The sequence below is a fragment of the Acidovorax sp. GW101-3H11 genome (assembly GCF_001633105.1).
Lineage (GTDB): Bacteria > Pseudomonadota > Gammaproteobacteria > Burkholderiales > Burkholderiaceae_C > Acidovorax.
Map to the genome: position 1 here is coordinate 228,419 of NZ_LUKZ01000012.1, position 57,671 is coordinate 286,089.

Below are 57,671 nucleotides of genomic sequence, written 5' to 3' on the forward strand. Positions count from 1 at the left end.
TGCTATCAAAGTCATAGCTAATTGCGCTTTATAGACAGGCGCCAGGGCCTATTTTCTTTCAAAAAACCACACCCGAAATCGCGATAAAAAAGCCGCCCCCGTTGGGGGCGGCTGCAGTCGGCCCACCGGCACAGGGCCGGATCCAGGGGCACAGGGGGTCAGACCACGCCCTGCGCCTTGAACCAGGCCAGCGCACGCTTCCAGCCATCCTCGGCCGCTTCCTTGCGATAGCTCGCACGGTAGTCGGCATGGAAGGCATGGGGCGCGTCGGGGTACACCACAAATTCCGATGCCTTGGCCTGCGGCGAGCCACCGGCCAGGGCAGCTTTCATCTTATCAACCGTGTCAAGGGGGATGCCGGTGTCTTTTTCACCATACAGGCCCAGCACGGGCGCCTTGAGGATGGGGGCGATGTCCACGGGGTGCTTGGGCGTGAGTTCGCTCGCCTGGCCCACCAGGCGGCCATACCAGGCCACACCGGCCTTGACGGGGCCATGCGCGGCATACAGCCAGGTGATGCGCCCCCCCCAGCAAAAGCCGGTGATGCCCACCCGCGCCGCGTCGCCACCGTTGGCGGCGGCCCACTGCACGGCGCCATCCAGGTCGGCCATCACCTGGGCATCGGGCACCTTGGAAACCACCTCGGCCATGAGCTTGGCGATTTCGGTGTATTGCGAAGGGTCGCCCTGGCGCGCGTACAGCTGGGGCGCAATGGCCAGGTAGCCCGCCTTGGCAAACCGGCGGCAGGTGTCGGCGATGTATTCGTGCACGCCAAAAATCTCCTGGATCACCAGCACCACCGGCAGGCCCGTCTTGCCCGCCGGTGCCGCGCGGTAGGCGGGCACCTTGAAGCCATTGACCGTGAAGCTCACCTCGCCCGCCGTCAGCCCATCGGCCGGTGTGGCAATGGCCGTCTGGGCCATGATGGGTGCGGCGGCAGCCGCGTAGCCCAGGCCCAGCGCCGCTTGCAGAGCAGTGCGGCGGGTGGCGCCCGCATCAGTGGTGCGGCCCGGCAGCAGGGCATGGGCGTCGGTGTGGAGGTCGTCATTGAGCATGGGGTTCTCCGAAAAAGGGGGGCCAAGAAAGGGACGAGCCCCGCAGTCTAGGGCTTGTTGCTGGGTTTTGCAGGCCGCCTGGCTGCAGCCCCCAGGGCGCGCTTCCCAGCGGCCCGTGGCCCCGCTGGGGTTTACCGCAGGGCGGCATTTTCGGGTATCGAAATTGGGGCAGCACTGCTAGACTTTCTTCGAACCGCCCGGCGCCTGCCGTGTGCGCCCCCACCAACCCACCCCGTGCCCCCCAGGTAGCCCAGCCCCTCAGCCCCTCGCCGCGACTGCCCCACCGCATGCACCGCACCACGCCCCCCACCCTGCCGCGCGGACACCTGCTGGCGTTGCTGGTGGCGGGGGTTTGTGGTGCTGGCGGCTTGGCCCTGCTCACCTGGGCGCTGGCCAGCCGGTCCATGGACCTGGCGACCCGCATTGCATTCACGGCTGCCGGGGCCGGGCTGGTGGCCAGCGCATTGCTGTCATGGTGGCTGGTGCGGCAGGTGTGGGCACTGCGCGCCACGGCCAGCGAGGCCCAGGCAGCCGCCCGGCGCGCCAGCACCCAGCTGTCGGCCACACTCGACATCCTGCCGGACGGGCTGGCCATCTACGACGCTGACGACCGCCTGGTGCTTTGCAACGCCCAGTACCGCGAGGTGAACACGGGCACCTCGATGGCGGTCGAATACGGCACGCTGTTCGAGGATGTGCTGCGCCGCGCCGCGCGCTCGGGCCACATTGTGGACGCGCGGCCCGACGTGGACACCTGGCTCGCACACCGCATGGCCCGCCATCGCGCCCCCGAGCTGCCTGAAGTGCAGGAGGTCGAGGGCGACCGCTGGATGCGGATCACCGAACGCCTCACCGAAGGGGGCGGCGTGGTGGTGCTGCGTGCCGACATCACCGATGTCGTGCACAAGGAACGCGCCCTCAAGCAGGCGCTGCACGATGCCGAGCGCGCCGAACGCAGCCTGCGCGAGGCCGTCAATGCCATGCCCGCCGGGCTCGAAATCTATGACGAGAGCGACCGCCTGGTGCTGTGCAATGACCAGATGGCGCGGCTGCGCCCGCACCTGCCGGTGGCGGAGTCGCTGGGCAAGACCTACGAAGAGCTGCTGCGCGCGGGCCTGCGCCACGGCATCCCCCAGGAGGCCAGTGGCCAGGAAGAGCTGTGGCTGGCGCACGAAATGGCGCTTCGTGGCCACCGGCCCGGCCCAGAGGTGCGCCACTACCCCAACGGCGCCTGGATGCACATGCACGAAAGCCGCACGCCCTCGGGCATGACAGTGGTGGTGCGTCTGGACATCAGCGACCTGATCGAGCAGCGCCACAAGGTCGATGCCGCCCGGCAAGAGAACCAGCGCATCCGGCAGCTGCTGGAGCGTGCGGTCGAAGCCCTGCCCGTGAGCATTGAGATCTTTGACGAGCAGGACCGCCTGGTGCTTTTCAACCAGCAGCTCTCGCGCATGTACCCGCACATGAACTACGCAGAGCATCTGGGCAAGGGCTTTGCCGACATCCTGCGCTACTCGGTGGAGCGGGGCCTGATCCCCTCGGCCCAGGGCCGCGAAGAGGCCTGGATTGCCGAGCGCCTGTCCGAGCACGGCAGCCGCACATCCACCCTGGTGCAGCGCCTGGCCGACGGGCGCTGGATCAACATCTACGAAACCCGCACCCCCGAGAACTACGTGGTGGCGGTGCGTCTGGACATCACAGACCTGATCGAGCAGCGCCAGGCCCTGGAGAGCGCCCAGGAGGCCGCCCAGCAGGCGCGCCAGCTGCTCCAGGACGCAGTCGAATCCCTGCCCGAAGGGTTCGCCCTGTTCGATGCCGACGACAGGCTGGTGGTGTGCAACGCACAGTACCGCAGGCTCTACCCCATCTCGGCGCCGGTGATCGTGCCGGGCAGCACGTTCGAGCAGATTGCTCGTTATGGCGCCGAGCGGGGCCAGTACCTGGACGCCGTGGGCAACGAAGAGGGCTGGGTCGCCCAGCGCGTGGCCGACCACCGCGCGGCCAACCAGGCCGTGCTGCAACGCCTGCCCGAGGGCCGCTGGCTGCAGGCCGACGAGCGGCGCACGCCCCAGGGCGGCATTGCCGGTGTGCGCACCGACGTGACCCAGCTGGTGCGCAAGGAGCAGGAACTGGCCGCCGCCAACGCCAAGCTGGCCCTGCTGTCCACCACCGACGGCGTGACCGGCATCAGCAACCGGCGCCGCTTTGACGAACGGCTGGCCGCCGAGTGGATGCGCTGCGGCCGTCACCACCTGCCGCTGGCCGTGGTGCTGATCGACATCGACCATTTCAAGCTCTACAACGACCACTATGGCCACCTGGCGGGCGACGAATGCCTGCGCCGCGTGGCCCAGCTGCTGCAGGGCAATATCCGCCGCGCAGACGAAATTGCCGCCCGCTATGGCGGCGAAGAGTTTGTGCTGCTGCTGCCTGACGCCACCGTGGCCGACGCGGTGACGGCCGCCCAGCGCTGCATGGACAGCCTGCGCGAAGCCGCCCTGGCCCATCCCCGCTCGCCCACAGCGCCCACCGTCACGCTCAGCGCGGGTGTGGCCAGCATGGTGCCGCGCCCCGGAGCCCAGCCAGACAGCCTGGTGCAGGCCGCCGACGCGGCCCTGTACCGCGCCAAACATGGCGGCCGCAACCGGCTGGAGGTGTTTGACCCGGGCCCTTGATCCTGCCCGGCGTCACTGGCGTTGCATGCCAGGCCTGGAGCACTGCCCGGCCTACTGCGGCACGTAGTCCGACGGGTACTTGAGCGAATCCACCAGCAGGTGTGGCATGCGCATGCCCAGGTTGATGCCCTGGGGCGGAATCGGCTGAGTGAACCACTTGTCGTACAGCCGGTGCAGCTCGCGGGTCTGGATCAGGCGGCGCAGCTCGGCATCCACCACGGCCTTGAGTTCGGGGTTGTTGCGCTCAAACGCCACCGCATAGGGCTCGATGGTCATGGGCTTGCCGATGACCTTCAGGTCCTGCGGCTTGGCATGGCTGGCGCGCAGCCCGTACAGCAGCACGTCGTCCATCGCAAACCCCTCCACCTTGCCGCTCACCACCCAGCCAAAGCCCTCGGCGTGGTCCTTGGCGGGCTCGATGCGCACACGCACCGACTTGGTGGCCGCCTCACGCGCCAGCGAATCGATGTTGGTGGTGCCCGCCGTGGACGCCAGCGTCTTGCCGTCCAGGTCTTCGATGCGCGAATACGGTTTGTCGCTTTGCACCACGATGCGCGACGAGGCGATGAAATGCGCAATGGTGAACGCCACACGCTGGCGGCGCGCTGCCGTGTTGGTGGTGGAGCCACATTCCAGGTCCACCTCGCCTTTTTCAATGGCATCAAAGCGGGTGCTGGACGTGACCAGGCGGTAGGCCACCTTGGTCTCGCGCAGCTTGAGGTGGCGCCCCAGCGCCTGCGCAAGCTGCAGGCAGACGTCCACGCTGTAGCCCATGGGGGTTCCATTGGCCACATAGGACATTGGCATGGACGATTCCCGGTGGCCGATGACCACCACACCGCTGGACTGGATGCGTTGCAGCGTGCCACCCGCGGCAGGTGGCGGCAAAGATGGTGCCGCCGACTGGGCCCACGCCTTGCCACCCCCTGCTCCGCCGAACGCGAACGCGAGCATTGCCGCCCCCACGCTCGCGCCCAGCCTCTTGCCAACCGTCGTGAATGCCATGACTTTCACCTTCATTCAGGAAGCCGCCACCCCAGTCGGGCTGGGAGATCGTGGCGAGAAAAAGAAGCCGCACCCCTTCGGGCATCCCGCAGCGTCGGGCTCAGCAGGCGCGCTCGGTATCGCTGTAGGCATGCCGGTCGCTGTAGGCATGCCGGGCCAGAGCCGAGGCCAGCACCACCGAGGGGTTCACCAGCGATATTCCTTCCAGCCGGGGGTGCTCCGACAGCGCCAGCGGAATCTCGGTGCAGCCCATGATCAGCGTGGACACGCCGTAGCGCTCCTGCAGCGCAATCGACACGGCTTCAAAGCGCTGGCGCGCCAGCGGGTAGTTGCCCGCTTTCACGCCTTCGTAGATGCCCTGCATCAACTGCTCGCGCTCAGGATCGTCGGGCACAAAGCAATCGATGCGCGCCCGCTCCAGCTCGCGCTGATACAGACCGGCGTCGTAGGCGCCACGCGTGGCCAGCAGCCCCACGCCCTGCACCTTGCGCGCCGCCAGCTCGGCCACCACCTCCTGCACACCGTGCAAAACCACCATCTGCGGAAACCGCTGCTGCAGGATGCCGTGCCACGCGTGGGCCGTGTTGCAGGCAATCGCCACCACCCGCGCACCCAGCGCGGCCAGTCGCCCGGTGGCCTGCAGCATCGGGTCTGCGGGCTGGTGGGCACCGGGGCGCGTGTCGCTCAGCGCGGCCGTGCGGTCCGGGATGGGCACCTGCGCCAGCCAATGCTCGGGGTAGGCCTGATCACGCACCGGAATACCCAACACCTCCATGCGTGTTGTGCAGGCCTGCACGAACAGGCGCACAAAATCCGCTCCGGCGGCGGGGCCCATACCGCCCAGGATGCCCACCACCTGCGGGGCGTGCGTGGGGCTTGCAGACACCAAAGACATGTGCGCTCCGGCTTACTGGGCGGGCTTGTCGCTCTGCGCCACCAGGTTCTCGCGCAGCTCTTTGCTCATGGCCAGGTTCAGGTTCTGGTTGCGCGGCGGCACGGGCGACATGAACCACTTGGTATAGAGCTTGTCGAATTCGCCGGACTTCATCATCCCGCCGATCACGCCGTTGACCAGCGCCTGGAACTGCGGGTCGTCCTTGCGCAGCATGCAGGCATAGGGCTCCACCTGCAGCGAATCGCCCACCACCGTCCACTCGGCCGGGTTGCGCTGGTTGCCCATCAGGCCAAACAGCAGGATGTCATCCATCGCAAACGCCTCGGCCCGCCCCGATTCCACCAGCAACAAGGAATCGTCATGGTCCTTGCCCAGCACGATGTCCATGTCCAGGTTCTGGTCGCGGTTGTACTTGCGAATCACCTGCGCATTGGTGGTGCCCGAGGTACTGGCCACCTTCTTCTTGGCCAGGTCGGCGTAGTTCTTGACGCCCGAGGTTTTCTTGGTCAGCAGGCGCGTGCCGGTGTAGAAGTAGTTGACGGCAAATTGCACATCCTTGCCGCGCACGCTGTTGTTGGTGGTCGATCCGCACTCCAGGTCGATGGTGCCGTTGGTCAGCAGCGGAATGCGGTTCTGCGATGTCACCGCCTGCAGCTCCACCTTGAGGGCAGGGTTGTTCACGCGCTTCTTCACGGCATCGACCACCGCGTTGGAGATGTCCACCGCAAAGCCCACGGGCACGCCCGGGCCCGACAGGTAGCTGAAGGGCACCGACGACTCGCGGTAGGCCAGCGTGATCTTGCCCGACTCGGCAACCTTCTTGAGGGTATCGGCGCTGACGACGGTGCTGGCCAGCAGGCCGGTAACCACGATGGCGGCGGAGGTGACGGCGGAGAGCTTCATGGGAATCCCTTTGCGAAAAATCAGGTGGGTGATTGAAAAATTCGGAACGCAGGGGCACTGTAAAAATTCGCGCCGCCGTTGAACAATTCATTTGCACGGGTATGTCATGACCAAAAGTTATGCCACCGATTTGGTGCACGCCGCCGCACCATCCAAGTGCCATTGCGCCCGCTACAAGGGGCTTTTTCACACGCCCCGCCTCCCACCGGTGCACACGCATAACTTCCCGGCATGGCTGCGCATGGCATTGGCATTGTTCAAAGGCCAGCCCTCACCCTACATTGACTTTCAGTCAACAACGTAGAACACACAAGATGCAGGTATGTGTCCTTGGCGCAGGCATCGTGGGCCTGGCCACCGCGTATGAACTCCACCAGCGCGGCATGCAGGTGACCGTGATCGACCAGGCCCAACCCGGCACAGGCGCCAGCGGCGGCAATGGCGCGCAATTGAGCTACAGCTATGTGCAGCCTCTGGCCAATGCCGACCTGTGGCAACAGTTGCCCGAACTGCTGCTGTCGCCCCGCTCACCGCTCAAGATGCGCCCGCAGTGGGACGTGCACCAGTGGCGCTGGGGCCTGGAGTTTTTGCGGGCCTGCAACCGGCGCACGTCCGAGCGCAGCACCGAGCAGCTGCTGGCCCTGGCCACACTCAGCCGCCACGGTTTTGAAGCCATGCGGCAGGCTGAGCAGCTGGACTGCGATTTCTCCAGCACCGGCAAGCTCGTGCTGTACAGCACCCCCGCTGGCCTCGCCGCAGCACAGCGGCAGATGGAGCTGCAGCGCGCCTGGGGCAGCGAGCAAGAATCCGTATCGCCCCAGCGCTGCGTGGAGATTGAACCCGCTCTGCAGCACTACCAGAGCCACATCGCAGGCGCCATCCACACGCCCAGCGAATGCGCGGCCGATTGCCTGGCGGTGTGCCAGGGCCTGCACAGGATTTTGGCCGCGCGCGGGGTGCATTTTGTGCTCGGCGCCCGCATCGAGGGTTTTGTGCGCCGCGCGCAGCGCATTGCAGCCGTCCAGACCAGCGCGGGCGCCATCGAGGCACAGCAGTTTGTGCTGGCCCTGGGCAGTGCCAGCCACCAGGCGGCGCAGACGCTGGGTTTTCGCCTGCCCGTCTATCCGCTCAAGGGCTACAGCATCACGCTGGATACGACGGACGCTGCCAATGCCGCGCCCCGCGTCAACGTGACCGACGCGGCGCGCAAGGTGGTGTTTGCACGCATCGGCCAGCGGCTGCGCGTGGCGGGCATGGCCGAACTGGTGGGGCACAACCACCATATCCCACCCGCGCGCATCCAGAGCCTGCGCGAAGCCACCCGTGCGCTGTTTCCGGGCTGCAGCGACTTCGGTGAACTGCGCCCCTGGACCGGCATGCGCCCGGCCACGCCCACGGGCGTGCCACTGGTGGGCAGGCACCCCCACGCCCCCGACAACCTGCTGCTGAACACGGGCCACGGCGCGCTGGGCTTTACGCTGGCGTTTGGCACGGCAGCGCAGGTGGCCGAACTGGTGGCGCCAGCGGCTTGACGCTGACGCGGACCAACGACAGCCCGCGATGTTGGCCCTGCATTGTTGAGCTTGAACCACCGTTCGGGCTGAGCTTGTCGAAGCCACGCGCGGCGCTTCGACGAGCTCAGCGTGAACGGCTTCAAGTGGTTTGAAGTGGGTGGAAGTCGCCCAATAAAAGCGTTACTCGGCTTCCCGCAGACCCACCGACTCCAGCGTCTCGGCCACCGCCTGGCGCATGCACTGCGTCATGGCGCTGGCCAGCAGCGAGCTGGGCCGGTTCACGGTGCGCAATGACTTGATGGGCACGGCAATATGCGGCGCCAGTGCCAGCACATCGACCTTGCTGCGGTCGGCCGACGCCGCCGTGCATGTGTCCACCACCGCCACCGCGTGGCCGTGGTGCGCCAATGCCAGCGCAGCGTGGTAGGTCTGCACCGTGATCGCCGTCTGCAGCCCCACCCCCGCTTCGCGGCAGGCATGGTTGACCACCGTGCCGATGGGGTCGCGCACATCGAGCCGCACCACGGGCGTTTCTGCCAGGTCAGACAGGTGCACCACCCCTGCCGCCACCAGCGCAGCGCTCAGCATGCCCTTAGGCGCCACACACACCATGCGGCCATCGGCCAGGTGCTCTTGCGTGAGCGCGGGGTGGGCAATGGCGCTGAACACAAAACCCACATCCGCCTCCTGCAGCACCAGGGCCGACACGATCTGCGGCGAGTGCAGCGCATCGATGGTGACCTTCACGTCCGGGTGCTTCTGCCGAAAGAACCGCAGCGCGCGTGGCAACACCTCGTAGCTCAGCGCCAGCACGCTCAGGATGTGCAGCTCGCCCTCGCGCTGGTCGCTCTTGAGGCTGTTGGCCAGGCGCTGCACATCGTCCAGCTGGGTGAACAGGCGCTCGATGTGCGGGTACAGGGTCTGCGCCTCGGTGGTGGGCACCAGCTTGCCCTTGAGGCGATGGAACAGCGGAAAGCCCAGTTGCAATTCGGCATGCGCCAGGATACGGCTGACCGCAGGCTGCGTGACGTTGATGAGGCGAGCCGCCGCGCTCACGCTGCCGGTGAGCATGACGGCGTTGAAAACTTCTATGTGGCGAAGGCGCATGGGCTGACGATGCAAGGAATGGGCCGCAAGCGCAATCCTTGCATGTACCCATTGATAAATGGCGCACTCAAACCGCGCCCACTGCAAGCGTCTGAGGCTACAACGACATCGACGACCGCGCCGCCATGGCCGCGCGCCAGCGCAGCAGGTGCGGATGCTGGTCGCCGGGCTTGTGCTTGACCACACGCGCAAAGTCCACCGCCACCACCGCCGTGATGTCGGCCACGCTGAAGCGGTCGGTGGCAATGAAGTCACGGCCTGCCAGGCGCTCGTTGAGCAGGTGGAAGAACTGCCCCACACGCACCAGTCCACGCTCGGCCAGGGCCGGGATTTGCGGGTAGTCCACCGCGCCGGGCAATGCCCGGTTGGCCATGGCGGGCGCGCTGTTGCGCAGCGCCTCGGCAATGGCCTGCAGGCCCTCGAACTCCATGCGCCAGTTCCAGCTCGCAATCTCGGCCTTTTCTGCAGGCGTCTCGCCCAGCAGTGCAGGCTGCGGGTAGCGCGCCTCCACATACGCCGTGATCGCCGCGTTGTCAGTCAGCAGCAGACCCTCTTCGGTGCGCAGCGCGGGCACTGTGCACTGCGGGTTGATCTGGCGATACGCGTCACCCAGTTGCTCGCCATTGCGCAGGTCCACCTGCACGGTGTTGTGGGTCACGCCCTTTTCTGCCAGCAGGATGCGCGCACGGCGCGGGCTGGGCGCGGTGGCGCAGTCATACAAAGTGATCATAGTGACGCCTTGCAAAAAACACTCAGCGTGCGGGTGAAGAAGCCGCTGCCGCCGCCGCCTCGATCTTGTCCTGCGTCTTGGTGTCAAAGTCGCTGGCGTCATGCCGCTCGCGCAGCTGGCTGGCCGGGTCTCCATTGACGCGGTTGACCTTGCGCCCGCGCTGCACTGCCGGGCGCTTGGCCACCTGCTCGGCCCAGCGCACCACATGCGTGTATTCATGCACCTGCAAAAACTCGCCTGCGTTGTAGGCCTGGCCCTTCACCATCAGGCCATACCAGGGCCAGATCGCCATGTCGGCCACCGTGTACTCATCGCCCGCCACGTATTCGGTCACGGCCAGGCGCTGGTTCAGCACATCCAGCTGACGCTTGGCCTCCATCGCATAGCGGTCAATCGCGTACTCGATCTTGACCGGCGCATAGGCATAAAAATGCCCAAACCCGCCACCCACAAACGGCGCACTACCCATCTGCCAGAACAGCCACGACAGGCACTCCGCCCGCGCCGCACCTTCCTTGGGAAAAAAGGCGCTGCCGAACTTCTCTGCCAGGTACATCAGGATGGCGCCGGACTCAAACACCCGCACCGGGTTGGCCGGGTCGGTGCGGTCCAGCAGCGCGGGGATCTTGGAGTTGGGGTTCACAGACACGAAGCCGCTGCCGAACTGCTCTCCCTCGTTGATGCGAATCAGCCACGCGTCGTACTCTGCCCCGCTGTGGCCTAGCGCCAGCAGCTCTTCCAGCATCACGGTCACCTTCACGCCATTGGGCGTGCCCAGCGAGTAGAGCTGCAGCGGGTGCTTGCCTACAGGCAGCTCCTTGTCGTGCGTAGCCCCGGCAACAGGCCGGTTGATGCTGGCGAAGTGGCCGCCGTTTTCTTTGTTCCATTGCCAGATGGCGGGGGGGGCGTAGGGAGTGCGATCGTGCATGCAGGGCTCCAAGCAAATTGATAGGCGAAGCGAAAGGGGTCTCTTGCGGCTATCAAAGGAGTCTAGCGATGCCATTGACTTATTGCTGGGCTGAACCGAATGTCCCGCTAAGTAGCCCGCCCCTATCCCGCGATGGCAGGCCTCACGGCGATTCATACGCTACAACCGAATACGAACAACCCAGCTCGGAAAGACTACGGAGCATGGCAGGAGAAAGATCCGCTACCAGCCCTTGGCCGTGCGCTCCCCAAACGTAAGAGGTCACTGTTACTTCTAAATTTTCCGAAGCGGCGAGCGCCGTAATCTCGTGCTTGTGCGGCAGCAGTTCTCGCAACAGCTCCTGAAGCTCTCGCTCTACCCCTGCGGACTCGCGCTTTTCTCGGACGAGAGCCCACCATGAATCCGGAGAAGGAACTTTACCGGTGATATCCCCGCGTTGCGCTTTACCACTGGGGGAGATACCCATCTGCCTAGTCCAGACAGAAACGTCGGCAACGCGGTTAACTGCGATTAGATGAAACGTTGTCTCAACGAGCATTTAAGCCTCCGATGACCTTGGTTAACACGTCCCAAGACCCAGTCTGATAGACACTTGCCGAGCTTGCCCTCACAACCTCAATGCGCCTTATCCCAATTAGCCCCCACTCCCACCTCCGCCAGTAACGGCACCTTCAGCGCCGCCACCTCGGCCATCAAGCGCGGAATGTGGGTCTTGAGCCAGTCCACCTCGCCCTCGGGCAGCTCGAACACCAGTTCATCGTGCACCTGCATGATCATCTTGATGTCCGGCTTGTGCGCGTCCAGCTCTTTTTGCACGGCCACCATGGCCAGCTTGATCAAGTCTGCCGCCGTGCCTTGCATGGGCGCGTTGATGGCGGCGCGCTCGGCACCGGCGCGGCGGGGGCCGTTGGGGGAGTTGATTTCGGGCAGGTAGAGGCGTCGGCCAAACACGGTTTCGACGTAGCCCATGGATTTGGCGGCGGCCTTGGTGTCGTCCATGTACTGCTTCACGCCGGGGTAGCGCTGGAAGTATTTGTCGATGTAGGCGGCGGCTGCTTTGGTCTCGATGCCCAGGTTCTTGGCCAGGCCAAAGCTGCTCATGCCGTAGATGAGGCCAAAGTTGATGACCTTGGCGTAGCGGCGTTGCTCGCTGGTGACCTGATCGACCTCCACCCCAAACACTTCAGCGGCAGTGGCGCGGTGCACGTCCAGCCCGGCGTGGAAGGCGTGCAGCAGCGAGTGGTCGCCGCTCAGGTGGGCCATGATGCGCAGCTCGATCTGGGAGTAGTCGGCGCTGGCGATCACGCGGCCTGCAGGGGCCACAAAGGCCTCGCGCACGCGGCGGCCTTCGGGGGTGCGGATGGGGATGTTCTGCAGGTTGGGATCGTTGCTGGACAAGCGGCCTGTGACGGCCACGGCCTGCGCGTAGTGCGTGTGCACGCGGCCTGTGCGTGGCAGGGCCAGTTGGGCGAGCTTGTCGGTGTAGGTGCCTTTGAGCTTGACCAGGCCCCGGTGCTCCAGCAGCTTGGCGGGCAGGGGGTAGTCCTCGGCCAGCTTTTCCAGCACTTCTTCGTCGGTGCTGCGGGCGCCGGTGGCGGTCTTTTTGACCACGGGCATGCCCAGCTTGTCGAAGAAGATTTCGCCCAGTTGCTTAGGGCTGCTCAGGTTGAAGGGCTGGCCTGCAATCTCATACGCCTCGGTTTCGAGCTGCAAGATGCGCTGGCCCAGCTCGTGGCTCTGCGCGGCCAGCGTGGGGGCGTCGATGAGCACGCCGTTGCGTTCGATGCGGTACAGGGCCTCGCTGCTCTGCATCTCCAGTTCGTAGATGAAGCGCAGTTTGTCATCGGCCTGCAGCAGGGGCCACAAGGCGTTGTGCACGTCCAGGGTCTGGTCAGAGTCTTCGCACGAATAGGCGGCGGCTTTGTCCACGGGCACTTGCGCAAACGGGATCTGGTGCGCGCCCTTGCCGCACAGGTCTTCATAGGTGATGCCCTTGCGGCCGGTGTGGCGCTCGGCCAGGCTGGTCAGGTTGTGGGGCTTGTGCACTTCGAGCACGTAGCTTTGCAGCATGGTGTCGTGCGCGTAGCCCTGCACCTCAATGCCGTGGTTGGCGAACACATGGCGGTCGTATTTGATGTGCTGGCCCAGCTTGTGGTGCTTGGGGTCTTCCAGCCAGGGCTTGAGGCGGGCGAGCACTTCGTCGATGGACAGTTGCTCTGGCGCATCGGGGCCTTCGTGGCGCAGGGGAATGTAGGCGGCCTCGCCGGGCTGTACGCTGAAACTGATGCCGACGATTTGCGCGCGCATCTCGTCGAGGGAGTCGGTTTCGGTGTCGATGGCCGCCAGCGGGGCTTTCTGCAGGCGCTCCAGCCACTGGTCAAAGTCGGCCCAGTTGAGGATGGTGTCGTACACCACGGTGCGGTGCTGGGCTTCTTCGGCCACGGTGCTGGCGGAATGATCGGCAAACAGATCGCCGCTTTGGCCGGGCATGGCGACGGTGGGGGCTGTGGCGGCGGGGGCCGCGCCACCCTTGATGGCGCTGGCCAAGCCCTTGAAGCCGTACTTTTCGTAAAAGGGCAGCAGGCCAGCGTTGTCCGGCGCGTCCAGCGTGATGTCGTCAAACGCGGGCAGGCCGGGGATGTAGTCGGCCAACGCGCAGTCGGTCTTCATGGTGACCAGCTGGCGGCTCAAGGCCAGCTGGCCGCTGGCAATGGCCTCGCGCAGGTTGTTGCCTGCCACGCCCTTGATGGCGTCGGCGTTGGCAATCAGGTTGTCGAGCGAGCCATATTCTTCCAGCCACTTGGCGGCTGTTTTGGGGCCCACCTTGGTAACGCCGGGCACGTTGTCCACGGTGTCACCCACCAGGGCCTGGTAGTCCACCATCAGCGCAGGCGGTACGCCAAACTCTGCTGTCACGCCCGCCACATCGCGGCGCTTGCCGCTCATGGTGTCGATGATGGTGATGTGCTCGTTGACCAGCTGGCTCAAATCTTTGTCGCCGCTGGACACAATGACCTCAATGCCCTGCGCTGCCGCCACGTTGGCCAGGGTGGCGATAACGTCGTCGGCCTCCACGCCGGGCACGGCCACCACCTTCCAGCCCAGCAGGTCCACCACCTCGTGGATGGGCTCGATCTGGCTGCGCAGGTCGTCGGGCATGGGCGAGCGCGTGGCCTTGTATTCGGTGTACAAGGCATCGCGGAAGGTGGGGCCCGAGGCGTCGAACACGCAGACAGCGTAGTCAGCAGGCACCTCTTTGCGCAGCGCCTGCATCATGTTGATCATGCCGCGAATGGCACCGGTGGCAGGGCTGCCAGGGTCGCCCGGCACGGCCCGCAAGTCGGGCATGGCGTGGAAGGCGCGGTAGAGGTAGCTGGAGCCGTCCACCAGCACCAGGGTCTTTTTGTCAGTCATCCGGCAATTGTGCACGGCTGGGCCGCGCCACGGCGCCTGCCAGGCAGCGCTCTACAATCGGCCGATGCGCGCTCCTCACCTTCTCTTGCTGCTGGGCATGGCCTGCGGCACCGCCCTGGCCCAGAATACAAGCCAAAATGCCCCTTTGGGCGCAACAGATAAGCGCGAAACGCTATCAAATCAAGAGCAACCAGCAGGCCGCACCAACCAGCGCACCGAGCGCATCCAGGTCGAAGACGCGGGCAGCCGCGTCGATGAGCTGCGTGTGGGCGGCCAGACCCAGACCATTTCCGTACAGCCCAAGACAGGCAACATGCCGGGCTACGAAGTGCAGTCGCCCGATGGCGCCCGCAGCCGTGCGGGCAGCAACAGCGGCGCCGAAACCACCACGGCCCCGCGTGTCTGGAACGTGCTGAAGTTCTGAGCCAGCGGCGGCCTTGCCGCCTGCCTCCAGCGGCGGCGCGCCGCCCTGCGGCTCTGCGTACGCCCCGCCAACCCCTTCCCTCCTCTTTTTCGATACCTTTCGAGCGATGGCTGTTTTTACCGAAGTCTCCAACACCGAGGCGCGCGAGCTGCTGCGCCGTTTGCAACTGGGTGAGCTGGTAGAGCTGCGCGGCATTGAGGGGGGCATCGAGAACACCAACTACTTCCTCACCAGCGACCAGGGCGCGTTCGTGCTCACGCTGTTCGAGCGCCTGACGGCCGAGCAGCTGCCGTTCTACCTGTACCTGATGAAGCACCTGGCGCACGGCGGCGTGCCCGTGCCCGACCCGCGCGCTGACAAGAACGGCGACATCCTGCACACCGTGTGTGGCAAGCCCGCTGCGGTGGTGAACAAGCTGCGCGGCAAGAGCCAGCTGGCGCCCCAGGGCGCGCACTGCGCGGCCGTGGGCACCATGCTCGCGCGCATGCACCTGGCGGGGCGCGACTTTGATCGGCGCCAGCCCAACCTGCGCGGCCTGCCCTGGTGGAACGAAACCGTGCCCGTGGTGCTGCCGCACATTGGCGAGGCGCAATCGGCCCTGCTGCGCGCCGAACTGGCCTACCAGAACCATGTGGCAGCAGGCTCGGCCTACGCCGCCCTGCCCTGCGGCCCCGTGCATGCCGACCTGTTCCGCGACAACGTGATGTTCGAGGGCGAAGAGCTGACCGGCTTCTTCGACTTTTATTTTGCAGGCGTGGACACCTGGCTGTTCGACCTGGCCGTGTGCCTGAACGACTGGTGCATCGACCTGCCCACCGGCGCACACGATGCCGAACGCGCCACGCGCATGCTGGATGCCTACCAGGCCGTGCGCCCGCTGACTGCCGCAGAGCGCGAGCTGCTGCCCGCCATGCTGCGCGCAGGCGCGCTGCGGTTCTGGATCTCGCGGCTGTGGGACTTTTACCTGCCGCGCGAGGCCTCCATGCTCACGCCACACGACCCCACGCACTTCGAGCGCGTGCTGCGCCACCGCGTGGCGCACCCCGTACACGCCTGACCCCGGCCGCACCTGGCAAGGGAGCACGACGCTGGCGCTGCCCCTTCGCCGTGGCTGGAATGGGCTGCTGGGGTAAATTCCTGCCTGTTGCTTTCCGCATGTTGCTTCCCGCCTGTTGCCCGCAACTCCCAGCGCCAAGCCTGCGCCTCCGGCGCAGCGCGGCGAAGGCGGCGTGAACCGGCCCATCCTCTCCTGCACCCCATTCAATGAAACTCCACATCGTCCCCGCCCGCACCGGCATGGCCTGGGTCAAGCTTGGCATCCGGGCGTTCTGGCGGCAGCCCATGGCGCTGGCAGCGCTGTTCTTCATGACCATGGCCTCCATGTCGGTGGCCACCATGGTGCCCCTGGTGGGCCCGGCCATTGCGCTCGCGCTGCTGCCGTCGGCCACGCTGGCCATGATGGTGGCGGCCGCCGAGGCCACGCAGGGGCGGTTTCCCATGCCCACGGTGCTGCTGGTGGCGTTTCGCACCGGCCGCCAGCGGCTGCGCGACATGCTGGTGCTGGGCGCGCTGTATGCGGTGGGCTTCCTGGGCGTGATGGGCCTGTCGGCCCTGATCGACGGCGGGCAGTTTGCCCAGGTGTACCTGGGTGGCGCCAAGCTGACGCAGGAGGTGGCGCAGGACCCGGCCTTCCAGAGCGCCATGTGGCTGTCCATGGTGCTGTACCTGCCGCTGTCGCTGCTGTTCTGGCATGCGCCGGGGCTGGTGCACTGGCACGGCGTGCCGCCGGTCAAGGCGCTGTTCTTCAGCATCGTGGCCTGCGTGCGCAACTTTGGCGCGTTTCTGGTCTACGGGCTTGGCTGGCTGGGGGTGTTCCTGCTGGGGGGCCTGGTGGTCAGCATTGTTTCGGCGCTGCTCGCAGTGGCGGGGCTTGCCGGTGCGGCGGCCGGTGGCATCATGGTGGGGGCGGCCATGATGATGGCGGCCATGTTCTTCACGTCGGTGGTGTTCACCTTCCGTGACTGCTTCGACCCCCCATCCACGGCCACCGTGCACGAGGCGCCCCATGACGAGCCACCGCCACCACCCCCATCAACTCCTGGGCCGCTCTGAACAAGAGCTGGCCTGGTTCCAGCGGCGCAGCCTGCTGCAGGCCGCCGCGCTGTGGGTCGCCTCCGGCGGCTGGGCGGCAGCCCATGCGCAGGGCCGCAGCAACATCGTGGAGCTGCGCGGTGACGTGCTGCGCAATGGCGAGCCGCTGACGGCCCAGCACACCATCACCGCCAACGACCGCATCGAAACCGGCCCCGGCTCGACCGCCGTGTTCACCGTGGGCAACAGCGCCTTCATGGTGCGCCAGAACTCGCGCGTAGCGCTGGAGAGCGACACCCCCACCGCCGTCAAGGCGCTGCGCGTGCTGAGCGGCGCCGTCGCCAGCGTGTGGGGCAAGGGCGCCGACCGCCAGATCGTGCTGCCCACCGCCACGGCCGGAATCCGGGGCACGGGGGTCTATGCCGAGGTGTTCCCGGACCAGGCGCTGCGTGGCTATTTCTGCAACTGCTACGGCACCGTGGACCTGGCGGCAGGCAGCGAGAGCCTGGTGAGCCAATCGTCCTACCACCAGGCCTTCTGGGCCGAGCCTGCCCCCCGCAATGGCCGGCTGCTGACGCCTGCGGGCGCCATCAACCACACCGACGAAGAGCTGGAGTTTCTGGCAGGCCTGGTGAACCAGCGCACGGCCTGGCAGGTGGCCGGGCGCAAGGGGGTGAAGGACGGGCGCGGGCAGATGGACTATTCAGCCCCACCGGGCAACGCGGGCAACGCTGGCAGTGGTGGCGGTTCTGGCAGCGGCGCAGAACCCTCGCCCCCACCGGCGCCGGCTCCAGCAGCCCCCTCACCGGCCCCCGCATCCCGCGCCCGGCCCGCATCACCTTACGGCCCGGACTATTGAGCGGAACGGCAATCTGCCGCTGCGGCTCTCAGCGCCAGCATCGCAAGGCCGCGCGCACTAGCTGCCCCCAAAAAGCAAAAAGGCCGACTCAAGAGCCGGCCCATGAACCGTGGGAGGGAACCCTCCCACCTCCACATCAGGTCCCGATGGTGCCGCCGTCGTTCTTGGTGATCACGATCGTGGCCGAGCGGGGGCGCTTGCCCGCGCCGTAGCCCGCATTGGAAGGCCACTGGCTGGTGTACTTGGCGGGGTCGCCCAGGTTGGCCAGCGAGGTGGTCTCACCCGGGTGCTGGATGTTCACGAAGATGGCCTTGCCATCGGGCGTTTCGGCCACACCGGTGATTTCGCTGCCGCTAGGGCCCACCAGAAAGCGCTTGAGCGTGCTCTCGGTCGCGGCCTTGCCCACGGGGGTCACGATGTCCATCTTGGAGCCATCGGCCTTGGTGTAGCTCAGCGTCTTCTTGCCGCCGTCACCCACCTGGCCAGGCACGGCGGCCAGCATCATGCAGTTGGTCACGTCGGTGTAGGCGCCGTCATCGGTCTGGATCCAGCAGATGCCGGTGGCCTTGCTGAAGGCCAGGCCGTCGGGGCTGGAGAAGTCCTGGTCAGCCGTCAGCGACGAGATGTTGACCAGCGTCTTGTCGGCGCCCGCTTCCGCGCCGAACAGGTACACGTCCCAGGTGAAGGCCGACACGGATGTGCCTTCCTTCAGGCGCACCAGGTGGCCGTTGGGGTTGCCGTTCTGAGCGCTGCTGCCCTTCATGTCGGTATAGGCGCGCGGGTTAGCCGCGTCGGGCAGGTACTGGCTGCCGGTGGGGTTCACGCTGCGGTTGCTGTTGTTGGTCAGCGTGAAGTACACCTCGCCGTTGGCGGGGTTCACCGCATTCCACTCGGGGCGGTCCATCTTGGTGGCACCCACGGCGTCGGCGGCGATGCGGGTGTTGATGGCGATGTCGGCCGCGTCGGCAAACTTGTAGGCCGCGTAGCCGCTGATGGCGGTGTTGGCCAGCGACAGCTCGATCCAGCTGCCCGTGCCGTCGGCGTTGAACTTGGCCACATAGAGCTTGCCGCTGTCCAGGTACTTGTCGCCCACGGCCATGCGGTCGGCGGCGTTGGCGTCGGCCGCGTTCCACAGCGCGGTGGAGACAAACTTGTAGATGTATTCCCCGCGCGAATCGTCACCCATGTACACGCTCAGGGGCTTGCCCGCTTCCACCTTGCCAAATGCCGCGCTTTCGTGCGCGAAGCGGCCCAGGCCCGTGCGCTTCTTGGCCATGCGGGTCTTGTCGTAGGCGTCGATTTCAACGATGTAGCCCATGCCGTTCATCTCGTTGCGGTAGTCATCGCTGCCGTCGGCCGAGGTGCCGGTCTTGCTGTTGTTCCAGCGCTGGTACTGGTCGGCAGTGCCACCACTTTCCCACCCGTGGCGCGATGCTGCGCCCTGGTTGCGGCCATAGCGCTTGAGGGCCGTCACGCTCTTGTCGTTGCCGCGTGCGGCATCGTCGGCAGCGCTGCGGGTGAAGTAGCCAAACCAGTTTTCTTCACCGGTCAGGAACGTGCCCCAAGGCGTCTTGCCCGTGCCGCAATTGTTCAGCGTGCCACGCGTGGTGGTGCCGGTGGGCGAATACTTGGTCACCAGCTGCGCATTGCCGCGTGCGGGGCCCGAAATTTCGATGGGGCTGAGCGCCGTCAGGCGGAAGTTCAGGGCCGAGTTGGGCGTGTAGGCCCACTTGCCAGCCGCCTTGGCCACTTCGATCACGGCGATACCGTGGGCAGCGGTTTCCTTGTCGATTTCCGCAGCAGGACGGGGCAAGGTGGTGGTGCCACCATTGGCGTGCAGGAAGTGCGACGACAGCTTTTCGTCGGTGGTGGCTTCGTGGTTGATGGCCAGCAGGCCGCGCTCGGTGGCGTTGTCGTTGCGCTTGCCATCGGCGCCCAGGCCAAACCACTCCATGCCGTCGTGGTGGTCACCGGCCCGCTTGTCGAAGTCGCCATCGGTGCCATCGTTCTTGTACGCAGCCACGCCAGCGGCAATGGGGTCGCCCAGCGCGAACAGCACGCTGGCGGTGTAGCCCGCAGGCACGGCCACCACGTCGGCCAGGCTCTTGGGCACGGCACCAAAACCCAGCAGCTTGGGGCCCGCAGGCACGGCGGCGTCGTCGCTGCCACCACCACAGGCGCTCACGCCAAACCCGGCCAGCATGGCCGTGCCCACAGTGCCCACGCTGCCACGCAGCAGGCCCCGGCGCGACAGGCGTGCACCCAGCACTGCGTCGAACGTGGGGTTGGCGGAGGTGTTGGCGTTTTCGTTGTTGAAATCGATGGCCTGCTCGGGCGCATCCACACGGTGGGTCATGGGGTTCCTCGGGGGTTGTTGGTTACAAAGCCTGTGGAGCGTAGAAACACCGGGTGACACCGCCGTGAAGTTTTTGCGTCGGTTTTGTGACATGCGATTCCAGACTGCGCCCGAGGGATTGAGCAAATACGAATAACTATCATTTGTATAATCCCGAACACCCCAGACCGCCCAGCCAATCTCCGCGCCCACCCGTCTTCCCAAGGCCTGTGCGCGGCCCCCACCAGCCAGTGCGGCCCCTCCGTTCCCACCCCGTCATCGCGGCGCCCCGCCCAGCCCCCGGCTGTCGGTGCGGCAGCCTGCGTGCCCCTTTGGAGACCCCTGCATGACATCGCCCTTCCTGAAGACATCGCTGCTGGCAGCGGCCCTGTGCGCCACCACCCTCGCCTGCAGCACCGGCGCCGCCGCGCAGACCCCGGCCGCAGCCGCCCCCCAGGCCCAGGCCACACAAACGGTGACCTCGCAGGCCGTGGCAGCGCACTACGCCACCCTGGTGCACGCCAACTACGCCGACACCCTGGCCAGCGCCCAGGCGCTGCGCGAGGCGGTGTTGGCCTTCAACACCAAGCCGTCGGCCGAGACCCTGACCGAAGCGCGCAAGCAATGGCTGGCCGCGCGCGAGTTCTATAGCCAGACCGAGGCCTTCCGCTTTTACGGTGGCCCCATTGACAACGACAACGGCCCCGAAGGCCGCATCAACGCCTGGCCTATGGACGAGTCCTTTGTGGACAGCGTGCAGGGCAAGGCCAACGCAGGCCTGGTCAACAACCGCAAGTTCGCCATCACCAAGAAGAACCTCTCGGCCCAGAACGAGCGCGGCGGCGAGGAGAACATCGCCACCGGCTGGCACGCCATCGAGTTCTTCCTGTGGGGCCAGGACCTGTCGGAAACCGGCCCGGGCAACCGCAGCTTTGAAGACTTCGTGGACGGCAAGGCGCCCAATGCCGACCGCCGCCGCCAGTACCTGACCGTGGTGACCGAGCTACTCATCGACGACCTCACCGCACTGGTGAAGGCCTGGGCGCCCGATGCGAAGAACAACTACCGCGCCAGGTTCGTGCGCGGCGGCAACGAGTCGGTCCGCAAGATGCTCGTGGGCCTGGGCTCGCTCTCGCGCGGTGAGCTGGCGGGCGAGCGCCTGGAAGTGGCCCTGAACAGCCAGGACCAGGAAGACGAACACTCGTGCTTCTCCGACAACACGCACCGCGACGCGGTGACCAATGCCCAGGGCATCCGCAACGTGTGGCTGGGCGAGTACCAGCGCGCCGACGGCAGCATGGTGAAGGGCCCATCGCTGCGCGACCTGGTGGCCGCCAAGGACGCGGCGCTGGCCGCCAAGACCACGCAGCAGATCGCGGCCTCGGTGGCAGCCGCCGAAGCCATCCAGGCGCCGTTCGACCGCGAGATCATTGGCGGCAAGGACGCCCCGGGCCGCCAGCGCATCCAGAAGACCATCGACAGCCTCACCAGTCAAGCCAAGGACCTGGTGGCCGCCGCCAACGCCATCGGCATCACCAAACTCACGCTGGTGCAACCCTGAACATGTTGCTTTTGCCAGCCATTCGCCGCCAGCGCGCCCTGCGCCTGGCAGCAGCCAGCACCGTTGTCGTCGCCCTCGGCGGCCTGGGCCTGCAGTCGCTGACGGCGGCGCCCCCGCCCGACCCGCTGGGCGAAAAAACCGGCGGCGACACCACCGTGTTCGCCACCGGGCGCAATGCCTTCTCGTTCCCGGCCGCCAACCTCAGCGATGAAGAGCGCACGCGTTTTGTCATCGGCAACTCGTTCTTCCGCCGCAACTGGGTCGAGGCCCCCGCCTCCACCAAGGCGCGCGACGGCCTGGGCCCGCATTTCATTGCGCGGTCCTGCGGTGGCTGCCATGTGCAGGACGGGCGCGGCGAGCCGCCAGCCATCTTCAACCGCCTGGGCGAGACCAAAGACCCGACCGTGGCCTTGCTGATCCGCCTGTCCATCCCCGGCACCGACGCGCACGGCGGGCCCCGTCCCGACCCGGTGTACGGCGATCAGTTCAACAATGCGGCCATCCAGGGCGTCCAACCCGAAGGGCGCGTCACGCTGCGCTACGACTCCATCAAGGGCAAATTCGCCGACGGCACGCCCTACACGCTGCAAAAACCCCTCTACGGCTTTGCCGACCTGGGCTACGGCCCCCTGCACCCTCAAGTCATGACCAGCCCGCGCATCGCGCCACAGATCATTGGCGTGGGCCTGCTCGAAGCCATTGCCGAGGCCGACATCCTGGCCAACGCCGCCGACCAGGCCGCCGCCCCCGGCCCCATCAAGGGCGTGCCCAACCAGGTGTGGGATGCGCCCGCAGGCCGCACGATGGTGGGCCGCTTTGGCTGGAAAGCCAATGTGGCCACGATTGCGCACCAGACGGGCGGCGCCTTTTTGGGCGACATGGGCATCACCTCGCGCCACTTTGCGCAGGAGGCCTGCACGCCCGCGCAGAAGGACTGCCTGGCCGCACCCAGCGGCCAAAGCGGCGGCGAGCAGGGCCAGCCCGGCGTGGAGATCGACGACAAGACCCTGGCCGACGTGGTCTTCTACCAGGCCACGCTGGCGCCGCCCGCGCGCCGCAACATCAACGATGCGCAGGTGCTGCGTGGCCAGGCGCTGTTTGCGCAGGCCCAGTGCGCCACCTGCCACCGCCCGAGCTACGTCACCCAGGGCGGCCCCTTCCCGCAGCTGACCAGCAAGGCGCTGAGCGGCCAGCGCATCTGGCCCTACACCGACCTGCTGCTGCACGACATGGGCGAGCGCCTGGCCGACAACCGCCCTGACTTTGGCGCCAACGGCCGCCAGTGGAAGACCCCGCCGCTGTGGGGCACGGGCCTGATCAAGGACGTGAACGGCCACACCCGCCTGCTGCACGACGGCCGCGCGCGTGGCGTACTGGAAGCCGTGCTGTGGCACGGCGGCGAGGCCGAGGCGGCCAAGGACCAGGTGCTGAAAATGAAGAAAGCCGACCGGGATGCGCTGGTGAAATTCGTGGAGTCACTATGACCATGAGAACCCTTGCCGCGCTGCTGCTGGCCCTGCCCCTGGCGGCCCCGGCGCAAACTGCCACCCCCGCCTGGCAGCGCAATGCCGTGCCCTTCTACGACACGGTGCACGCGCTGCAAGGCATCTACGGCCACTGGGCCCTGCCACGTGCCCAGGACTTTGACCACAGCGCACGCGCGCTGGCGCCCGCCGTGGCGGCGCTGTGCGAAGCGCCTGCGGCAGGCGGCAAGGCCGCACTCGAATCCGCACGCACCGCCTGGCAGGCCACAACCCGCGCGTGGGAGCAGCTGGCCGCCGTGTCCGTGGGCCCCGTCATCGCCCGCCGCAGCCAGCGCGCCATCGACTTCACACCCACCCGCCCTGCCCTGATCGAAAAAGCCATCGCCGCCCAACCCCAGGGCGCCAAGGCGTTCGAGCGCATCGGCACGCCCGCCAAGGGCCTGCCTGCACTGGAATGGCTGCTATGGACGCGCCCCGTGCAGCCAGGAAGCCCCGCCTGCAGCTACGCCCACGAGGTGGCGCAGGACGTGGCGCGTGAGTCCGCCGCGCTCGAAAAAGCCTTTGCCGACGCCTCGGGCACCGACTGGGGCGCCGAGGATGAGCAGGAGCAGTCCACCCAGGCCATCAGCGAGTTTGTGAACCAGTGGGTGGGCGGCATCGAACGCCTGCGCTGGGCGCAGATGGAGAAGCCCCTGCATGCCGCTGGATCGGGATCTGGCAGCCGCGCGCCCGACTACCCCCGCACCGCCAGCGGCAACACCCTGGCCGCCTGGGCTGCCAGCTGGGCAGCCCTGCGCAACGTGACCGCCCTGCCTGCCAACGCCGCCACGCCCACCCCTGGCGAGGCCCTGGTGCCGCTGGAGATGTATTTGCGCGGCAAGGGCCTGAACCCCCTGGCCGACAAGCTGCACCAGGCCGCCGGCAAGGTGGATGCATCAATGGCACAGGTACAAAAATCCGGCGTGCAGAACAAGGCCGCCATCCAGCAAACCGCCAAGGACCTGGCCGCACTCAAATACCTGGCCGAATCCGAAGTGGCGCCTGCACTGCAGGTCAGCATTGGCTTCTCGGACGCCGATGGCGACTGACCTGCACCGCCGCCATGCCCTGGCCGCGCTCGCGGGACTGGGCGCCTGCGTGCTCGCCCCCGGAGCGGCCTTCGCATCCCCCGGTGAGCGCATGCACCTGGCCGCCGCCTGGGAGCACCAGGGCAGTTTCCACATCGGTGTGCTCTCTACGCACGGAGGCGCCGGGCAGGCGCTGCAGGTTCACGCCGCGCTGGAGGTCCCGACCCGCGCGCACGGCCTGTGTGTGTTGCCCGACGGGTCGGTGATCGCCACGGCCCGCCGCCCCGGCGACTGGCTGGTGCGCTGGCGGCCCGGTGCAGGCGGCAAGCCCCAGTGGCTGTGGCAAGACGGCGAGCGATCCTTCAACGGCCATGTGCTGGCCAGCGCCGACGGCCAGCGGCTGTACACCACCGAGACCGATGCCGAGACGGGCGCAAGCTGGGTCGTGGTGCGCGACGCCCGCACGCTCGCTACCACCGCTGTTTGGCCCACCCACGGCATCGACGCACACGAGCTGGCCTGGGACACCCGGGGAAACAACGGCGGCGCCCCCACCCTGATCGTCGCCAACGGCGGCGTGCCCACAGCCCCCGAAACCGGCCGCGTCAAGCGCGAGCTGGACCGCATGGACCCATCGCTCGCGCGGCTCGATGCCCACACGGGCCGCCTGCTCGGCCAGTGGCGCCTGCCCGACCCGCGCCTGAGCCTGCGCCACCTGGCCTGGAGCCCCGACGGCGCCCTGCTGGGCATCGCGCTGCAGGCCGAACACGACGATGCCGCCACCAAGCATGCCGCGCCCGTGCTGGCGCTGTTTGACGGCACCGCGCTGCGCGGGGTGGCGGCGCCAGACCCAATTGCCCAGCGCCTGCACGGCTACGGCGGCAGCGTGGCCGCCACCCCCACCGGCTGGGCCGTGAGCTGCCCGCGCGCCCACGGCATCGCCACGTTTTCCTTGCTGGGGGACTGGCAAGACCTGGTGCCGCTGCCCGAGGTGTGCCCGCTGGCCGTGCGCAGCGGCGCGCTGTGGGCGGGTGGCCTGGCAAGCAGCCTGCAGAACGCGCAGGCAGTGGCGCCGCTGGCGCATCCGCATGGAGCGGGGTTGCAAGGCGCGCGGCTGGACAACCACTGGGTGGTGTTGCAGGGCTGAAACTTCAGGAAAAAACAGGCTTCTGCGCTCTATGGATAAGCGCTTTCAGCTATCAAAAGAGAAGCAAAAACCCATCCGGCGCAACGCCCCGCAGGTCGGGTGAGCGCCGCGTAACCCGACACCACCGCCACATGCCCCCAGTGTTCCGCCGGGTCACGCCCTGGCGGGCTCATTCGCCAGACAGCTCGAGCTGGCGCCGCCGCAACGCAGCCAACACCTCAGCGGCAATCTGCTCCGGCGCCATGCGCGCGGTGTCCACCACCCACCGCGCTGTCTGCGATGCAGGCCAGGGCTGGTAGTCGTGCTGCAGCACGGATTGCCAGCTGGGCGGCGTGAGCCCGGGGATGTCGCTGCGGCGGGTCTCGACGCGGCGCCGGTGTTCTGCCGCGTCCGAGCAGACCACCTCCACATCCAGCCACGGCACCGACACGCCACGGGCCACGCTGTGCCAGGCCTCGCGCGTCACCGGCAAGGGGTTCACACAGTCCACCAGCACCGGCAGGCCCTGCGCCAGCTGGGTGCGCGCCAGCGCGTAGGCGACCCGATAGCCTGCGGTGCCAACCTCGGCCCCGGCATCGCGCAGCGCCTGCTCGATGGTGTCGATGCGCAAATACACCGCCTGCCACTGCGCCAGCAATGCACGGGCTACGGTGCTCTTGCCCACGCCGGGCAGTCCGCCCAGCACCACCAAGGCTGCGGCGCCGGGCCCGCCCATTCAATCCACCACCGTGAGCTTGGCCACCGACAGCGCCAGCCACTTGGTGCCATGGCGCGGAAAGCTGACCTGCGCGCGCGCATCGTCGCCCGCGCCTTCGATCGCCAGCACCTTGCCTTCGCCAAACTTGGTGTGGAACACGGCGATGCCCACGCGCAGGCCGTGCGAGGGCGCGGCCTTCTGCACGGGCACCGGGGGGCTGGCAAAGGTCTCGGATTTCAAGCCAAAACTGCCTCTTCCGCCTGCTGCATATGGGTTTGAAGCTCCCATATTAGGAGCATACGAACCAAACCCCTGCTGCTTGGGCGTGATCCACTTGAGCGCGGCTTCGGGCAGCTCGTCAAAGAACCGGCTCTTGATGTTGTAGCGCGTCTGCCCGTGCAGCATGCGGGTTTGCGAGTGGCTGAGGTACAGGCGCTTGCGCGCGCGGGTGATGGCCACGTACATCAGGCGGCGCTCTTCCTCCAGGCCGTCGCGGTCGCTGGCGGAGTTCTCGTGGGGGAAAAGGCCCTCTTCCATGCCGCCGATGAACACACCGTCGAACTCCAGGCCCTTGCTGGCGTGCACGGTCATGAGCTGCACGGCGTCTTGCCCGGCCTGGGCCTGGTTGTCGCCCGCCTCCAGCGCGGCGTGGGTCAGGAAGGCGGCCAGCGGCGAGAGGGTTTCGCCGGTATCAGCGTCCACGATGCCGGGCACGGCAGGCTTCAAAGGCTCGTCCAGCACCGGCGCGTTCGGGTCCAGGCCTTGGCTGACCACGCTTTGGGTGAGCGGCGTGCCGTGCTCATCGAGCGGCAGGGCCACGGCGTCGCGGCCAAAGCCTTCCTGCGTGACAAAACTCTCGGCGGCGTTGACCAGTTCCTGCAAGTTCTCGATGCGGTCAGCGCCCTCCTTTTCGGTGCGAAAGTGCTCCACCAGGCCGGTGGATTCGAGCATCTGCTCGATGATGCCGCGCAGGTTCAGGCCCTGGGTCTGCTCGCGCAGCACATCGACCATGGCGACAAAGGCGCCCAGGTTGGCACCCGCCTTGCCGGGCACGGCGCTCACCGCGTCGTGCAGCGAGCAACCAGCGGCACGGGCCGCGTCCTGCAGCACCTCGATGCTGCGCGCGCCAATGCCACGCGGCGGAAAGTTGACGACCCGCGTGAAGCTGGTGTCGTCGTGCGGGTTCTCCAAGAGGCGCAGGTAGGCCAGTGCGTGCTTGATTTCGGCGCGCTCAAAAAACCGCAGGCCGCCGTACACGCGGTAGGGCACGCTGGCATTGAACAGCGCCGATTCGATCACCCGGCTTTGTGCGTTGCTGCGGTAGAGCACGGCAATCTCCTTGCGCTCAAAGCCGTCGCTGCGCACCAGCTGCTTGATCTCATCGACCATCCACTGCGCCTCGGCCAGGTCGGAGCTGGCCTCGTACACGCGCACGGGCTCGCCCGCGCCCTGCGTGGTGCGCAGGTTCTTGCCCAAGCGGCGGCTGTTGTGGCTGATGAGGTGGTTGGCCGAATCGAGGATGTTGCTGTAGCTGCGGTAGTTCTGCTCCAGCTTGATCTGGCGTTGCACATCAAATTCGCGCACAAAGTCGGTCATGTTGCCCACGCGTGCACCGCGAAAGGCGTAGATGCTCTGGTCGTCGTCGCCCACGGCGATCACACTGCCCCGCGCTTCGTAGCGCCCGCCCACGTCGTTGCCCGCCAGTTGCTTGAGCCAGGCGTACTGCAGCTTGTTGGTGTCCTGGAACTCGTCCACCAGGATGTGGGCAAAGCGGCGCTGGTAGTGCTCGCGGATGGGGTCGTTGTCGCGCAGCAGCTCGTAAGAGCGCAGCATCAGCTCGCCGAAGTCCACCACGCCTTCGCGCTGGCATTGTTCTTCGTACAGCTGGTAGATCTCGACCTTTTTGCGCGCATCGCTGTCATGCGCCTCCACGTTGGCGGGGCGCAGGCCTTCTTCCTTGCAGTTGGCGATGAAGTACGCCAGCTGCTTGGGCGGGAAGCGCTCATCGTCCACGTTGTGCTGCTTGCACAGGCGTTTGATGGCCGAGAGCTGGTCTTGGGTGTCGAGGATCTGGAAGGTCTGCGCCAGCCCCGCCGCCTTGTGGTGGGCTCGCAGCAGGCGGTTGCACAGGCCGTGGAAGGTGCCGATCCACATGCCGCGCACGTTCACCGGCAGCATGGCCGACAGGCGGGCCACCATCTCCTTGGCGGCCTTGTTGGTGAAGGTGACGGCCAGGATGCCGCCGGGTGTGGCGTGGCCGTTTTGCAGCAGCCAGGCGATGCGGGTGGTGAGCACGCGGGTCTTGCCCGAGCCCGCGCCCGCCAGGATGAGCGCATGGCCTGCGGGCAGCGTGACGGCGGCGAGTTGCTCGTCGTTCAGGTTCTGCAGCAGGGGGGACAAAGGCGCGGGGGCCGGGGCGGCACCGGCGGGGGAAGGCGACGGCGCACCCGGAAACAGGTCTTGTGGGAACATCCGGCCATTGTAGAAAGCGCCTCCGCCTCTGCCCCTTCCACCCATGAAAAACATTGCACCTGCCCTGACCAGCCTGCTGCTGGCCCTTTCTTCCGCCCCCGGCGCCTGGGCCCAGGCCAGTTGCAGCAGCGACGGCGCGCCCCGGCCCGTGTGGGTGTTCGAGCGCTTCATCAACGCCGACTGCGAAGCCTGCTGGACCGACCCGGCCCCCCCTGCCCCGTCCGCCCGGGGCCAGGCCGTGGTGCTGGACTGGATCGTGCCCGGCGCCCTGGGCGACGACGCGCCCCTGTCGGCCGCCGCCACCAGCGATGCCCTGGCACGCCTTGAGACCCTGGCCCGCCCCGTGCCTGCACGCACCGACGTGCACATCGCAGCCCTTGAATCAGCAGCCCCTGCACAACTGCGCGTTGCCCAGGGCCCGCCGTTCAACGACTACATGGGCGCCTCCATCACCTTCACGCCGGCCCGCGCCGCGCGCCAGCACGGCCCCTGGCGTTTTCACCTGGCGCTGGTCGAATCCGTGCCCGCCGGAGCCGACGGCAGTGCAGCGCCCAGAAATGTGGTCAGAAACATGCTTCTCGGCGCATGGGATAAGGGCGGCAAGCTATCAAAAACAGAGCAATTCAAGCAGCAGGAGATGCGCCCGGTGCGCATCCCCGAGGGCGCCAAGCCAGAGCGCCTGCGCCTGGTGGGCTGGGTGCAGGACGCCCAGGGCCGCGTGGTGGCCGCTGCACAGTCCCGCTGCCAGTGACACCGGCCGCATCAGCGGTGCGCGTGATACCGCTCATACCACCAGTGTTATAGGGCCTGGCACACAGGCGGGTAGAATCAATCACCGGGCCCAAGTTTCTTKTCGCCCGGTTTTTTGTGCCCGCGCATTGCGGGGTTCGGAGCGGCCACCACGGCCCCGCCCACAAACCAAGCCGGTCCCAAGCCAAGCGCCCCACGCTGCTGAAATGGTTTGGCAGCGCCTTTCAAAGGAGCTTGGAATCTCATGGAAATCTTCGACTACGACAACATCCTTTTGCTGCCGCGCAAGTGCCGGGTGGAAAGCCGCTCGGAATGCGATGCCAGCGTGGAGCTGGGCGGGCGCTCGTTCCGCCTGCCCGTGGTGCCGTCCAACATGAAAACGGTGGTGGACGAAAAAATCTGCACCTGGATGGCGAAGAACGGCTACTTCTACGTGATGCACCGCTTTGACCTGGACAACGTCCAGTTCGTGAAGGACATGCATGCACAGGGCTGCTACGCATCCATCTCGCTGGGCGTGAAGCAACCCGACTACGACACCGTGGACCAGCTGGTGGCCCTGGGCCTCACGCCCGAGTACATCACCATCGACATCGCCCACGGCCATGCCGACAGCGTGAAGAACATGATCGGCTATCTGAAGGACAAGCTGCCCCAATCCTTTGTGATTGCAGGCAACGTGGCCACGCCCGAGGCGGTGATCGACCTGGAAAACTGGGGCGCCGATGCCACCAAGGTGGGCGTGGGCCCGGGCAAGGTGTGCATCACCAAGCTCAAGACCGGTTTTGGCACGGGCGGCTGGCAGCTGTCGGCACTCAAGTGGTGCGCCCGCGTGGCCACCAAGCCCATCATTGCCGACGGCGGCATCCGCAGCCACGGCGACATCGCCAAGAGCATCCGTTTTGGCGCCAGCATGGTGATGATTGGCTCGCTGTTTGCAGGTCATGAGGAATCGCCCGGCCAGACAGTGGAAGTGGATGGCGCGCTCTACAAGGAGTACTACGGCTCGGCCAGCGACTTCAACAAGGGTGAGTACAAACATGTCGAGGGCAAGCGCATCCTGGAGCCCATCAAGGGCCAGCTCGCCAACACGCTCATCGAGATGGAGCAGGATGTGCAAAGCTCCATCAGCTACGCCGGGGGCAAGAAGCTGATGGACATCCGCAAGGTGAACTACGTGATCCTGGGCGGCGACAACGCGGGCGAACACCTGCTGATGTAAAGCCCGCACCTGCCGGGGCCGTGCACCATGCCACGGCCTGCGCAACCGCTGGGGGCTACATGCGCAGCAGGTTCTGCGCCATGTGGTGCAGGTCCTTGCCGGGCTGGGCCAGGGTGTCGAGGATGCTGAAATGGTGCAGCCCCGGCAGCACCTGGCAGCGTGGCACCGAGTGCACACCCCAGGCCTGCTGCACCAGGCCGTTCTGGCGGTGGAATTCTTCGCTCTCATCCCCGCCCGCCACGCAGTAAAGAATGCCGTGCTCGGGCGCCAGCAGGCGCGCGGGGCTGTCTTGCAGCACATGCTGGTCGGTCAGGTGCAGCGCCTCTTGCAGGAAAGGGGTGTGCATCAAAGGCTCCAGGTCATGCAGCCCCGAGATCGACAGCGCGTTGCGCACCAGCCCATCCGGCAAGCCTGCACCGATCAACGGCCACACACTGGTCAGCAGCATGGCCGCCAGGTGCCCGCCCGCCGAATGCCCGGCCACCGTGATGCGCCGCGCATCCCCGCCATGGGCCTCAATGTTGCGCGCCACCCAGGCCACCGCTTTTTCCATCTGCCGCACGATGTGCGGAATCGTGACTGGTGCCTCGGGCGTGCCCGGGCACAGCGCGTAGTTCACCACCACCACACAGAAGCCTGCCTGGTTGAACGGGGGGGCGATGAAGGAATGGTCGGATTTATCAAGGGCCCGCCAGTAACCGCCGTGGATGAACACCAGCACCGGCACCGGGGCACCGGCGGGGCGCGTGGAGGGGAAAACATCCAGGGTTTCCCCGGGGCCCGTGCCATAGGCCACATCGAGCACACAGGGCACCTGGGCACGCACCTGTGCGGAATCCCGGGCCCAGCGCTGCAGGTAGTCCATGTGGTCGGGAACCAGCGCACGGTTGTTGTACATGCGCTCCAGCCAGGCCGGGTCGTTCAGGGGCAAGCTCATGGGCGATGTCTCCTTGGGCAAAAACAGCTTCGGGCATCATCTTTCCATTCGCGCCAAGCTGCAAGCTCCGTGACAGGCTGGTGCACCAAAAAGGCACATGATGGCAGCAGAGACAGCCTTTCATCTCAGCAAAAAAGAAGCACGCCATGACCACTACACCCCTGCGCATCGCCGTTCTCGGCATTGGCATGATGGGCCTGCCCATGGCCCGCCGCCTGAGCGAAGCGGGCCACCCGGTGCGGGCCTGGAACCGCACCCGCGCCAAGGCAGAACCGCTGGCCTTGTACGGCGTCACCGTGAGCAATACACCCGCAGAAGCCGTGCAGGACGCCGACATCGTGATCAGCCTGCTCGAAAACGGCCCCGTGGTTGGCCAGGTGCTGTTTGACCAGGGTGCCGCCCGGGCGATGCGCCGGGGCAGCCTGTTCATCGACATGGCCTCCATCCAGCCCAGCGAGGCGCGCGACCATGCCGCCCGCCTGGGCGAGCTGGGCGTGGCGCACCTGGACGCGCCGGTCTCCGGCGGCACCGTGGGCGCCGAAGCGGGCACCCTGGCCATCATGGTGGGCGGCCGCCCCGAGGACTATCAAAGGGCCCTGCCCGTGTTTGCCCCCCTGGGGCGCGCCACGCATGTGGGACCCCATGGTGCGGGGCAGCTCGCCAAACTGGCCAACCAGATGATTGTGGGCATCACGATTGGCGCCGTGGCCGAAGCGCTGCTGTTTGCGGCCAAGGGCGGGGCCGACATGGCCAAGGTCCGCGAGGCCATCAGTGGCGGCTTTGCCGACAGCCGCATCCTGCAATTGCATGGCCAGCGCATGGTGGAGCGCGACTTCGCCCCCCGGGGCCGCATGGCCGTGCAGCTCAAGGACATGCGCAACGCCATGGCCACCGCCCATGAGACAGGCTTTGATGCGCCCATCACCGCCCTGTTCGAGGCCCTGTATGCCGACGGTGTCGAGCACGGCCTGGGCGACCTGGACCACAGCGGACTCTTTGTGGAACTGGCCAGCCGCAACGCGATGCAGTGAAAATTTTTAGCCCGACTTGCCAACAGCCAAAAAACTAGTGCATAATTCGAGGCTCTGCAGCAACGCAGACAGATTCTAAAAAGATTTGGGTTCTTAGCTCAGTTGGTAGAGCAGCGGACTCTTAATCCGTAGGTCGAGTGTTCGAGTCACTCAGGACCCACCAAATCGAAGCCGCAAGGCACAAAAAGCCTGCTACCTATAAGTAGCAGGCTTTTTTGTTTTCAGAACAACTGCCCCACTCTCGCAGCCAGTACGCGCGCACCGCCCGGAAGCCTGCCGGTGCATGCTCTGACCTCCGGGCCACACGGCCTTGGTGTCCGCCTTCCTCAGGCGGCAACGAATGCGTCTCCCCCGAGACGGCCACCTTGCCGCTGCCAAAGGCTGCGGCCCTTTGGTGGCGCGTGCGGCTGGCGGCCATTTTTTGACCATTGAATCCAAGCGCACACCTGCCTCGTACCCATCGCAGGAACGCTTCCAACAGGGCTGGTGGCAATTGCAAACAAATGTCTACCAACCATTTGCGGACGAAACGCGTGGCTACACTTTGTCAAACACATGACACACCGGTGAGGTAGGCCCACGACGCCACGCACACCCGGAACGAGACACCCAGAACACCGTGATATCCAGACCAAAAACAACCGGCGCGCCCGCCATCCTGCTCGCACTCATCGCCGTCGGCCTGATCTCGCTACCCCACCCTGTTGCCAACGCACAGTCCTCCAAATCGCGCGACACCGGGGCCAAGGATCGCAGCCAGGCCAGGGCAGAACGCGATGTGGTGCGCGGCAAGGTGGCACCCGCAGACGCGGGACCCGGTGGAGCCCTTGCATCAGTGGCCACGCCCCCGCCACTGCCATCCCGGCAGTGGAAGGTCAGCCTCAAGGATCTTGGCGTGACGCGCCCTATCGCCCTGCGTGGTGTGGAGAGCGAAGCCAGTGTGGGCGTGGGCGTGCGGCGCGACGAAGCGGTGGAATCGGCCCGGCTGCGCCTGACCTTCACGCTGTCGCCGGCCTTGATCCCGGTGCTGTCACACCTCAAGGTGATGCTCAACGACGAAACGCTGCAAACCCTTGTCCTCGACAAGGAGCGTCTGGGCACGCCACAGACCGTCGAACTCAACATCGACCCACGCTACTTCACCGACTACAACCGTTTCCGCTTCCAGTTCATCGGCCACTACACGATGGAATGCGAAACACCCAACCATTCGAGCCTGTGGGCCACCATCAGCAATGAGAGCCAGCTCGAACTCTCGCTGCGCCAGATCCCGCTGCGCGACGATCTGGCCCTGCTACCTGCACCGTTCTTCGACCCACGCGACAACCGGCCCGTCAGCCTGCCCTTTGTGTACGGAGACAAGCCCAGCACAGGCACGCTCAAGGCGTCGGGCTCCATTGCAAGCTGGATCGGCATGCTGGCAGGCTACCGTGGCAACCAGTTTCCGGTGTTTGAAAACCAGCTGCCCCGCCAGCACGCCGTGGTGCTGGCCACCAACAACAACCGCGCCGCGTTCCTGCAAACCCTGCCAGCGGTGGAAGAACCCACGCTGTCTGTCGTGCCACACCCCGACGTGCCGGGCGCCAAGCTGCTGCTGGTGCTGGGCAAGGACGATGCGCAGCTGCAGATGGCGGCCGACGCGCTGGCCTTGGGCAAGGCTGCGCTCTCGGGGCAGAGCATCACTGTCAAGTCGCTGGAGTACCCGGCCCCGGCCAAACCGTATGACGCGCCCCGGTGGATCACAACCCAGCGGCCTGTAAAGCTGGCAGAACTGGTGTCCAGTGCGTCGGAGCTGCAGCTGCGCGGCTCGGTGCTCAACGACACGGTCAACGTCTACACCCGCATGGCGCCCGACCTGTTCACCTGGAACGCCAAGGGCGTGCCGCTGGACCTGACCTACCGCTACACGCCCAACAGTGTCTCGGACCATGGCGCGCTCAATATCTCGATCAACAACCAGTTCATCCAGTCCTACCCGCTGCAGTCGCGCGAAGACCGCACCAGTGGCAAGAGCACCATCATGCTGCCGTTGTTTGACGATGGCAGTGCCCAGACCCGTTCAGACCTGAAGATCCCGGCCTTCATGATCGGTGGCGACAACCAGCTGCAGTTTGCCTTCCAGATCCCGCCCAATGACCTGGGCCGCTGTCGCTCGGCACCGCCCACCGAGTTGTTCGCAGCCATTGATCCACAGTCCACCATCGACCTCACGGCTTTCCGCCACTACCTGGCGATGCCCAACCTGGCGGCCTATGCCAACAGCGGTTTCCCGTTCACGCGGATGCCAGACCTGGCGCAGACGTCCATCATCCTGCCGAACCGGCCGACGCCATCCGACGTGGAAGTGTTTCTGACGGCCGTGGGCCGCATGAGCGCATCCACCGGCTATCCCGGCACGCGCTTCAAGCTGCTCAGCGCGGCCGAGGCCGACAAGGCGGCCGACACCGACATCCTGGTCATTTCTCAGGGTGACAGCGACGGCCTGCTTGAAAAATGGAAGAGCCACCTGCCAGCCCTGTTGGCAGCGGGCGCACGTTCGGTGCAACCGCTGGAGCGCGCGATAGGTTCTTTCTTCGATCTTTTCAACCTGGAGCCCCACCAGCGCCTGTCGGCCTCGGGGGGCCAGGCCGTGCTGCAGGGCAAAGGCCCGCTGGCAGCCGTGACAGGCTTCGAATCGCCTCTGAGTAGCGGGCGCAGCGTGGTGGCCCTCACCGCCACCGACAAGGATGCCATGTCCTTGTTGAGCCAGGGCCTGAATGACGCGGGCAAAATCAAGAGCCTGCGTGGCGACCTGGGACTGATGCGCGGCGACGCCATCGAAAGCTTCCGCATCAAGCCCGTGTACTACGTGGGTGACCTGCCCTGGTGGCAGCGCCTGTGGTTCCACATGCACAGCCATCCGCTGCTGCTGGCCCTCGTGGGCATTGGCACTGGCCTGCTGCTGACTTTCATCGTCTACGCAGCGCTGCGCAGCATGGCGCGGCGCCGACTGGCTGCACACCATGACTAAGCCCGTTCATCGCCGCGCCGCCTTGCAGACCTGCGCCAGTGCCGCCCTGCTGGCCTGCTTCCCGGGCGCACAGGCCCAGCCAGCCGCAGCGGGCGGAGGCCGCACCGCCTGGCCCGCCTGGGACACGTTCAAAGCCCAGTTCATCAACGAAGGCGGCCGCGTGGTCTCCGATGACGATGGGGGTGGCCAGACCTATTCCGAAGGCCAGTCCTACGCACTATTCTTTGCGCTGGTGGCGAACGACCGGCCCATGTTCGACAAGCTGCTGCGCTGGACGGAGAACAACCTCTGCGAAGGCGACATGACCGCACGCCTGCCTGCATGGCTCTGGGGTCGCCGCCCCGACGGTACATGGGGTGTGATCGACAGCAATGCCGCATCGGATGCCGACCTGTGGATTGCCTATGCGCTGGGCGAGGCCGGTCGGCTGTGGAACGAGCGCAGCTACCGCGCCCTTTCGGCCCTGTTGGCCGCACGTGTGCTGCGGGAGGAAACCGCCGACATCCCTGGCCTGGGGCCCACGCTACTGCCCGCGCCCAAGGGGTTCGTGCAGCCCAACGGCCGCTGGCGCCTGAACCCCAGCTACGTGCCCATGCACCTGATGCACTGGCTGGCCGCCAGTGACTACGACCCGCAATGGAAAAAGCTGGTGGACAGCTCGCTCAAGGTCATCCGTGGCGCATCGCCCAAGGGCTTCACCCCGGACTGGACCGTGTACGACGCCAAGCAGGGCTTTCTGGTCGATACAGAAGGCAAGGAAAAAGGCCAGGGCACCTACAACGCCATCCGTGTCTACCTGTGGGCCGGTGTGATGCATGCCGACGCGCCCGGGCGCAAGGCGCTGCTCGACACCCTGGCGCCCATGGCCCGCTATGTGCGCGAGCAGGGCTACCCGCCCGAATCCATCGATATCCTGACCGGGCAGGCCTCGGGCCCTGCACCCTCGGGCTTTTCGGCCGCGATGCTGCCCTTTTTGCGTGCCATGGGGGACGACAAGGCGCTGCAGTCGCAGCGCATGCGCCTGGAGGCACGCCCCCTGCGACCCAAGGCCTACTATGAGCAGGTGCTGGCCCTGTTTGGCCAGGGTGCATTCGAGGGGCAGTACCGCTTCACAGCAACGGGCCAGCTCCTGGCGCGGTGGAAACCGTGACCCGAGCCCCCCGACGCCCCCTCCATTGGCTGCCTTCCATCACCCTGCTGGCCGCAGCCTGCCTTCCCCCAGCCCAGGGCGTGCACGCCAGTACGCCATCGGCCGTCGAGGCCGAGCTGCTCAGCGGTGCCCGCATGTGGGCATCCAAGAACCGCCCCGACATGGCCCGCCAGCTGGTGGACAAGGTCCTGGCTATGGACCCCTATTCGCCGCAGGGACTCGGCACGCTCGGCGACCTGGCGCTGCGCGAGAAAAAGATGGACGAAGCCAAGCGCATCCTCGACACCCTGCGCAGCCGCCACCCTGGCCACGCGGTGACTCAGGAGCTGGAGACCCTGGTGCGGGTCTATGGCAGCGAACGTGAAAAGCTCTCGCAAATGCGCCTCATGGCGCGTGCAGGCCGCAAGGCAGAGGCCGCCGACCTGGCGCGCGAGCTGTTCCCGCAAGGCCCCCCTACCCTGGGTGGACTGGCGCTGGAATACCACCAGATCCTCGGCTCCAGCACCAAGCGCAATACCGACTCCCTGCGCCAGCTGGGCAAGCTGTACCAGGAGACCGGGGAATCCCGCTACCGCCTGGCGCAGCTCGAAATGCGCATGTACCAGGGCGAGAACCCCACCACCGTGGTGCAGGAAATCGAATCGCTGGCCAAGCAACCCGACGTCAACGCCCAGCAATTGCAGGACCTGTGGCGCCGTGCCATGGACCGGCTGGCCAACACCTCCGCCAACCTGCCCCGCGTGCGTGCCTTTCTGCAGCGTTACCCGGGCGACAAGGCCATGGAAGATCGCCTGGCCGCCATGCAACAGGCCGTGGAGCGCGCCGCCCGAGCGGCCCGCGACCCCGCTAACCTGGCACGCAATGCCGCACGGGCAGCTTTGGACCAGGGCAACACCGAATTGGCCGAAGAACAGCTCCAGGCCGCACTGGCCTTGCGCCCCAGCGATGGCGACAGCCTGGGCAACCTCGGGCTCATCCGTCTGCGCCAGGGTGAACATGCCCAGGCCCAGGAGCTGTTTGGCCAGGCCTATGCGCTGACCCGCCAGGGCAAATGGAAAGAACTACAGGAGACGGCCCGGTTCTGGGGCTTTCTGCGGCAGGCAGACCGGGCCATTGAGAAGAACGAACTGTCTACGGCCGCGAGCCTGGCCGAGCGGGCGCTGGCCCTGCAACCCGGCAACGCAGAGGCGCTGACCACACTGGCCAGCATCCGCGACCTGCAGGGAGACCACGCGCTGGCAGAAAACCTGTATCTGGACGCGCTGCGGCATGACGCCGCCAGCAGCGCTGCCGTCAAGGGGCTGGCCAGTCTGTATGCCCGCACGCAGCGCTCAGGCAAAGCGCTGGCCTTGCTGGCCGAGGCCGCCACCCGCGACGCTGCCCTGGGCGCAAAGCTGGCAGGCACGCAGGCCGACATCTTGGTCGCCCAGGCCGAAGAGCACCTGCAGGCGCAGCGCCTCAGTGCCGCGCTGCGCGCCCTCGAATCTGCCGTGGTGTTGGCCCCGGGCGATGCCTGGGTGCGGCATCGCCTGGCACGGTTGTACCTGCGGCTGAACCTGCCCAAGGAAGCGCTCAATGTCATGGACGAAGGCATGGCACGCGCCACCGTCACCCCACCGGGCGCGGCCAGCGGCGCCATGCTGTACGCACGGGCGCTGATCCGCTCTGCGGTGAATGACGATCAGGGGGCGCTGGCCGATCTGGCGCAGATTCCATCTGGCGAGCGCACCGAATCGATGCAGGCGTTGAGCCAGCGCTCCACCGTCAACTCGCTGGCGGCGCAGGCAGCCGCCAGCCGCCAGCCCGCCGAGGCGCAGGCCCTGCTCGCCCAGGCCGAGCAGACCGCTGGCAATGATGCGGAGCTGCTCTACACCGTGGCCAATGCCTGGTTTCGCCGGGCGCAGCCCCTGCAAGGCGTGGCAGTGTTCAACCGGTTGGCAGCCCGCGCGCACCGCATGGAGCCGCAGGCGCAGCTCGACCATGCCCAGTTGCTCAACCGCGCACAGGACGATGCCACACTGGCCGAACACTTGCCCCGCCTGTTGCAATCACCGGGCTGGAGCGTCGAGCAAGAAGCGCGCCTTGTAGCGCTCTACACCGCCCACCGCGAGCGACTCATCGAACAGCAGCGCCAGGCCGGCAACCTGACCGAAGCCGTGCGCATGGCGCGCCAGCCACTGCAGCTGCCAACACCAGCAGCCTCTCCCGATGCGGTCCAACAGCGTGGGCAAACGCAGGCCCGCCTGTTGATGGCTGCAGGTGAGTATGCCGACGCAGCCCGGCTGCTTGCACCGCTGGTCAAGACGCAGCCCGATGGCCTGGACCTGCGCATGGCCCTGGCGGATGCACTGTCGCGCCTGGGCGATGTACGGGGCGCTACCGAGCACGCCCTGTGGCTGCAAGACCATCTGCCCCCCACCGACGCCGGACAGCAGCTGGCGCTGCTGCGCATCTGGCAACGCGCAGGCCGCATGGAAGAAGCCCGGGCCCTTTCCACACGATTGCTGCAGGCTTTTCCCAATGACAGCGATGTTCTGCTGCATGCCGCGCGGCTGGAACGAGCGAACCGCAACTATGCGCAGGCGCTGGTGTTTTTCCGCAGCGCCCTGATGCTGGAGACGCGCGGCGGCGCCCTGGCGACGGCTGAACCCACCCCGACCGAGGCGATGGATGCCGAGCCCCCGCTGGCGCTGCAAAAGAGCTACGCGCTTTCGTTGCCCGTGGATCCCATTGTGGTGGCCAAGATCCAGGGTGAGATCGACGCCATCGAGGCCCGGCGACAGGTCTGGATCGAGGCCGCGCACACCGGGCTGCGCAAGAATTCCACCGAGGGCATCTCCAGCCTGCGCGGCTGGGAGCGCCCCCTCGTCGCCTGGATGCCACGCGGCTACGACGGGCACTATTTTCTGCATGTGGACCGGGTCAAGCTCAACGCAGGGGACTTGCCTGCCGATGGATCGGACCTGCTGGACTTTGGCCAGATGGCCGCCCTGCCCCCGGGCTCGCCCCTGACCTACCGCCGCCAGCGGGGCTCGGGCACCAACCTGGGCTTCGGTTTTGTGGGCGATGACATCCAATGGGACATCGGCGCCACGGGCGTGGGCTTCCCGGTGACCAACGTGGTGGGGGGGCTGGCCAAAACCGGCACCCTGGGCCGCTACGGCTACAAGCTCGAAGCTTTCCGTCGCCCCATCACAGGCAGCCTGCTGTCCTATGCCGGTGCCCGCGATCCCGTCTCCGGCGAGCTCTGGGGTGGCGTGGTGGCCACTGGTGCCGCAGCGCGCCTGTCCACCGACTTCGGCCCATACAGCAGCTCGGTGAGCCTGAATCTCGCAGCCCTGACCGGCAAGAACGTGGAAAACAACACCCGCGCCCAACTGCGCGTGGCTGTGGACCGCGACGTCTGGCGCGGCAGCCACAGCGTGGTCAACATGGGCGTGGCGTTTTCCGCCTGGCACTACGGCAAGGACCTGTCGGAATACAGTTTCGGCCACGGTGGCTACTACAGCCCGCGCAGCTACGCCTCCCTTGCATTGCCTGTGGAATGGAGCGGTCGCCACGGGGCCCTCACCTGGCTGGCGCGGGGTTCGGTATCGGTATCGCGCAGCAGCAGCGCCGACAGCGACTACTTCCCGCAGAGCGCGCTGCTGCAGGCTCTGGCGCGTGCGCGCCTGGCGGAAAGCGGCAATGTGCCGGTGTACCCAGGCAGTTCAGGCTCGGGGGTTGGCCGATCGTTCCGGGGCGTGCTGGAGTACCAGGTCACCCGCAATCTTTCGCTCGGTGCCCAGCTGGAGCTGGACCGCTCCGCCTACTACGCCCCCACCAACCTCATGGTGTACGGCCGCTACCGCTTTGACCCGGTGCTGGTACCGCTGGAAAACCGCCCGCGCCCCGTCCAGCCCTATTCGAGTTTCTGAGATGTCCACCGCCTCTTCTTCCCCGCGCAAAGGCCCTCCGCCTCCAGGGCGGGTGCGCACCTGGCTCCGGCGCCTGCGCCTTTCCTCCGGCCAGGGGCCTGACGGTGGCGCAACCCCCACGCGCATCGGCATCGAAGGCCTGCCCGATGGCGTGGGCCAGTTGCCAGCGCATGTCCCTGTCTCGCTGGTCGCAGCCGATGCGCCCAGTGCTGCGCTGTGGTTCCCCGCACTGCTGGAGGACGCCCTCGCCGCAGGCCCCGTGGGCCTGGTCGCATCCGACACATCATGGGTAGACGGTCTGCTGCGGCGCCCGGCCCTGCAGGCCGCCTACCGCGCCGGCCGCTTGCAGCTGTGGGTGCTCTCACCCGGCCTGCAGGCCGAGGTGCGGCGCCATGGGCTCCTGCCCTTGATGGAGGAACTGGAGCGCACGGGCCTGAGCGATGCACATGCGCTGTTTGTCTGTGACGCCCAGGGCCTGCTCGCAGGCCTCAGCGTGGTGGAGCTGGCCCGGGTGAGCCGCCAGCTCAGCGCCCTGTGCCGCGAGCGCGCACGCCCTGTGGTGCTGGGGTTCTTCCCGCCGCTGGAGCCTGAAGTGCTTCTGCCCGCTTTGCGCAACCTGTGCCAGATGTCCATGCACATTGCCACCTTGCGCACCGATGCAGACCGCTGGAGCCTGGGCCTGGAGCGCTGGAATACCGATGGCGGCGCTCTCTTCCAGACGGCCTTCGGACTGCTGCACGACGACACAACGGGCCGCCTGATGGCGGACGGCACGCGCACGCGGGGTGCCGCGCGCGAACTGGTCGAAGCGGCAGACCAGTCCGAGGTCATCGCCACGCGCGCTTCCATCGAAGGCCAGCGCGGCGTGCCTGGCCACTGGCGCATCGTCGAGGGCCTCGCCGACCTGGAGATAGCGGCCGCCGCCAGCGTGGCGGCCACCGTGCTCCTGGATGCAGGCCAGGCGTCAGACTTCGAATCCCGTGCACGCCTGGTGCATCAGCTGCGCCTGTCGCGCCCGCTCACGCTCAAGATCGTGGTGCGGGAAAACCTGGGAAAGCTGCGCACACACAGCGAACAGGCCCTGCTGCAACTGGGCGCCAGCGCGATGGTCTACAAGGAGGTCGGGTTTTCTCGGCTCCTGCAGCTGCTGCAGGACATCAACGCCCAAAGCCACACCCGCAAAGTGCACCCTGACTACGAGCAGGCGCTGGGCAGCTTCATGCCTGCACGCGAGCGGGGCTACCAGCCACCAGCGCAGTTCTGTGCACTGGTGCGCAGCATGCTGGACCGCACACATGCGATTGGCCTGTCGCACAGCCTGGTGCGACTGAACGTGCTGGCGCAGATCCCGCACCTGGATGCGCTGCGCGCCTGCCACACCGCACGCGACGGCGACCTCTTCACCGCCGACCATGAAGCGGTGTACGTCTTCCTGTTCGCCTGCCGCGAACCCGATGTGGATCTGGCGCTGCACCGCCTTTTTGCGCTGCCCTTGACCCAGTTGTTTTCATCCGAAGCCACCGACTGTTCGGACACAGGCATCCGAGCCATGACCAGCCACCTGCAAGAGGCCTTGCGCAAGGGCTTGCCCGACTACAGCGCGCTGCTGGACCCCGCACCCGCAGCAACAGCAGTCGCCACTGCTGCGCCAGCCTCCATGCCGCCCCTTCCCTCGCCCACACTGCCTGCACCGCCCACAGGCACCGGGGCCGTGCATGTCGCAGCAGGCCCCAGCGTGCAGCGCCGCCCCATTGCACGGCGTGCTGTGCCGCACCCTGCCGGGAGGTCCGTGGCATGACACTGTTGATGTTGCTGCTCTACATGCTGCTGGGCGCCCTGCTGGCCTGGCCCTGCTGGTTGCTGCTGCGCCGTGCGCAACGGGCACGCCAGCCACTGCGCTGCGTGAGGCCCTACCGGCCCGAACTGCCGCAACTGCCGCAAGCAGATGCGGCCGCTGCGCCAACGCCTCCTTCCGCCCCCTGAGTGAACGAATGAACAGAGACTTTGCATGCGTGTGATTGCCGTTGTATCGCCACTCGGAGGAGTGGGGCGAACCACCCTGACTGCCCATCTGGCCACGCTCCTGGCGCGCCAAGGCCAGCGCAGCCTGGCGGTGGAGCTGTGCGCCCAGAACCTGCTGGGGCGGCACCTGGGCATGCACGAGGCCAGCGCCGCTGGCTGGGCCCGCGCGGCGGCCGACGGCCAATGGTGGGCCGAAGGCGGCTTTGACAATTCGGACGGCGTTCGCGTCCTGCCTTTTGGCGAAGCGTCCCTGGAAACCATTCACACCCTGCACCAGCTGCTGCAGGTACAGCCGCGCTGGCTGCAGGACCAGATCGAACTGCTGGACATCCCCTCTGACAGCACCGTGCTGCTGGACACCCCCCTGTGGCCCTCACCCTGGGCCCAGGCCGCACTGCAGTGTGCCGACACCGTGCTGGTCGCACTGGAAGCCTCTGCTCGCGCCTGTGCAGCCCTGGGCAGTGTGCGGGCCTTGCTGCGCGGCGCTACCGCAGCCCCCGGCGAGCAGGGTGTGCTGGTCACCCGCTTCGATCCGCGCCGAGTCTCCCATCGCGAGGCTTTGCAGACCCTGCGTGAACAATGGGGAGAGCACCTCATCCCCTACACCTTGCACGAGGATGAGAACATCGCGCGCGCGCTGGCCCGCGCCATGTGTGTGGGCAGCCTGGCGCCCCACGCACAGTCCGCACACGACCTGCAGGGCGTGTGCAACTGGCTGGAAGGCCAGCGTGCGGCCCCCGCGTCCATGCTGGTGCCCGGCGCCACCCTGCCATGACCTACCTGCACGATACGGGGGTGGCGCCCCGCGCAAACGCCCCCCAGCCTCAGCAAGACCCTGCGAACGAGGGCTCCGGGCCAGGCCGGGTCGGGCAATGGATACGTTGGCTTGCGCAGCAGCTGGAAGTGACACCTAGTGCACCATGGTGGATGTGGCTGTGGCGCTGCATCGTGCTGCCCGCCACGCCCGAGCGTGCACTGCTGCCTTGGCTGCTGCAGCCGGGGCGCTGGCTGCTCGCAGGACTGGTATTTGTGCTGCGCTGGGGCTGGAAAGGCCTGGCCCTGCTCCTGAACGGGGTGTTCTGGCCCATACGCCTCTTCCTGCGCGCCATGGACCGGCTGGCCACTCATGTCAACGTGGAAAAGGGGATGCGTCTGGCCGACCAGGTGCTGTCACCCCTCATGGAAATTCCCGGACTTCGGTGGGTGGTGCTGGGCGTGGGCCTTCTGGCCGGGCTGGTCGTGATGACGACCCCCTTCAACTGGCTCGGGCAGACACTGTTCATGCTGCTCTGCTGGGGTCTTTCGCTGGTGCTGCGCCGCCTGCCGGGGCGCTATCCTTCGCTTGCACTGGCGGCCATCAGCCTGCTAGCCATGGGGCGCTACGCCTGGTGGCGTGTGACCTCGTCCATCGAGTTCGAATCGGCCATTGAATCCTTCCTGGGCTACGGCCTGCTCGCCGCCGAGGCCTACACCTGGCTGGTGGTGGTGCTGGGGTTCATCCAGACCGCCTGGCCCCTGCACCGCCGCCCGGCCGACCTGCAGGGCCAGTCAGCCTCCTGGCCCACCGTCGATGTCTACATCCCCACCTACAACGAACCCCTGAGCGTGGTGCGGACCACGGTGCTGGCGTCCATGGCACTGGACTGGCCCAAAGACAAGGTCAAGGTTTTCATCCTGGACGACGGTCGGCGCGAGGAATTCCGCGAGTTCGCCGAGTCCATGGGTGTGGGTTACATCGTCCGCCCCGACAACAACCACGCCAAGGCTGGCAACCTGAACCACGCGCTGGGCAAAACCGACGGCGAGTTGATCGCCATCTTCGACTGCGACCACATCCCCACACGCTCCTTCCTGACCACGGCCGTGGGCTGGTTCCAGCGCGACCCGAAGTGCGCCATGCTGCAAACGCCGCACCACTTTTTCTCGCCCGACCCGTTTGAGCGCAACCTGGGCACCTTCCGCCGCGTGCCCAACGAAGGCGCACTGTTCTACGGCCTGATCCAGGACGGCAACGATTTCTGGAACGCCACCTTCTTCTGCGGCTCCTGCGCCGTGATACGCCGCGGCCCGCTGCTGGAGGTGGGCGGCATCGCCGTGGAGACGGTGACCGAGGATGCGCACACCGCGCTCAAGCTGCACCGGCGCGGCTACACCACGGCCTACATCAACGAAACCCAGGCCGCAGGGCTGGCCACCGAGAGCCTGTCGGCCCATGTGGGGCAGCGCATCCGCTGGGCGCGCGGCATGGCGCAGATCTTCCGCGTAGACAACCCCTTCCTGGGCAAGGGCCTCACGCTATGGCAACGCATTTGTTATGCCAATGCCATGGTGCACTTCTTCTTCGGGTTGCCCAGGCTGGTGTTCCTCACCGCGCCCATGGCCTTCCTGTTCTTCGAATGGCACATCATCAACGCGGGCGCCATCATGATCGCGCTGTATGTGCTGCCTTACATCCTGCAATCCAACATCGCCAACGCCCACGTGCAAGGCGAGCACCGGCACACTTTCTGGGCTGAGGTCTACGAGACCGTGCTGGCCTGGTACGTGGCCCTGCCCACCACGGTGGCGCTGATCAACCCGCGCCTGGGCAAGTTCAACGTGACGGCCAAGGGCGGGCTGGTGGACGAGCCCTACTTCGACTGGGCCATCTCGCGCCCCTACACCGTTCTGGTGCTGCTGAACTTCGCAGCCTTTGGAATGGGGATCATGCGCCTGTTCTTCTGGAACACGGAAGAAACGGCCACCGTGTTGCTGAACCTGCTGTGGACCGTCTACAGCATCCTCATGCTGGGCGCCGCACTGGGCGTGGCCTCCGAGGCGCGCCAGGTGCGCCGCATGCACCGTGTGGCCACCCGCTTGCAGGCCACGCTGTACCAGGACGACGGTACGGTATTCCAGGCCGTTTGCATCGACTTCTCCATGACGGGGGTGGGCCTGGAACTACCCAAAGGCACCCGACTGGCAGTGGGTGAGAAGGTTCAGGTAGGCCTGTGGCGCGGCCATGTCGAATGCACCTTCCCCGCCACCATCATGCTGCACCGGGGCCAAGGCGCTACGGGCCTGCAATTCGACCCCATGACACGCGAACAACAGATCGACCTGGTGCAATGCACCTTTGCCCGCCCCGACACCTGGCGGCAATGGAACGACAGCCATGACATCGACCGTCCCCTGCACGGTCTGCAGGAGATCGCCCAGCTCGGTGTGCTCGGCTACCGCAAGTTCTGGGAATCGCTGCTGGAAGCTGCCCGGAGCCGCTGGCCCACCAGCAGCCAACGCAGACAACAGGGACTGGGCGCATGAGCTACTGGAACCTGTACTTCCTGGTCAAGGTGGGCCTGTACTTCACGGGCTACATCGGTTTCAGCTGGTGGCTGAACCTGCTGCTGTGGCTGGTACTGCAGCCCCCCATTGGCCACCGGCTGCTGAGACGCACCCGCGCCGTGCTGGCCTGGCCAGCGGCGATTGCACTGCTGTACTACGACTCCTACCTGCCCACCCTGGGGCGCGTGTTGTCCCAGCTCAAGGCCCTGGCGGGTTTCAGCGCCGACTACTGGATGGAGTTGGCCGGGCGGCTGGTCAACCCCACCGCCGTGGCGATTGCTGTGGCCGGTGTCTTTCTGTATGCGGCCTTGGCGCGACGCGTGCGCTTTGCCACCTTTGCCCTGATTGGCATCTTGAGCGTGCCGCTGGTGGCAGCCCTCCAGGAGCGGGAGGCGCAGATCAACGATGCCGTGAATGCCCGGGTCAACGCTGGCGACGGCTCCTCCGTGGCGGGCGCCGATGCAGCAGACCCCGACGCCCTCCTGCAAAAGTTCTATGCCAGCGAAAGCCAGAAGCGGATGCAGTTCAGCACCGCAGGCGGGCAGCCCCCCTTCGACATCATTCTGTTGCACGTGTGCTCGCTGTCCTGGGACGACATGGAGTTTGTGGGCCAGCGCAACCACCCACTGCTCCAACGCTTTGACGTGTTGTTCACCAACTTCAACAGCGCCGCCAGCTACAGCGGGCCAGCTTCGCTGCGCGTGCTGCACGGCTCGTGTGGGCAGACGCCCCACAACAAGCTGTACGAGGGCATCGATCCACAGTGTTACGTGTTTCCCAACCTGGAGAAGGTGGGCTACCGGACAGCGGCACTGCTCAACCACGATGGCGTGTACGAAGAGTACGCCCATGCGCTGGAGCAACGCGGCGGTTTGGCAGGCAAGCTGCAGCCCAACCAGAGTGCGCCCGTGCACATGCAGAACTTCGACGGCTCGCCGATCTACAACGACCATGCGCTGCTGTCGCAGTGGTGGAAGAAGCGCAGCAGCGAGAGGGGAACCGCCCCTGTGGCGCTGTACTACAACACCATCTCACTGCACGATGGCAACCGCGTGCCGGGCATGACCTCCCGCAGCAGCCTGGACACCTACAAACCTCGTCTGGTGCAGCTAATGGCTGATTTCGATAAGTTCATCACGGAACTGGAAACGGCGGGCAAACCGGTGGTGGTAGTGCTCGTGCCTGAACACGGCGCATCGCTGCGCGGTGACAAGATACAGATTTCGGGCATGCGCGAGATTCCAGGCCCACGCATCACACTGGTGCCTGCTGGCGTAAAGCTCGTGGGCATGAAGAAAAAAGACCCTGCGGCTGAGCCCACCGCGCCGGTGGTGGTGAACCAGCCCATGAGCTACCTGGGCCTGTTCACCTTGCTTGGCGACCTGCTGAGCGACAGTCCCTATGCCGACTCCGCCCGCCCGCTGACCGATCGCCTGCAGGCACCGGAGACCACGCCCTTCGTTTCGGAAAACGCCGACGTGGTCGTGATGCGCAACGCGGTCGGCAAGTACCTGATGAAGTCGGGCAACGGAGAGTGGATTCCCTACAGCTACTGATCTACGGCGTTGGCCCAGGCAGCGGCCGGGGGCTGTGTCCCGCATAATCAGCCGCTGCGCCCGCGCACCGGGCCCTCGCCCGCCTGCGGCGTACGTCCGTCAACCCCTTCCCTCTTCGCATGAACCCACAAGCCCACCTGGTCTGGAAAGCGCCCCGCTGGGCCTTGGCGGTGTTGCTGGCGGTGCTGGGGATGCTGGGGCCGTTCTCCATCGACACCTACATCCCCGCGTTCTCGGGCATCGCCACGGCACTGGGTGCTACGCCGGTACAGATGCAGCAGACGCTGTCCGCCTACCTGTTCGGCTTCGCGTTCATGAGCCTCTTCCATGGGGCCCTGGCCGACAGCTTTGGCCGCAGGCCGGTGATCCTGTGGGGCATTGCTGTGTTCACGCTGGCATCGGCAGGCTGCGCGTTGTCGCAGACCATCGGGCAATTGGTGTTCTTCCGCGCGCTGCAAGGCCTGTCCACGGGCGCGGGCATCGTGGTCTCGCGCGCCGTGATCCGCGACATGTTCCCGCCTGCCCAGGCGCAGAAGGTGATGAGCCAGGTCACCATCTACTTTGGCGTGGCTCCGGCGATTGCCCCTATCGTGGGGGGCTGGTTGTTCGTGCACCTGGGCTGGCACAGCATTTTCTGGTTCCTGACCCTGGTGGGTGTGGCACTGTGGACCGCCAACTACCGACTGTTGCCCGAAACCTTGCACCACGAGCACCGGCAGCCCTTCAATATGCGCCATCTGATGCGCGGCTATGTGCAGCTCGGATCAAGTGCGCGGTTTGTGTTGCTGGCCCTGGCCAGTGGCGTGCCGTTCAACGGCATGTTCCTCTACGTGCTCTCTGCACCGGCCTTCCTCGGCGAGCATCTGTCGCTGGCACCCACGCAGTTCTTCTGGTTCTTCGTCTTGACCATCTCGGGCATCATGGGCGGCGCCTGGCTCAGCGGGCGCCTGGCCGGACGCATCCCGCCCAAGCGGCAGATACGCCATGGTTTTCTCATCATGTGCACGGTGGCTGTGCTCAACCTCGCAGCCAACCTGCTGTTTCCGCCACACGCCTGGTGGGCCCTGCTGCCCATCACCATCTTTTCATTCGGCTGGGCACTGATGGTGCCGGTGGTCACGCTGCTGGTGTTGGACCTGCACCCGGAGCGCCGGGGCATGGCCTCATCGATGCAAGCCTTTGTGGGCTCCAGCGCCAATGGCCTGGTGGCCGGTCTGATTGCCCCCCTGGTCATGCACTCCACGGTGCTGCTGGCGCTGGCCTCGCTGCTGATGATGGGCATTGGCCTGGTGGCCTGGATCTATCTGCACCACCGCTGGCCCGACATCGGACGCACGCCCGTGCACCTCTGAAAGGCCTGTCGGGTCTGTGGGGCGGCCCAGCTGCCAGCCCGCTGCCCCTGCAGCGGCAACGGCAACAACGGGCGCATCAGGTACCGGACGGGTGCCGACGATCCACGCTCTTTTGCTGGTAGTACCGGTTTTTCTCGGCATACATGGCCTGATCGGCCCGGTTGATCGCAGCCTCCACCGCTTCGCCAGAATGGCAGCTGGCGATGCCCATGGCCAGGCTCAGGTGCTGACCCGGATAGAACTGGTTGTTCAACTCCAGCATCGAGATGATGCGCTCCTGCAGCGCGTGGGCACCACGCTCGTCAGTTCCCGGCAGCAGCACAGTGAACTCGTCGCCGCCGATGCGAGCTGCACAGGCGGGCGCATCCACGGCCTTGGCCAGCACTTCACCCACGCGGCGCAGCATCGAGTCACCGGCCGCATGGCCTTGCTCGTCATTGACCACCTTGAGGCCATTCAGGTCAATGGCGATGATAGACAGGGGCCAGGGCCCTTTGCGCGTGAGCCGGTTCAGCTCTTCGGCATAGAAGGCACGGTTGCGCAACTGGGTAAGTACATCGTGTTTGCCTAGGTATTCGAGGTAGGCCTCGGCCTTCTTGCGCGCCGTGATGTCCACCAAGGACAAGAGCACCAGACCCCAGTCATGCCGATGGCTATCGAGCACCGAGAATTGCATGTGGATGTTCACCGCATCGCCCGACAGTGAGTAGTTCACCACCTCCCGCTGCTGGAAGGTCTTCCCCTCCCACAAGTCCTGCAGCTGCTCCGCGAAGGACTCATGCATTTCGCCACGGAACACGCGGCCAATGCTGTTGAGCAGCATCTCCTTGCTGGCGGCGCCGAACATGCGCAATGTCTGCTGGTTCACATCAATGACGCGGATCTCCTGCATGCAGCGAGCCACGAAGTCGGGGTGCACCTTGAGGAAGGTCTTGAAGTCGCCGATGCCCTGGGCACGCACGCCATCGAGCAGATTCTTCACAACGCTGAAGTCCTCCACCCAGAGCGAGACCGGCGAATGCTCGAACAGGTCGCGCGCGTACTGCTCGCTGCGCCGCAAGCGGCGCGCTGCCTCCAGTTGCTGGGTGTTGTCCTCCAGAGAGACCAGCACGCGGCTCCAGTCGGCCTCATGGCCAGGCAGTATGCGCGCACGGACCAGCACATCCAGGCGTCGGCCGTCGAGCGCATAGTTCACCGTCTGGTTGGCAAACTCCATCTGCCCGTCCCACAGCTGCGCAAGCTCATGCGCCGCAGTGTCGTGCCGGTCGTCACGAAAGACTTTGTCGAGGTTGGCTTCCAGATGCTGCTGGCTGTCGGCCGAGAACAACTCCAGCGTGCGCCGATTGACCTGCAGCACACGCAACGACGCACTGCATTGGCGCAGGCGGGCCGGGTCTTCGGCCAGATGGGAGCGTATGTCCGTCACCCCTTGTGCGCGCCAGCCATCGAACAGACGTTTGAGTTCGCTGAAATCCTCCAGCCAGAGCGACACGGGCGCCAACTCGAACATGTGTTCGTAATCGGCCCCCGAGGATAGAGAAGACACCACGACAAATTCCTCCGTGGGCAATTATTGACGACACGGCCCGCAAAAAGCAGGGTGCGCATACTCCAGCCACAAAAAAGGGCTGGCACCTTGCGGTGCCAGCCCTTGATCGGATGGAGCGCTCAAAACGCCCCATCGTTGTCCGTCGATCAGCGTGCGGGGCGCGCTGGGCGCTTGCGCGCATCGTGGGCCACAAAAGGCTTGGCACCACCGCTGCCTGCGGGCTTGGAGAAAGCAGGCTTGCGTGGCGCGAAATCACCGCGCGGTGCGCCTGCATCGCCACGGGGGGCAAAACCACCACGACCGGCATCACCAAAGCCGGGCTTGCGGCCATAGCCTTCGCCGTCGCGGCGAGGGGCAAACCCACGGTCGTCACGGCCGCCGAAACCACCACCGTCACCACGGGCAGGAGCGCCACGGTTGTCGCCACGGCCCGCAAAGCCACCACCAAAACCGCCGCCGAAGCCACCACGGTCAGGGCCGCCACGGGCAGGGCCATTGAAGCGGCCGCGCGATGGGTTGTCACGGTTGTCGTACGAGCGGCCCTGGCCACCACGGCCGCCGAAGTCGCCACGCGGTGCCTGGGGGGCACGCTGCGAAGGTTCCATGCCGGGCACCACTTCGGCCTTGAATTGCTGGCGGCTGTACGACTCAATGTCGTAGATCTTGCGGCGGTCGCGGAACTCAGCGAACGTCACAGCCAGGCCATCGCGGCCCGCACGGCCGGTACGGCCGATGCGGTGGGTGTAGTCCTCGGCCTTCATGGGAAGGCCAAAGTTGAACACGTGGGTGATCGTGGGCACGTCGATGCCACGGGCTGCCACATCGGTCGCCACCAGGATCTGCACCTGGCCACTGCGCAGCGCCATCAGGCGGCGGTTGCGCAGGCCCTGGCTCAAGGCACCGTGCAGGGCCACAGCCGAGAAGCCGTCTTGCTGCAGGTCGTTGGCCAAGCCGTCGCACTCCACCTGGGTGCTGGCAAACACGATGGCCTGGTTGATCGTGGTGTCACGCAGCCAGTGGTCCAGCAGCTTGCGCTTGTGCTGGGCGTTGTCGGCCCAGTACAGCACCTGCTTGATGTTGGAGTGCTTCTCTTGCGGGGAATCGATGGTCACCTTCTGCACGGACGAGCCACCGTCGTGCATCACGCGCATGGCCAGTTGCTGGATGCGGGGCGCGAACGTGGCGCTGAACATCATGGTCTGCTTGCGCTGGCTCGTCAGCTGGTTCAGCTCGGCCAGGTCGTCCGAGAAGCCCAGGTCCAGCATGCGGTCGGCTTCGTCCACCACCAGGAACTGCACCTTGTCGAGCTTGATCTGCATCGAGCGCTGCAGGTCCAGCAGGCGGCCAGGGGTAGCGACCACCAGGTCGGCGTTCTGCAGCTTGGCGATCTGCAGCTGGTAGGGCATACCGCCCACCACGTTGGCCACGCGCAGACCACGGCAGTGCTTGACCAGATCGATGGCGTCATGCGCCACCTGCTGGGCCAGTTCACGCGTAGGGCACAGGATCAGGGCGCCAGGGGTGGCGGCCTTGAAGTTGCGCGAGCTGGTGGGGTCCTTGCGCTTGGCGCGCTTGGGGGCGGGCTCGCCACGGGCAGCCGCTTCGGCCACAGCGCGTTCGAACGCGGCGCGCTCTTCGGCTTCGGCCACGGCCTGCTGCTGGATCAGCGTGTGCAGCACGGGCAGCAGGAAGGCGGCGGTCTTGCCGCTGCCCGTCTGGCTGGAGACCATCAGGTCGATGAACTTGGAGGCATCGCTGCCCATGGCCAGGGGAATGGCCTTGCGCTGCACGCTGGTGGGCTGGGTGTAGCCCAGATCAGCCACGGCCTGCACGAGTTCAGGCGCGAGGCCCAGTTCGACGAAGCCATTGGGCTCGGCCGTCACGGCGGCATCGCCTTCTGCAGCGGCGGCGGACACCACAGCGTCCAGGGGGGAAGACTGCACGGAAACGTCGGCAGCAAAAGAGGTATCGGCAGGCGCGAATTCGCCCTGCACCAAGGAGGTGTCGGTCATGATTTTTCTCTCACGAAGACGGTCGCGGGCGCTGCCCACGATTGGCTTCGTCAAATGGTTAAAAAACATCAACCATCAAACGAAACCTGCGCTGGCTCTGGAGGATCAGGCCGATGCGGGTGGGCTGTTATTCGCCAGTCCTGCACTGCCGGCTTACATTTGCATGTGGGCAGTGGGCTGGCAAGCCCGGTGTGTGAGGGGAGATGCACAAACTGCGAGGCGAATTTCCTGCGCAGCCCGCAATTATGACACGGTTAAGGGTTTCCCCGCAATACCCTTCAAATGCGCAGCTCTCAAAGGAGTGCCCCGGACCTACCCCTTCGCGCAATGGACGCCCCGCTGCGGAGGCGACCTGTACCCGCGCATGCACCGAGGGCGCTCCTGGCGCCAAGCAATTCAGGGGGTTTTCACTTCCACGGACAAAAGGTGCTGGCGGTAGTGCGCCAGCTCATCGATGGACTCGTGCACATCCGCCAGCGCCGTGTGCTTCTGGGCTTTCTTGAAGCTGGTATAGGCCTCGGGCTTCCAGCGTTTGGCCAGTTCCTTCAGCGTGCTCACATCGACATTGCGGTAGTGGAAGAACTTTTCCAGCTTAGGCATGTAGCGCACCAGAAAACGGCGGTCCTGCCCGATGCTGTTGCCACACATGGGGGCTGTGCCCTTGGGCACATACTTGCCCAGAAACGCGATGATCTGCCGCTCGGCCTCTTCCTCGGTCACCGTGGAGGCCTTCACCTTGTCGATCAGGCCGCTGCGGCCATGGGTTCCCTTGTTCCAGGCATCCATCTTGTTCAGCAATTCATCCGATTGGTGGATGGCAAACACCGGGCCTTCGACACGGGGCTCCAGGCCCGGGCCCGTCACGACCACGGCAATCTCCAGCAGGCGGTCCGTATCAGGCTCCAGACCGGTCATTTCACAATCGAGCCAGACCAGGTTCTGGTCGGATTTGGCGAGGGTGGCAGGGGTGGGGTTGTTGGCTTCTGACATGGCGCGCATTGTCGCCGATGGCCTAAACTCGCCGCACATGCCCACCCCCGACGACCTCTCCCCCTCCATGCTGCTCACGCTGGCCTTTGCGGCGGCGCTGGTCCTGGGCCTTGCGCTCAAGTTCTGGCTGGCCACCCGGCAGGTGCGGCATGTGGCCCGCCACCGCGCCGCCGTGCCAGCCCCCTTTGCCGAACGCATCCCCCTGGCGGCCCACCAGAAGGCCGCCGACTACACCATGACCAAGGCCCGCCTGGGGCTGCTGGAGATGGCCCTGGGCTGCGTGGTGCTGCTGGGGTGGACCTTGCTCGGCGGCCTGGACGCACTGAACCGCACCCTGCTGGACGCCATGGGGCCCGGCATGGCGCAGCAGCTGGCGCTGCTGGTGGCGTTTGCCGCCATCGGTGGCCTGATCGACCTGCCCCTGTCGCTGTACCAGACCTTCGTGATCGAAGAGCGTTTTGGCTTCAACAAGATGACCTGGCGCTTGTGGCTGGCCGACGCGGCCAAGGGCCTGCTGGTGGGCGCCCTCATCGGCCTGCCGATTGCCGCACTCATCCTGTGGCTCATGGGCGCGGCCGGCCCGCTGTGGTGGCTCTGGGCCTGGTGCTTCTGGATGGGCTTCAACCTGCTCCTGATGGTGATCTACCCCACCTTCATTGCGCCCTTGTTCAACAAGTTCCAGCCGCTCGAAGACGAGTCGCTCAAGGCCCGCGTCACGGCCCTGATGCAGCGCTGCGGCTTCTCGGCCAAAGGCCTGTTCGTGATGGATGGCAGCCGCCGCAGCGCCCATGCCAATGCGTACTTCACAGGCTTTGGAGCAGCCAAGCGCGTGGTGTTCTACGACACCTTGCTGAAGCAGCTGGCCCCCGGCGAAGTTGAGGCCGTGCTGGCGCATGAGCTGGGCCACTTCAAGCACCGCCACATCATCCAGCGCATCGTGGTCATGTTTGGCCTCAGCCTCGCCGGTTTTGCGTTGCTGGGCTGGCTCTCCAACCAGGTGTGGTTCTATACCGGCCTGGGCGTGCGCCCCAATATCTCGCTGGACCCATCCATAGCGGCCGCGCCCAACGACGCCCTGGCGTTGCTGCTGTTCATGCTGGTGGTGCCCGTGTTCACCTTCTTCATCTCGCCGCTGTTCTCGCAGCAGTCGCGCAAGCACGAGTTCCAGGCCGACGCCTATGCCGTGGCCCAGGCCAGCGGCGCCGATCTGGCTTCGGCCCTGCTCAAGCTGTATGAAGACAATGCCTCCACACTCACACCCGACCCGGTGTACGTGAAGTTCTACTACTCGCACCCGCCCGCCACCGAACGGCTGGCACGCATGCACAACAACCCCGCCCATCCATGACCACCACCATGCTGAAGAAAAAAGACTGGTCTGCGCTTGCCCGACGTGCGCTGACCGCTACTGAAGTTGTAGCAAACCTCGCCAAGCTCGAAGGCTGGAGCCTGAGCGGCGACGGCGCCAACGTCGCCATCGAGAAGACCTACCACTTCGCCAACTACTACGAGACCATCTCGTTCGTGAACGCGCTGGCCTTTGTCGCCAATGCGCAGGACCACCACCCCGACCTCTCGGTGCACTACAACCGCTGCGTGGTGCGCCTGAACACCCACGATGTGAACGGCATCTCCTCGACCGACTTCGAGTGCGCCACCCAGTTCGACGCATTGGTCGCGCTGTGACACAGGCCCACCATGGCTGAACGCAGCGCCCTCATGGAAGGCACCGTGGTGGCCAGCCATGGGCGCCACTGCATGGTTGAAACCGCCGACGGAGAACGCCGCATCTGCCACCCCCGGGGCAAAAAAAGCCATGCCGTGGTGGGCGACCGGGTGCTGTGGCAAGCCCCCCCGCCCGGCCAGGGGGACGAAGGCACCATCGAGAAGGTGCTGGAGCGGCGCAACCTGTTCTACCGCCAGGACGAGATCCGCACCAAGTCGTTTGCGGCCAACCTGGACCAGGTGCTGATCCTGATCGCGGCAGAGCCCGTGTTCTCAGAAAGCCAGCTCGCCCGCGCCCTGATCGCGGCCGAGGCCGAGGGCATCAAGCCCCTGATCGGCCTCAACAAAAGCGATCTGGTGGAGCCCTTTGCCCGTGCCTGGGAGCGGCTGCTTCCGTACCGCCACATGGGGGCGGGCACCCACTATGGCGTGCTGCCCTTGTCGCTGGCGCTGTCCAGCGATGTGGACCGCGCGCTGCTGATGGAACACCTGCGGGGCAAGACCACGCTGGTGCTGGGCCCCTCGGGCTCGGGCAAGAGCACGCTCATCAACCTGCTGGTGCCAGGCGCCACGGTGCTGACGGGCGAGATCTCGCAAGCGCTCAACTCCGGCAAACACACGACCACCAGCACGCACTGGTACTGGATGGATGCGGAGCGCACCACAGCGCTGATCGACTCACCGGGGTTCCAGGAATTCGGACTGCACCACGTGGCGCCCATGCAGCTCGCCGCCTGCATGCCCGACATCGCAGAACACGCCACCGACTGCAAGTTCTACAACTGCACCCACCTGCACGAGCCCGGTTGTGGCGTGCTGGATGCGGTCAAAAACGGCCCCTCCGCGCACGGGATAAGCCCGATGCGCTATAAAATTTATAGCGACTTGTTTGAAGAGCTGAGCCACACGCGTTACTGACGCGGGGCCTGCGCCAGGGGCGCCCGGCACTAGGGCGTGTCATCAATCAATATCCCCACGCGAAAGCCCGCCAGGCCGTGCAGTGCTAGGCGTCCTGAGTGCCGTGTAGCTTGGCTACACAAACGAAGGGCAACGACGCAATGCGCGGCCTGGATGGCTTTCCCTCCGGGCTGACCCCGCAATGCGGCGTCTGCTTTGTCGCGTGGCTTGACCATAGATGACTATGGGCTGCGCCCCGCTTCGCGCATCCATCCGCATTGCGGGGCCAGCGCGTGGGGATATTGATTGATGACACGCCCTAGCCCAGCAGGCGGGCCAGCGTGAGCAGCGCCAGCAGCAGCATCCAGACCACCACAGATCGCCACACCAGCCCCACCACGCTGCGCAGGTGGCCCACCTCGGGCTCGCGGCCGGGGGTGGCATCGCTGTCGCCCATGTCGGCGTCGATCTCCAGCCCTTGGGGCGCCTGCATTTCGGTGCGGGACTTCAGGGCCTCGCCGCCCAGGCGCACATTGATCGCGCCCGCTGTAGCGGCCAGCACCACGCCGTCGTTGTCATTGGGGAAGCGCTGCGCATGAAAGCGCCAGCCCTCGATCGCTTCCTCGAAGCTGCCCACCACCGCAAAGCTGAGTGCCGTGAGCCGCGCTGGCAGCCAGTCCACCACGGTCCAGGCCTGGGCGCAGGCCTTCTGCAGCGAGGCGCTGGCGGGCTGCGTGCCCGCGCGCTGCCGGTATTGCCAGTAGCGTGAAACAAATTCGGCCAGGCGGTACAACACCGCCCCCGTGGGCCCCAGCCCCAGCGCCGCCAGCACTGAGAACCAGGCCAGCACCCCAAACACATGGCGGTGTGCGGCCAGCACCGAATACTCGATCACATGGCGCACGATTTCGCTGCGGGGCAAGGCCCCCACGTCCACCTGCTGCCAGTGCGCCAAGCGCTCGCGGGCCGCATCTTCGTCGCCCTCTTCGAGCGCATCGCGGATGCCCGTGAAATGGTGGCTGAACTGGCGAAATCCCAGCGTGACATACAGCACCGCCACGCTCCAGAGCACCGCAAACGGCCAGCCCAGGCCCCACAGCAGCGCCCAATGGATGGCCAGGGTGATCAAGGCCGGGAGCAGCACCGCCAGGCACCATGCCACCCAGCCATGGTGGGGTTTGCCCGCATCGAAATTGCGGCTCACGGACAGCGCCCACGCCCGCAGACCCGCATGGATGGGGTTGCTGCGAGCCAGGGGGCGGGCCTGCTCGATCAGCAGAGCGAACAGGATGGCGAAGAAACTCATGGGGGGCAATGATACTGGCGCTTCGCCCCCGTGCACCCTTTATGTGCGAGGCGGATCAGGCCCGCATGAAGCGGTAGAAATTGCGCAGCATGCCCGCCGTCGCCCCCCAGATGAAATGGTTCTTGCGGCTGTCCTGGTAGGGCATGGAGAACCACTCGCGGTGCACACCGTCCAGGTCGAACACATGGCGCCGGTGGTTGGCGGGGTCCAGCAGAAACGCGAGTGGCACCTCGAACAGGTCCGCCACCTCGTAGGGGTTGGGCTGCAGGACACAATCCGGCCGCACCAGCGCCACCACCGGCGTGATGATGAAGGACGAGCCGGTGACGTAGGTTGGCAAGATGCCCAGCACCTCGACGAATTCGGGCGCGAGCCCCACCTCTTCCTGCGCCTCGCGCAAGGCGGTGGCGGCGGGCGTGGCGTCGCCAGGGTCGGCCCGCCCGCCCGGGAAAGCCACCTGCCCCGAGTGCGTGGACAGGTGGGCCGTGCGCTCGGTGAGCAGCACCGTGGGCTGCTCGCGCAGCATGATCGCCAGCAGCACGGACGCGTGGGCTG

44 protein-coding genes and 1 tRNA gene (2 of these 45 running past the window's edge) are annotated in these 57,671 nt (G+C 66.3%); 26 read left to right on the forward strand and 19 right to left on the reverse strand.

Annotation, left to right across the window (positions count from 1 at the left end; translation table 11 throughout):
* On the reverse strand, positions 1–15 hold the 5' end (the start) of the coding sequence (locus A1D30_RS13655) for a ZIP family metal transporter (protein WP_063461259.1). Its footprint begins 834 nt before the window's first position; 15 of the gene's 849 nt are visible here — the first part of the coding sequence; its start codon is at positions 13–15; the stop codon falls past the left edge of the window.
* Positions 16–158: 143 nt separating this feature from the next.
* Positions 159–1,055: a dienelactone hydrolase family protein gene (locus tag A1D30_RS13660; RefSeq protein WP_063461260.1), complete on the reverse strand. Its 897-nt coding sequence runs from the start codon at positions 1,053–1,055 to the stop codon at positions 159–161.
* Positions 1,056–1,342: 287 nt separating this feature from the next.
* Between A1D30_RS13660 and A1D30_RS13665 the strand changes: the two genes are divergently transcribed.
* Positions 1,343–3,733 carry a GGDEF domain-containing protein gene (locus tag A1D30_RS13665; RefSeq protein WP_063461261.1) on the forward strand — a complete coding sequence of 797 codons (2,391 nt, stop codon included), beginning with the start codon at positions 1,343–1,345 and terminating at the stop codon, positions 3,731–3,733.
* Between the two features lie 51 nt (positions 3,734–3,784).
* Here A1D30_RS13665 and A1D30_RS13670 read toward each other — a convergent pair whose 3' ends face one another.
* The 3 genes from A1D30_RS13670 to A1D30_RS13680 all read right to left on the reverse strand — a co-directional run bounded on the left by A1D30_RS13670 (position 3,785) and on the right by A1D30_RS13680 (position 6,536).
* Positions 3,785–4,738: an amino acid ABC transporter substrate-binding protein gene (locus A1D30_RS13670; RefSeq protein ID WP_242421884.1), complete on the reverse strand. Its 954-nt coding sequence runs from the start codon at positions 4,736–4,738 to the stop codon at positions 3,785–3,787.
* A 100-nt stretch (positions 4,739–4,838) separates the two neighbouring features.
* Positions 4,839–5,633 (reverse strand): amino acid racemase, encoded by a 795-nt coding sequence (locus tag A1D30_RS13675; protein ID WP_063461263.1) that lies wholly within the window; start codon positions 5,631–5,633, stop codon positions 4,839–4,841.
* A gap of 12 nt (positions 5,634–5,645) precedes the next feature.
* Positions 5,646–6,536, reverse strand: coding sequence for a transporter substrate-binding domain-containing protein (locus A1D30_RS13680; protein WP_063461264.1), 891 nt, complete (start codon positions 6,534–6,536; stop codon positions 5,646–5,648).
* A 314-nt stretch (positions 6,537–6,850) separates the two neighbouring features.
* On the opposite strand from A1D30_RS13680, the gene A1D30_RS13685 reads away from it, so the two are divergent.
* Positions 6,851–8,068 carry a D-amino acid dehydrogenase gene (locus A1D30_RS13685; protein ID WP_063461265.1) on the forward strand — a complete coding sequence of 406 codons (1,218 nt, stop codon included), beginning with the start codon at positions 6,851–6,853 and terminating at the stop codon, positions 8,066–8,068.
* Between the two features lie 162 nt (positions 8,069–8,230).
* On the opposite strand, the gene A1D30_RS13690 is transcribed toward A1D30_RS13685, so the two are convergent.
* From A1D30_RS13690 to polA, 5 genes are all read right to left on the reverse strand, one after another.
* A complete protein-coding gene (locus tag A1D30_RS13690) occupies positions 8,231–9,157 on the reverse strand; it encodes a LysR substrate-binding domain-containing protein (protein ID WP_063461266.1) in 927 nt (308 codons plus the stop codon).
* 97 nt (positions 9,158–9,254) lie between these two features.
* The gene (locus tag A1D30_RS13695; RefSeq protein ID WP_063461267.1) at positions 9,255–9,887 is read right to left on the reverse strand and encodes a glutathione S-transferase; all 633 of its coding nucleotides are present in this window, start codon (positions 9,885–9,887) and stop codon (positions 9,255–9,257) included.
* Positions 9,888–9,909: 22 nt separating this feature from the next.
* Positions 9,910–10,815, reverse strand: coding sequence for a glutathione-dependent disulfide-bond oxidoreductase (gene yghU / locus A1D30_RS13700; protein WP_063461268.1), 906 nt, complete (start codon positions 10,813–10,815; stop codon positions 9,910–9,912).
* Positions 10,816–10,957: 142 nt separating this feature from the next.
* Entirely contained in the window at positions 10,958–11,353 is a 396-nt protein-coding gene (locus A1D30_RS24810) for a DUF4279 domain-containing protein (RefSeq protein ID WP_082836450.1), read from the reverse strand.
* 77 nt (positions 11,354–11,430) lie between these two features.
* Positions 11,431–14,229 (reverse strand): DNA polymerase I, encoded by a 2,799-nt coding sequence (gene polA, locus A1D30_RS13705; protein WP_063461269.1) that lies wholly within the window; start codon positions 14,227–14,229, stop codon positions 11,431–11,433.
* Between the two features lie 64 nt (positions 14,230–14,293).
* Here polA and A1D30_RS13710 point away from each other — a divergent pair, with 64 nt between their 5' ends.
* The 4 genes from A1D30_RS13710 to A1D30_RS13725 all read left to right on the forward strand — a co-directional run bounded on the left by A1D30_RS13710 (position 14,294) and on the right by A1D30_RS13725 (position 17,603).
* Positions 14,294–14,653, forward strand: coding sequence for a hypothetical protein (locus A1D30_RS13710; RefSeq protein WP_063461270.1), 360 nt, complete (start codon positions 14,294–14,296; stop codon positions 14,651–14,653).
* A gap of 106 nt (positions 14,654–14,759) precedes the next feature.
* Positions 14,760–15,710 carry a homoserine kinase gene (locus A1D30_RS13715; protein ID WP_063461271.1) on the forward strand — a complete coding sequence of 317 codons (951 nt, stop codon included), beginning with the start codon at positions 14,760–14,762 and terminating at the stop codon, positions 15,708–15,710.
* A gap of 206 nt (positions 15,711–15,916) precedes the next feature.
* The gene (locus A1D30_RS26045; protein WP_063461272.1) at positions 15,917–16,765 is read left to right on the forward strand and encodes a BPSS1780 family membrane protein; all 849 of its coding nucleotides are present in this window, start codon (positions 15,917–15,919) and stop codon (positions 16,763–16,765) included.
* The gene (locus A1D30_RS13725; RefSeq protein WP_063461273.1) at positions 16,719–17,603 is read left to right on the forward strand and encodes a FecR domain-containing protein; all 885 of its coding nucleotides are present in this window, start codon (positions 16,719–16,721) and stop codon (positions 17,601–17,603) included. The genes A1D30_RS26045 and A1D30_RS13725 overlap by 47 nt, the downstream gene beginning before the upstream one ends.
* 136 nt (positions 17,604–17,739) lie before the next feature.
* On the opposite strand, the gene A1D30_RS13730 is transcribed toward A1D30_RS13725, so the two are convergent.
* The gene (locus tag A1D30_RS13730; RefSeq protein WP_063461274.1) at positions 17,740–19,959 is read right to left on the reverse strand and encodes a PhoX family phosphatase; all 2,220 of its coding nucleotides are present in this window, start codon (positions 19,957–19,959) and stop codon (positions 17,740–17,742) included.
* 325 nt (positions 19,960–20,284) lie between these two features.
* Between A1D30_RS13730 and A1D30_RS13735 the strand changes: the two genes are divergently transcribed.
* The 4 genes from A1D30_RS13735 to A1D30_RS13750 are packed head-to-tail and all read left to right on the forward strand — an operon-like array spanning position 20,285 to position 25,197.
* Positions 20,285–21,499, forward strand: a complete 1,215-nt coding sequence (locus A1D30_RS13735) for an imelysin family protein (protein WP_063461275.1) — start codon at positions 20,285–20,287, stop codon at positions 21,497–21,499.
* A 2-nt stretch (positions 21,500–21,501) separates the two neighbouring features.
* Positions 21,502–22,983 carry a di-heme oxidoredictase family protein gene (locus tag A1D30_RS13740; RefSeq protein WP_063461276.1) on the forward strand — a complete coding sequence of 494 codons (1,482 nt, stop codon included), beginning with the start codon at positions 21,502–21,504 and terminating at the stop codon, positions 22,981–22,983.
* Positions 22,980–24,071, forward strand: a complete 1,092-nt coding sequence (locus A1D30_RS13745) for an imelysin family protein (protein WP_082836451.1) — start codon at positions 22,980–22,982, stop codon at positions 24,069–24,071. Before A1D30_RS13740 ends, A1D30_RS13745 begins: the two co-directional genes overlap by 4 nt.
* On the forward strand, positions 24,061–25,197 hold the full coding sequence (locus tag A1D30_RS13750) for a DUF1513 domain-containing protein (RefSeq protein ID WP_063461277.1): 1,137 nt from the start codon (positions 24,061–24,063) through the stop codon (positions 25,195–25,197). Before A1D30_RS13745 ends, A1D30_RS13750 begins: the two co-directional genes overlap by 11 nt.
* A gap of 169 nt (positions 25,198–25,366) precedes the next feature.
* Here A1D30_RS13750 and A1D30_RS13755 read toward each other — a convergent pair whose 3' ends face one another.
* Both A1D30_RS13755 and A1D30_RS13760 read right to left on the reverse strand, forming a co-directional pair.
* Positions 25,367–25,912 carry an AAA family ATPase gene (locus A1D30_RS13755; RefSeq protein WP_063461278.1) on the reverse strand — a complete coding sequence of 182 codons (546 nt, stop codon included), beginning with the start codon at positions 25,910–25,912 and terminating at the stop codon, positions 25,367–25,369.
* Complete coding sequence (locus A1D30_RS13760; RefSeq protein ID WP_063461279.1) at positions 25,913–28,366, reverse strand: UvrD-helicase domain-containing protein; 2,454 nt, start codon at positions 28,364–28,366, stop codon at positions 25,913–25,915.
* Between the two features lie 43 nt (positions 28,367–28,409).
* Between A1D30_RS13760 and A1D30_RS13765 the strand changes: the two genes are divergently transcribed.
* Together A1D30_RS13765 and A1D30_RS13770 are read left to right on the forward strand one after the other, a co-directional pair.
* Positions 28,410–29,117, forward strand: a complete 708-nt coding sequence (locus tag A1D30_RS13765) for a hypothetical protein (protein WP_063461280.1) — start codon at positions 28,410–28,412, stop codon at positions 29,115–29,117.
* Positions 29,118–29,360: 243 nt separating this feature from the next.
* On the forward strand, positions 29,361–30,338 hold the full coding sequence (locus A1D30_RS13770) for a GMP reductase (RefSeq protein ID WP_063461281.1): 978 nt from the start codon (positions 29,361–29,363) through the stop codon (positions 30,336–30,338).
* A gap of 55 nt (positions 30,339–30,393) precedes the next feature.
* Here the strand turns inward: A1D30_RS13770 and A1D30_RS13775 are convergent, their stop codons facing one another.
* Entirely contained in the window at positions 30,394–31,275 is an 882-nt protein-coding gene (locus A1D30_RS13775) for an alpha/beta hydrolase (protein WP_063461282.1), read from the reverse strand.
* Positions 31,276–31,397: 122 nt separating this feature from the next.
* On the opposite strand from A1D30_RS13775, the gene A1D30_RS13780 reads away from it, so the two are divergent.
* The 11 genes from A1D30_RS13780 (at position 31,398) to A1D30_RS13830 (ending at position 48,637) form a co-directional block, all read left to right on the forward strand.
* On the forward strand, positions 31,398–32,306 hold the full coding sequence (locus A1D30_RS13780; protein WP_277922021.1) for an NAD(P)-dependent oxidoreductase: 909 nt from the start codon (positions 31,398–31,400) through the stop codon (positions 32,304–32,306).
* An 87-nt stretch (positions 32,307–32,393) separates the two neighbouring features.
* Positions 32,394–32,469 (forward strand) — tRNA-Lys (locus A1D30_RS13785).
* Between the two features lie 456 nt (positions 32,470–32,925).
* On the forward strand, positions 32,926–35,316 hold the full coding sequence (bcsB, locus tag A1D30_RS13790) for a cellulose biosynthesis cyclic di-GMP-binding regulatory protein BcsB (protein WP_242421885.1): 2,391 nt from the start codon (positions 32,926–32,928) through the stop codon (positions 35,314–35,316).
* Positions 35,309–36,466: a cellulose synthase complex periplasmic endoglucanase BcsZ gene (gene bcsZ / locus A1D30_RS13795; RefSeq protein WP_063461284.1), complete on the forward strand. Its 1,158-nt coding sequence runs from the start codon at positions 35,309–35,311 to the stop codon at positions 36,464–36,466. The genes bcsB and bcsZ overlap by 8 nt, the downstream gene beginning before the upstream one ends.
* Complete coding sequence (locus A1D30_RS13800) at positions 36,463–40,383, forward strand: cellulose synthase subunit BcsC-related outer membrane protein (protein ID WP_131798462.1); 3,921 nt, start codon at positions 36,463–36,465, stop codon at positions 40,381–40,383. Before bcsZ ends, A1D30_RS13800 begins: the two co-directional genes overlap by 4 nt.
* A gap of 1 nt (position 40,384) precedes the next feature.
* On the forward strand, positions 40,385–42,181 hold the full coding sequence (bcsE, locus tag A1D30_RS13805) for a cellulose biosynthesis protein BcsE (protein WP_131798463.1): 1,797 nt from the start codon (positions 40,385–40,387) through the stop codon (positions 42,179–42,181).
* Positions 42,178–42,366 carry a hypothetical protein gene (locus A1D30_RS13810; protein ID WP_063461287.1) on the forward strand — a complete coding sequence of 63 codons (189 nt, stop codon included), beginning with the start codon at positions 42,178–42,180 and terminating at the stop codon, positions 42,364–42,366. Before bcsE ends, A1D30_RS13810 begins: the two co-directional genes overlap by 4 nt.
* Positions 42,367–42,391: 25 nt before the next feature.
* A complete protein-coding gene (gene bcsQ / locus A1D30_RS13815; protein WP_082836452.1) occupies positions 42,392–43,180 on the forward strand; it encodes a cellulose biosynthesis protein BcsQ in 789 nt (262 codons plus the stop codon).
* A 128-nt stretch (positions 43,181–43,308) separates the two neighbouring features.
* A complete protein-coding gene (bcsA, locus tag A1D30_RS13820) occupies positions 43,309–45,708 on the forward strand; it encodes a UDP-forming cellulose synthase catalytic subunit (protein WP_347336238.1) in 2,400 nt (799 codons plus the stop codon).
* Entirely contained in the window at positions 45,705–47,285 is a 1,581-nt protein-coding gene (gene bcsG, locus A1D30_RS13825) for a cellulose biosynthesis protein BcsG (protein ID WP_063461290.1), read from the forward strand. Before bcsA ends, bcsG begins: the two co-directional genes overlap by 4 nt.
* A 119-nt stretch (positions 47,286–47,404) precedes the next feature.
* Positions 47,405–48,637 carry a multidrug effflux MFS transporter gene (locus tag A1D30_RS13830; protein WP_063461291.1) on the forward strand — a complete coding sequence of 411 codons (1,233 nt, stop codon included), beginning with the start codon at positions 47,405–47,407 and terminating at the stop codon, positions 48,635–48,637.
* Between the two features lie 76 nt (positions 48,638–48,713).
* Here the strand turns inward: A1D30_RS13830 and A1D30_RS13835 are convergent, their stop codons facing one another.
* The 3 genes from A1D30_RS13835 to orn all read right to left on the reverse strand — a co-directional run bounded on the left by A1D30_RS13835 (position 48,714) and on the right by orn (position 53,188).
* On the reverse strand, positions 48,714–50,186 hold the full coding sequence (locus tag A1D30_RS13835) for a GGDEF domain-containing protein (RefSeq protein WP_199865989.1): 1,473 nt from the start codon (positions 50,184–50,186) through the stop codon (positions 48,714–48,716).
* A 146-nt stretch (positions 50,187–50,332) separates the two neighbouring features.
* Entirely contained in the window at positions 50,333–52,198 is a 1,866-nt protein-coding gene (locus A1D30_RS13840; RefSeq protein WP_063461293.1) for a DEAD/DEAH box helicase, read from the reverse strand.
* 396 nt (positions 52,199–52,594) lie between these two features.
* Positions 52,595–53,188: an oligoribonuclease gene (gene orn / locus A1D30_RS13845; protein WP_063461398.1), complete on the reverse strand. Its 594-nt coding sequence runs from the start codon at positions 53,186–53,188 to the stop codon at positions 52,595–52,597.
* Between orn and A1D30_RS13850 the strand changes: the two genes are divergently transcribed.
* From A1D30_RS13850 to rsgA, 3 genes are read left to right on the forward strand one after another with little or no spacing between them, the layout of a single operon-like run.
* On the forward strand, positions 53,187–54,536 hold the full coding sequence (locus A1D30_RS13850; RefSeq protein WP_242421886.1) for a M48 family metallopeptidase: 1,350 nt from the start codon (positions 53,187–53,189) through the stop codon (positions 54,534–54,536). The two genes, orn and A1D30_RS13850, sit on opposite strands and share 2 nt — an antisense overlap.
* Complete coding sequence (locus A1D30_RS13855; RefSeq protein WP_063461294.1) at positions 54,533–54,874, forward strand: 4a-hydroxytetrahydrobiopterin dehydratase; 342 nt, start codon at positions 54,533–54,535, stop codon at positions 54,872–54,874. Before A1D30_RS13850 ends, A1D30_RS13855 begins: the two co-directional genes overlap by 4 nt.
* A gap of 12 nt (positions 54,875–54,886) precedes the next feature.
* Positions 54,887–55,831 carry a ribosome small subunit-dependent GTPase A gene (gene rsgA / locus A1D30_RS13860; protein WP_063461295.1) on the forward strand — a complete coding sequence of 315 codons (945 nt, stop codon included), beginning with the start codon at positions 54,887–54,889 and terminating at the stop codon, positions 55,829–55,831.
* 298 nt (positions 55,832–56,129) lie between these two features.
* Here the strand turns inward: rsgA and A1D30_RS13865 are convergent, their stop codons facing one another.
* Positions 56,130–57,116: a CobD/CbiB family protein gene (locus A1D30_RS13865; RefSeq protein WP_063461296.1), complete on the reverse strand. Its 987-nt coding sequence runs from the start codon at positions 57,114–57,116 to the stop codon at positions 56,130–56,132.
* A 55-nt stretch (positions 57,117–57,171) separates the two neighbouring features.
* On the reverse strand, positions 57,172–57,671 hold the 3' portion of the coding sequence (locus A1D30_RS13870; protein ID WP_242421887.1) for a CoA pyrophosphatase. The gene runs 223 nt beyond the window's last position; only the last 500 of its 723 coding nucleotides appear in the window; its start codon lies off the right edge, out of view — the gene reads right to left on this strand; it ends in the stop codon at positions 57,172–57,174.

Bases quoted from the DNA above. Each gene is read 5' to 3' on its own strand.
- A1D30_RS13760 (WP_063461279.1), bottom strand. From the start codon at position 28,366: ATGTTCCCACAAGACCTGTTTCCGGGTGCGCCGTCGCCTTCCCCCGCC.
- A1D30_RS13745 (WP_082836451.1), top strand. From the start codon at position 22,980: ATGACCATGAGAACCCTTGCCGCGCTGCTGCTGGCCCTGCCCCTGGCG.
- A1D30_RS13685 (WP_063461265.1), top strand. From the start codon at position 6,851: ATGCAGGTATGTGTCCTTGGCGCAGGCATCGTGGGCCTGGCCACCGCG.
- bcsE (WP_131798463.1), top strand. From the start codon at position 40,385: ATGTCCACCGCCTCTTCTTCCCCGCGCAAAGGCCCTCCGCCTCCAGGG.
- A1D30_RS13810 (WP_063461287.1), top strand. From the start codon at position 42,178: ATGACACTGTTGATGTTGCTGCTCTACATGCTGCTGGGCGCCCTGCTG.
- A1D30_RS13735 (WP_063461275.1), top strand. From the start codon at position 20,285: ATGACATCGCCCTTCCTGAAGACATCGCTGCTGGCAGCGGCCCTGTGC.
- A1D30_RS13660 (WP_063461260.1), bottom strand. From the start codon at position 1,055: ATGCTCAATGACGACCTCCACACCGACGCCCATGCCCTGCTGCCGGGC.
- yghU (WP_063461268.1), bottom strand. From the start codon at position 10,815: ATGCACGATCGCACTCCCTACGCCCCCCCCGCCATCTGGCAATGGAAC.
- bcsZ (WP_063461284.1), top strand. From the start codon at position 35,309: ATGACTAAGCCCGTTCATCGCCGCGCCGCCTTGCAGACCTGCGCCAGT.
- A1D30_RS13830 (WP_063461291.1), top strand. From the start codon at position 47,405: ATGAACCCACAAGCCCACCTGGTCTGGAAAGCGCCCCGCTGGGCCTTG.
- A1D30_RS26045 (WP_063461272.1), top strand. From the start codon at position 15,917: ATGAAACTCCACATCGTCCCCGCCCGCACCGGCATGGCCTGGGTCAAG.
- A1D30_RS13765 (WP_063461280.1), top strand. From the start codon at position 28,410: ATGAAAAACATTGCACCTGCCCTGACCAGCCTGCTGCTGGCCCTTTCT.
- A1D30_RS13850 (WP_242421886.1), top strand. From the start codon at position 53,187: ATGGCGCGCATTGTCGCCGATGGCCTAAACTCGCCGCACATGCCCACC.
- A1D30_RS13695 (WP_063461267.1), bottom strand. From the start codon at position 9,887: ATGATCACTTTGTATGACTGCGCCACCGCGCCCAGCCCGCGCCGTGCG.
- A1D30_RS13675 (WP_063461263.1), bottom strand. From the start codon at position 5,633: ATGTCTTTGGTGTCTGCAAGCCCCACGCACGCCCCGCAGGTGGTGGGC.
- A1D30_RS13680 (WP_063461264.1), bottom strand. From the start codon at position 6,536: ATGAAGCTCTCCGCCGTCACCTCCGCCGCCATCGTGGTTACCGGCCTG.
- A1D30_RS13665 (WP_063461261.1), top strand. From the start codon at position 1,343: ATGCACCGCACCACGCCCCCCACCCTGCCGCGCGGACACCTGCTGGCG.
- A1D30_RS13670 (WP_242421884.1), bottom strand. From the start codon at position 4,738: ATGGCATTCACGACGGTTGGCAAGAGGCTGGGCGCGAGCGTGGGGGCG.
- A1D30_RS13710 (WP_063461270.1), top strand. From the start codon at position 14,294: ATGCGCGCTCCTCACCTTCTCTTGCTGCTGGGCATGGCCTGCGGCACC.
- A1D30_RS13715 (WP_063461271.1), top strand. From the start codon at position 14,760: ATGGCTGTTTTTACCGAAGTCTCCAACACCGAGGCGCGCGAGCTGCTG.
- bcsG (WP_063461290.1), top strand. From the start codon at position 45,705: ATGAGCTACTGGAACCTGTACTTCCTGGTCAAGGTGGGCCTGTACTTC.
- A1D30_RS13775 (WP_063461282.1), bottom strand. From the start codon at position 31,275: ATGAGCTTGCCCCTGAACGACCCGGCCTGGCTGGAGCGCATGTACAAC.
- A1D30_RS13690 (WP_063461266.1), bottom strand. From the start codon at position 9,157: ATGCGCCTTCGCCACATAGAAGTTTTCAACGCCGTCATGCTCACCGGC.
- A1D30_RS13740 (WP_063461276.1), top strand. From the start codon at position 21,502: ATGTTGCTTTTGCCAGCCATTCGCCGCCAGCGCGCCCTGCGCCTGGCA.
- polA (WP_063461269.1), bottom strand. From the start codon at position 14,229: ATGACTGACAAAAAGACCCTGGTGCTGGTGGACGGCTCCAGCTACCTC.
- orn (WP_063461398.1), bottom strand. From the start codon at position 53,188: ATGTCAGAAGCCAACAACCCCACCCCTGCCACCCTCGCCAAATCCGAC.
- bcsQ (WP_082836452.1), top strand. From the start codon at position 42,392: ATGCGTGTGATTGCCGTTGTATCGCCACTCGGAGGAGTGGGGCGAACC.
- rsgA (WP_063461295.1), top strand. From the start codon at position 54,887: ATGGCTGAACGCAGCGCCCTCATGGAAGGCACCGTGGTGGCCAGCCAT.
- A1D30_RS13750 (WP_063461277.1), top strand. From the start codon at position 24,061: ATGGCGACTGACCTGCACCGCCGCCATGCCCTGGCCGCGCTCGCGGGA.
- A1D30_RS13855 (WP_063461294.1), top strand. From the start codon at position 54,533: ATGACCACCACCATGCTGAAGAAAAAAGACTGGTCTGCGCTTGCCCGA.
- A1D30_RS13725 (WP_063461273.1), top strand. From the start codon at position 16,719: ATGACGAGCCACCGCCACCACCCCCATCAACTCCTGGGCCGCTCTGAA.
- A1D30_RS13755 (WP_063461278.1), bottom strand. From the start codon at position 25,912: ATGGGCGGGCCCGGCGCCGCAGCCTTGGTGGTGCTGGGCGGACTGCCC.
- A1D30_RS24810 (WP_082836450.1), bottom strand. From the start codon at position 11,353: ATGCTCGTTGAGACAACGTTTCATCTAATCGCAGTTAACCGCGTTGCC.
- A1D30_RS13865 (WP_063461296.1), bottom strand. From the start codon at position 57,116: ATGAGTTTCTTCGCCATCCTGTTCGCTCTGCTGATCGAGCAGGCCCGC.
- A1D30_RS13730 (WP_063461274.1), bottom strand. From the start codon at position 19,959: ATGACCCACCGTGTGGATGCGCCCGAGCAGGCCATCGATTTCAACAAC.
- A1D30_RS13770 (WP_063461281.1), top strand. From the start codon at position 29,361: ATGGAAATCTTCGACTACGACAACATCCTTTTGCTGCCGCGCAAGTGC.
- A1D30_RS13840 (WP_063461293.1), bottom strand. From the start codon at position 52,198: ATGACCGACACCTCCTTGGTGCAGGGCGAATTCGCGCCTGCCGATACC.